Origin of the sequence: Falsiroseomonas tokyonensis (assembly GCF_019024325.1) — a bacterium.
In the GTDB taxonomy this organism is placed as follows: domain Bacteria; phylum Pseudomonadota; class Alphaproteobacteria; order Acetobacterales; family Acetobacteraceae; genus Falsiroseomonas; species Falsiroseomonas tokyonensis.
The window spans coordinates 111,238-164,632 of sequence record NZ_JAFNJS010000006.1; the positions used below are offsets into that span (position 1 = coordinate 111,238).

Genomic DNA, 53,395 nt, shown 5'->3' on the forward strand with positions numbered 1-53,395 from the left:
GGTTGGACCGAAGCTGGGATGGTCGCAGCCCTGTCGCCAGGCAGGACCCCGCCCCGCCTTGCGCTCTTCGACCTGGATGGCACCCTGGCTGATAGCCGCGCCCTGATGTTCGAGGCGCTGGACCAGGCGGCGCGGCATTTTGGCTTTCGCCGGGTGACCGAGACCGAGGCCGAGGCGCTGCGCGACCGCGATGCCCGCGCCGTGCTGCGGGCGCTGGGCGTGCCGCTGTGGAAGCTTCCGCGCATCGCGGCCCATATCAAGGCCCAGGCCAGCCGCGCGCCTGCACCGCCGCTCTTCCCGGGCATCGGCGCCATGCTGGCGCGGCTGGAATCGGCCGGCGTGACCCTGGCGCTCGTCTCCTCCAACTCCGAGGCCAATGCCCGCCGCGCCCTAGGCGCGGAGGCGGACTGCATCCGGCACTGGGCCTGCGATGCCACGCTGTTCGGCAAGGCGTCGCGCTTCCGCCAGGTGCTGCGCCGCACGGGCTGCCTGCCGGGGGAAGCCATCGCCATCGGCGACGAGCTGCGCGACATCGCCGCCGCCCGCAGCGCCGGCCTTACCGCCGGCGCCGTGGCCTGGGGCTATGCGCTGCCCTCTGCCCTGGCCGCGGCCGGGCCGGATATCCTTTTCGCCAGCGTGGCGGATATCCCGGCCTTCTTCGGAGTTTAGCGCTCCCCTGCTACGCCCTACTGCGGCATCCCCTCCGGGATCACCGTCGCGATCAGGGACGAATCCAGCGCCTCATATTCGTGGTAGCCGATGGTGGCGTAGAGCTGGGCGCGGGTCTGCATGCGGTCCAGCATCTTCATCGTGCCGCCGTCGCGGTTGATGGCGGCGTAGAGCTCCTCCATCGCCTTGGCGGCGACGCGCAGATGGCTGACCGGCCAGATCACCATGGCATAGCCGAGGTCCTGGAATTCCTGCGCGGTGAAGAAGGGGGTGCGGCCGAACTCCGTCATATTGGCCAGCAGCTTCACCCCCGGCATGCGGCGGGCGAATTCGGCGAACATCTCGCGGGTGACCAGCGCCTCAGGGAAGATCGCATCCGCCCCGGCTTCCAGATACAGCTTTGCGCGGGCCACCGCGGCATCCATGCCCTCGCTCGCCACCGCATCGGTGCGGGCGATGATGGTCAGGTGGCGGCGCGCCTTGCGGGCGGCGGCGACCTTGGCCGCCATGTCCCGCGCATCGGCCAGCTTCTTATCGTTCAGATGGCCGCATTTCTTGGGCAGCAGCTGGTCTTCCAGATGCACCGCGCCGGCGCCCGCTTCCTCGAAGACGCGGACCATGTGCATGACGTTCAGCGCCTCCCCATACCCCGTGTCGCCATCCACCAGGATGGGCAGGCCGGAGGCGCGGGAGACCTGGCGGATATGGAAGGCGACCTCGTCCACCGTGATCATGCCGAGGTCCGGCAGGCCCATGGTGGCGGACATGGCCGCGCCCGACATGTAGAGCGCCTCGAACCCCGCCTGCTTGGCCAGCAGGGCGGCGATGCCGAGATGCGCGCCCGGCATCTGGAGGATCTGCGGCCGGTCCAGCAGGGCGCGGAAGCGGACGCCCGCGGGGGCGTCGGGCAGGTCGTCGGCGATCACATAGGGCATGGCGGGCTCTCCGTATCAGCGCGCCCGCACGACTATCAGGCGGGCTGCCGGGCGGCTAGCTTTGCCCAGTTGGAGGGGTCTCCGGCACCTCGCCGATATCCTCCGCCCAGACCTCCGGCCTTTCGCGCTGGAAGCGCTGCATCAGCGCGGCGCAGGCAGGGTCGTCCAGCACCGTCACCTTCACCCCCCTCTCCCGCAGGAAGCCCTCGTTCCCCGCAAAGCTGCGGTTCTCGCCGATGACGACGCGAGGGATGCCGAATTGCAGGATGGTGCCGGTGCACATCATGCAGGGGGTGAGCGTGGTGTAGAGCGTGGTGCCGGCGTAGCTGCGCAGGCGGCCGACCCGGCGCAGGCAGTCCATCTCGCCATGCGCGATCGGGTCGTTCTGCTGCACCCGGCGGTTCCGCCCGGCCCCCAGCAGCCGCCCCTCCACACCCACCAGCACCGCGCCCACCGGCACGCCGCCTTCCTCGAACCCCGTCTGCGCCTGGGCGAGGGCCAGGGCCATGAAACCTGCGTCGTCCATCAGGCGCCCCGGAAGAAGATCAGGGTGATCAGCACGAAAAGCGGCACCAGGAAGACCACCGCCCAGCCGCAATAGGCGAAGAAGGACGGCATGCGCACGCCATTCTCCTCGACGATCGCCTTCACCATGAAGTTCGGCGCGTTGCCGATATAGCTGTTCGCCCCCATGAAGACCGCGCCGCAGGAAATCGCCGCCAGGGTCAGCGCCTTCTGCCCCATCAGCGTCAGCGGATCGCCACCGGCGAGCTCGAAGAAGACGATGTAGGTCGGCGCATTGTCGAGGAAGCTGGACAGCACCCCGGTCATCCAGAAATACACCCAGGGGATCGGCGCGCCATCGGGGGTGGAGGTCAGCGCGACCAAGCCCGCCGCCGCGCCTTGGCTGCCGGCCTGCAGGATGGCCAGCACCGGCGCCATGCAGACGAAGATCGCGGCGAACAGCTTGGCCACTTCCAGGATCGCGCCCCAGGCGAAGCCATTCGCTTCCCGCAGCGCCGGGCTGGTGAAGGCGACGGAGATGGCGGTGATGGCCAGGAACAGCAGGATGCCGACCACCCGCTCCACCTCCATCACCTGGCCCAGCACGTTCATGCTGCCCAGCTTCACATAGCCCATGCCGATAACCACCCCGACGATGGCCAGCACCAGCCAGACGTTCAGCCAACCCTCCAGCCCCACCGCCTCCTTGGCGACGACCGGCGGCACCGGCTTCTCCCGGTTCCAGGCGAGCGTATCCAGCACCCAGTAGACCGCCAGCAGGATCACCACGCAGGTGGCGAATTCGGCGAAGAGATGCGTGGTCGGCCAGAAGAAGGACACGCCGCGCAGGAAGCCGAGATACAGCGGCGGGTCGCCCACCGGGGTCAGGCTGCCGCCGATATTGGCCACCAGGAAGATGAAGAAGACGAAGGTATGCGTCTTGCGGGTCCGGAAGGCATTGGCGCGCAGCACCGGGCGGATCAGCAGCATGGCCGCGCCCGTGGTGCCCATCATGCTGGCCAGGATGGTGCCGATGGCCAGCAGCGCGGTGTTCACCGTGGGTGTGCCGACCAGAGACCCCTTCAGCAGCACCCCGCCGCCCGCGGTATAGAGCGCCAGCAGCAGCGCGATGAAGGGCACGTATTCCAGCACCATGACATGCGCGAACTGGTACCAGGCGGCGCCGGCGCCGAAGACGGCCGCGAAGGGCAGCAGGAACAGCGCGGCCCAGAGGGCGGCGATCTTGCCATAGTGGTGGTGCCAGAGATGGCCGGCCAGCAGCGGCATCAGCGCGATGGACAGCAGGATGCCGACGAAGGGGATGCCCCAGGCCAGCGAAAGCTCCGCCCCCGGCACCCCCGCGGCCCAGGCAGGGGCCGGCACCAGTGCGGCCATCGCCAGGCCGGCCGCCATGCGCAGGCCGCGCGCCATCATCACGCTCATCCAAGACCCCCCGTTCCGGCCATCCCGCCCCAAGGCTTAACCGCTCAGCCGCAGCGCGTCACGATCCCGTGGCCCTGCCCCGCCAGGCCGGGAAAAGCGGCCCAGTATCACCTTCCCTCGCCCCTGCCCTTTCCGCGCCGGCCTCCCGCGCCTAACTTCCGCGGCTGCAAAGCGGAGACCTCACGCATGGAAATGTCCGGCGAACGGCGCATCGGCGCACCTCGGGAAAAGGTCTGGGAGGCGCTGAACGACCCCGCCGTCCTGCAGGCGGCGATTCCCGGCTGCGAAAGCGTCGAGCGGATCGGGGACGACCAGTTCCAGGCCAAGGTCTCGATGAAGCTCGGCCCGATGTCCGCCAAGTTCGGCGGCAAGGTGCTGCTGTCCAATATCGTGCCGCCCGAATCCTACACCATCTCCGGCGAGGGCCAGGGCGGCGCCATGGGCTTCGCCAAGGGCGGCGCCGATGTGGCGCTTGAGGAACTCGGCCCGTCCGACACCCTGCTGCGCTACAACGTGAAGGCGCAGGTCGGCGGCAAGATGGCCCAGCTGGGTGCGCGGCTGATCGACAGCACGGCCAAGTCCATGGCCGACCAGTTCTTCGACCGGTTCGCCGCCCAGCTGCAGCCGGCAGCGCCCGAGGCGGTGGCCGTGGCAGGGACGGATACCGAATACCTGGCCGAGCCCGGCGCGCCGGCGCCGATCACCCAGCATGGCGCCGATGGCGTCTCGCCGGGCGGTGCCGTGCATCGGCCAAATCCGGCGCCGGCGCAGATGCCGCTGCCGCTGCGCCTGCTCACCCAGGATTTCATGGGCTTCCCCGCCCAGGTCTGGCTGGGCGGCGCGGCGATGATCGTCGTCCTCGCGCTCATCTTCCTCACGTGATCCCAGCCGACGTCGCTGCCACGCAGCGGATGCTGGCGGGGGGCGGCTATGTCGCCGACCGTCAGCTGGCCACCACCATCCACCTGGCGCTGCGCATGGGCCGGCCGATCTTCCTGGAAGGGGAGCCCGGCACCGGCAAGACCGAAATCGCCAAGGTCCTGGCCGCCCAGCTGCCGCGCCGCCTGGTGCGGCTGCAATGCTATGACGGCATGGACCTCGCCTCCGCCGCCTATGAGTGGAACCACGCCAGGCAGCTGATGGCGATCCGCCTGGCCGAGGCCAGCGGTGCCGCGACGGACCGCGCTTCGCTGGAGGCTGGCATCTACGACCGCCGCTTCCTGCAATCCCGCCCCCTGCTGGATGCGCTGGAGGGCGCGCCGGCCGTCCTGCTGATCGACGAGCTGGACCGCGCCGACGAGCCCTTCGAGGCCTTTCTCCTGGAGATCCTGGCCGATTTCCAGATCAGCATCCCCGAGCTCGGCGTGGTGAAGGCGGCGACCCCGCCGGTGGTGGTCATCACCTCCAACCGGACGCGGGAGGTGCATGACGCGATCCGCCGGCGCTGCCTGTATCACTGGGTGGACTACCCCGACGCCGCCCGCGAGCGCGCCATCCTGAAGATCCGCGCGCCGCAGGTGGGGGATGCGCTCTCTGCCCAGGTGGTCGCCTTCGTCCAGGCCGTCCGCGGCGCCGACACCTTCAAGCCGCCGGGCGTCGCAGAGACCATCGATTGGGCCGCGGCACTCTCCGCGCTGGATGCGCGGGAGCTGGAGCCGGCCCTGGTGGATGAGACGCTGGGCGCCCTGCTGAAGTACCAGGACGACATCGCCCGCATCCGCGGCGCGGAGGCGGCGCGGCTGGTGGCCGAGGCCAAGGGGGCGGCGGCGGCGTGATCCCGCCGAAAAGCGCGCTGCTGCTGCCGCAGGCGGGGCCGGGCGGCGCGCTGGCGGCCAATCTGCTCGCCTTCGGCCGGCTGCTGCGCCGCGCCGGCCTGCCGGTCGGCCCGACCGAGATGCTGGCCGGCGCCGAGGCCCTGACCGCGGTCGAGATCGGCGACCGCGCCCAGCTGCACGCCGCGCTGCGCGCCACCATGGTGCACCGGCACGAGCACTTTTTTCTGTTCGACCAGGCCTTCGGGCTGTTCTGGCGCGATCCGGAAGCAGGCCGGCATGCCGCCGCCATGGCGCTGATGGAGGGCGTCACCGAACCCGCCAAGCCGAAGCCCGCCGATCGCCGCTTGGCGGAAGCCATGCAGGGCGACCGGCCCAAGCCTCCGAAACCGCCGGAGGAACCGCCCGAGGACCGGGTCGACATGACCTTCACGGTCAGCGAGCGCGAGCGCCTGCAGAGCATGGATTTCGAGGCGATGTCCGCCGCCGAACTGGCCGCAGCCAAGCGCGAAATCTCCAAACTCGTCCTGCCGCTCGACGCCCGCCCCACCCGCCGCTTCCGCACCGACACCGGCGGACCGATGGCCGATATGCGCGCTACAACACGGAAAAGTCTGCGCACCGGCGGGGAGATCCTGGACATCGCCCGCCGGCGCCGCGTGGTGCGGCCGCCGCCGCTGGTCGCACTCTGCGACATCTCGGGCTCCATGGCCCGCTACGCGCAGATCCTGATCCATTTCCTGCACGCCATCGCCAATGACCGCGACCGCGTGCACACCTTCCTCTTCGGCACCCGCCTGACCAACGTCACCCGCCAGCTGCGCCACCGTGATGCCGAAGTGGCCTTCGAGGCGGTGGCCAAGGCCGTGCCGGACTGGTCCGGCGGCACCCGCATCGGCGATTCGCTCGACCTGTTCAACCGCCTCTGGTCCCGCCGCGTGCTCGGCCAGGGCGCCGTGGTGCTGCTGATCACCGATGGGCTGGATCGGGAGGGGGCGCGCGGCCTGTCGGAGGCCACCGACCGGCTGCAGAAAAGCTGCCGCCGGCTGATCTGGCTGAACCCGCTGTTGCGTTACGCCGCCTTCCAGCCCAAATCTCAGGGCATCCGGGCGATGCTTCCGCACGTGGATGAGTTCCGCCCGGTCCATAACCTGACGAGCTTGCGCGACCTGGTCTCCGTCCTGTCGGACCCGCGCGCCGGCCGAATGAGGAGCGCGGCATGAGCGCCGATTCCGAAGACATCCTGGCGACGGCCGCCGCCTGGCGCGCGTCGGGCGAGGATGTGGCGATCGCCACCGTGGTGGAGACCTGGGGGTCCTCGCCGCGGCCGGCCGGGTCGCGCCTGGTGGTCACCGCCTCCGGCCGCATGGAGGGCAGCGTCTCGGGCGGCTGCATCGAGGGGGCGGTGGCGGATGCGGCGAAGCAGACCATGCAGACCGGGACGCCGCAGTTGCTGGACTTCGGCATCTCGGACGATCGCGCCTGGGAAGTCGGCCTGGCCTGCGGCGGCAAGCTGAAGGTCTTTGTCGAGAAGGTCGGATGACGCCGGACCTTCTCGCCCGGCTGACCGCGGCGCGCGACGTCAAGCGCCCCGTGGCGCTGCTGACGCGGCTGGATAGCGGCGCGCAGCTGCTCTTCCCCGATGATGCCGTGCCGGAGGCGCTGGCCGCCGAGGCCGAGGCCGCGCTGCGCGCCGACAAGGCCCGCAATGCGGAGCAGGATGGCGCGCCCTGGTTCATCCAGCCGCAGAACCCGCCGCTGCGGCTGATCGTGGTCGGCGCAGTTCATATCGCCCAGGCGCTGGTGCCGATGGCCGCCCGCCTCGGCTATGCCGTCACCGTGGTCGACCCGCGCCGCGCCTTCGCCACGGAGGAACGCCTGGGCGCCGAGGTTGCGATCTCCTCCGACTGGCCGGATGAGGCGATGACGGCGCTGGCCCCCGATACCCGCACCGCCGTGGTCACCCTGACGCACGACCCGAAGCTGGACGACCCGGCGCTGGAAGTCGCGCTGCGCAGCCCGGCCTTCTACATCGGCTGCCTCGGCAGTCGAAGGACGCATGCCAAGCGCCTGGAACGCCTCAAGGAAGCCGGCCTTAGCGAGGCGGAGATGTCGAAAATCCATGCGCCGGTCGGGCTCGATATCGGCGCCGTCACGGCGCCCGAGATCGCGGTCTCCATCCTTGCCCAGATCGTCGCCGCCCGCCGCGGAGCGGCATCTGAAACCGCCCGTGGGCCAAAGTCGGACAAGACATGAACTTCGGCCCCACCCCGCTGGAGGAGGCGCGCGGCGCCATCCTCGCCCATACCGTCCGCCTGACCGGCAGCGGCACGACCAAGGTGCTGAAGAAGGGCATCGTGCTGGACGAGGAGGCGATCGCGGCGCTGCGCGAGGCCGGTCGGCGCGATGTCATCACCGCCCGCCTCGAATCCGGCGACGTGCCGGAGGATGAGGCGGCGGACCGCATCGCCGATGCGCTGATGGCGCCCCTCATCGCCCGGTCCCGCGCCGCCACCGGCCGGGTGAACCTGTTTGCCGAAAGCCCGGGCCTCTTCACCCTCGATGCCGCGCTGATCGAGCGGATCAATGCGGTGGATGAGAGCATCACCATCGCCACCCTGCCAAACCACTCTGTGGTCGATACCAAGGAGATGCTGGCCACCATCAAGATCATCCCCTTCGCCGTGCCCGGAAGGGTGCTGGCGGTGGTGGAGGCGATCGCGCGCGGCCGCAGGCCGGGCCAGGCGCTTACCGTGCAGCCCTTCCAGTCGCTCAGCGTCGGCCTGGTGCTGACGGAGCTGCCGGGCATCAAGGAAAGCGTCATGGAAGGCGCGGTGGAGGCGACCGAGACGCGCATCCGCGCCCTGCTCGGCACGCTGCTGCCGGTGGAACGCGTGCGGCATGAGGAAGGCCCGGTGGCGGAGGCGCTGACCCGCCTGAAGCGCGCCGGCGCCGAGCTGCTGCTGATCGCCGGCGCCTCCGCCGTCGTGGACCGCCGCGATGTCGGCCCCAGCGCCATCATCCGCGCCGGCGGCGTCATCGAGCATTTCGGGATGCCCGTGGACCCCGGCAACCTGATCTGCCTGGGCCGGGTGGGGGACGTTCCGGCGCTCGTGCTGCCCGGCTGCGCCCGCAGCCCGAAGCTGAACGGTTTCGACTGGGTGCTGGCGCGCATCTTCGCCGGCCGCAAGGTCACGGCCAAGGACGTGATGGGCATGGGCGTCGGCGGGCTGCTGAAGGAGATCGAGCAGCGCCCCCTGCCCCGCGCCGAGGCCCCGCGCACCCCGCCGCTGAATTCAACGCCGCGCCGGGCGCGCAGCGTCTGTGCCCTGGTGCTGGCCGCCGGCCGGTCCCGCCGCATGGCGCCGCTGAACAAGCTGCTGGTGCCGGATGCCAAGGGCGTGCCGATGATTCTGCGGGTGGTGGACAATGTCCTCGCCTCCCACGCCGCGCCGGTCATCGTGGTGACAGGGCATGAGCGGGAGCGGATCGAGGAGGCGCTGGCCGGCCGTCCCGTGCTGTTTGCCCATGCGGAGAACTACGCCGACGGCCTCTCGGCCTCGCTGAAGGCCGGGCTGGCCGCGGTGCCGGCGGAGGCGGAGGGCATCATGGTCTGCCTCGGCGACATGCCGCTGGTCACCGCGCCGATGCTGGACCGGCTGCTGACCGCCTTCGACCCGGAGGAAAGCCGCGCCATCGTGCAGCCCACCTTCCGCGGCAAGCAGGGCAACCCGATGCTCTGGTCCCGCGAATTCCTGGGCGAGATGCTGGCCATCACCGGCGACATCGGCGCGCGGCACCTGGCCGCGAAGCATGCCGACCGCATGGTGGCGGTGGAGATGGCCAGCGACGCGGTGCTGCGCGACTTCGACACGACGGAGAGCCTGAAGGGCCTGCCGGAGTTCGCCGGCAAGCGCTAGCCGGTCGCGAATTCCACCAGCGCCGCCGCCAGCCAGTCCGGATCGCTGACGATCAGCCCATGCGGCGCGCCGGGCCGCAGCAGCAGGCGCGCGCCCGGCACCAGCTCGGCCGTCGGGCGGCCGGTCAGCTCGATCGGGCAGGTCGCATCGGCATCGCCCTGGATCACCAGCACCGGCAGGTCCAGCGCGCGCAGCTCCGCCCGGAAATCGGTCTCCGCCAGGCTTTGGTGAAAGCCTAGCAGGAAGGGCAGGCTGGCCTGGCGGGCGAGGCCGCGGATCCAGTCCAGCATGGCCTGGCTTGGCCCCGGCCCGCCGAAGGCGCGGGCGTTGCGGGCCAGCCAGTCGGGAAAGTCCCGGCGCAGCTCCGCCCGCAATGCCACCAGCGCCTCGGCCGGGATGCCCTCCGGATTGTCCGGCCGCTGCAGCAGAAGCGGCGTCGTCGGGCCGATCAGCGCCAGCCGCGCCACGCGGTCCCGCCCATGGCGGGTGAGGAAGCGCACCGCCTCCCCGGCCGCGCCGGACATGGCGACGAGGGTGACCTCCCGCAGGTCGAGCGCGGCCAGCACATCGGCCAGGTCGTTGGCCAGGGTGTCGTAGTCCCAGCCGCGGCCGGGATCCTCCGACCGGCCATGGCCGCGCCGGTCATAGGCCACGGCGCGCAGCCCGGCCGCCGCCACGGCCTGCATCGCCTGGAACCAGCTGTCGCTCGGCAGCGACCAGCTGGCCAGGAAGACCACCGGCGCGCCCCGGCCGATTTCGCGATGGAACAGGGCGACGCCATCCCGCGTGCGGATCATGCCGCCACCGCCGCCCGGCGCAGCGCCAGGATCTGCAGGGCGGTGAAGCCCCCGGCGACCGCGGCCTGAACCAGGATGAAGGCCTGGCCCAGATGGCTCGGTGCCAGGCCGAAGGTGCCCGCCGCCAGAAGCAGGCTGTCCAGCACCCAGAGCGCGTTCAGCACGATGATGGCCAGCACCGCGCCTCGCCGCGGCGCGGCCGACAGGCCGGCCAGCGCCACCAGGCAGGCCCAGGGGATCAGGAAAAGCCCGGCGCCGCGCAGCAGCGCCTCCGGCAGTCCGAGTGGTGCGGCCAGCAGGCCTGCGCCCCCGGCCAGCAGCAGGCCGGAGGCCGCGCAGGCGGCGGCGTCGCCGAGCAGCGCCAGTTTCAGCATCGTCATCGGGTCTCTCCCTTGGATTTCGATGTGCCCACCCAACACCCACCGGCCGCCGCCGCGCGATAACCTCGCAGGTCATGGGAAGCCGACACCAAGCCGGCCTAGGATCGCCGCATGTCCGCGACCCATCCCCCGATCGGCAGCCTGCTGCGCGACTGGCGCCAGCGCCGCCGCCGTAGCCAGCTCGACCTCGCCCTCGATGCCGAGATCTCGACCCGGCATCTCAGCTACGTCGAATCCGGCCGCGCCCGGCCGAGCCGGGAGATGGTGCTGCGCCTGGCCGCGCAGCTCGAGGTGCCGCTGCGCGCCCGCAACACGCTGCTGCTCGCCGCCGGCTATGCCCCCGCCTATCGCGAGGAGGCGGCGCCGGAGGGGGTGCGGGCGGCGGTGCAGCTGATCCTGGACGCCCAGGCGCCCAATCCGGCGCTGGCGGTGGACCGCCACTGGCAGCTGGTGGCGGCGAATGCGTTGGTGCCGCGGCTGCTGGAAGGCCTCGCCGATGCCGCCCTTCTCGCGCCGCCCGTCAACGTGCTGCGCCTCAGCCTGGCGCCCGGCGGCCTGGCACCGCGCATCGCCAATTTCGCGGAGTGGCGCGCCCATGTGCTGGAGCGGCTGCACCGGCAGGTGGAGGCGAGCGGCGATGCCACCCTTGCCGATCTGCTGGCGGAGCTGCGCGCCCTGCCCGCCCCGCCGCAGGCCGCGCCCACCAAGCCGGCTCTGGCCCCCGGCGGGCTGGCCGTGCCGCTGCTGCTGGACAGCCCGGAGGGGCGGCTGGCCCTGCTTTCCACCACTACCGTATTCGGCACGCCGGTGGAGGTGACGCTGTCCGAGCTCGCGATCGAGGCCTTCTACCCGGCGGATGAAGCAACGGCCGAAAGGCTCCGCCGGCTCAGCTGAGGCTCAGCGCGCCAGCACCTGCGCCGCATCGGTGGTCTTGCGCACGGCGGCGGAGACGCTGCCGACGGCCGCCTCCATCTCCGCCACGCTGTCCAGCACGGCGCCGACGGCGGAGGCCGCGCCCTGCGCGCTGCCGGACATGCCCTGGGTGACGCTGGCCTGTTCTTCCACAGCGCCGGCGGCATGGCTCACCTGGTCGCGCACCGTGGTCGCCTGCTCGCGGATGCTGATGACGGCCTGCGCCACGCTGGCGGAGCGGCTTTGCAGGCTGTCGATCTCCTTGGTGATCTGCTCGGTCGCCTGGGCCGCCTGCACCGCCAGGTTCTTCACCTCGGAGGCGACGACGGAAAAGCCCTTGCCGGCCTCCCCGGCGCGCGCGGCCTCAATCGTCGCGTTCAGCGACAGCAGGTTGATCTGGCTGGCGATGCTGCGGATCAGGGCGACGATGCCGCTCATCGCCTGGGTGGCGCTGGCCAGGCCCTCCGTCTCCGACGCCACGCGGGCGGCCTGCTGGAAGACCGCATCGGTCGCGGCCTGGGAGGCGACCATGCTGCCGGAGATCACGCGGATGGACTGGGCCAGCTGCTCGGCGCTTTCGGCGACCGAGGCGACATTGGCGGTCGCGGTGCCCGCCGCCTGCTTGGCCGCCAGCGCCCCGGCATTGGACCGCCCGACCTCCTGGTCCACCTGCTGGATATTCTCCTGCAGCTTGTCCAGCAGCTCGACCTGCCCGGAGATGTCGGTGGCGAATTTCACCACCTTGGTCACCTGGCCATGATGGTCGAGGATCGGGTTGTAGGACGCCTCGATCCACACCGGCCGACCCGACTTGGCGATGCGCTTGTACTGCGCCGCCAGGTGCCGGCCGGATCGCAGCGCGTCCCAGAAGGCCTTGTAGTCGGCGGAGCTGCGATAGGCGGGCTCGACGAAAATGCTGTGGTGCTGGCCTTGGATCTCCTCCAGCCGGTAGCCCATGGTGGCCAGGAAGTTCTCGTTGGCGCCGACGATGGTGCCGTCGATGGTGAATTCGATCACCGCCTGCGCGCGGCCGATCGCGGCGATCTGCGCGGCATAGTCCAGGTTCAGCAGCCTGTGGTGCGCATCCTCCCATTCCACCACGAAGCCGGCGCGGCGGCCGGCCTCGCCGATCGGCGTCACCAGCAGGTCGAAGACGCGCTGGCCGATGCGGATGGTGGCGGCGTGCGGCTTGTCGAGCGCGGCCAGCATGCGGCGCTGGTGGTCCGGCGTCTTGTGGAAGACGTCGATATTGCTGCCCAGCAGGGTCGCCATGCTGAAGCGCGGCAGTTCGCGCCGCAGCTCCTCCTCGGCCTCAGCCATCATCGAGGTGACGGCCGGATTCATGTAGATGATGTTCAGATCAGCATCGGCGATCATGATCTTGGCGCGCAGGCAATCCAGCGCGGCCAGGCGTTCACTGGTGCGGTCGGGGCGGTGGGGTCGAAGGAACACGTCGCGCTCCTGTGGGGGACAGGTGCTGACTTACCTTTTCGATCTTTCCCGCCACTTAATTTTCCGACCTTACAGCTTGGTCATTGTCACCCGTCCAGCGCCGCCTGCAGCCAGCGCGCGGTGGCGATCAGCGCCGGATCCTTCGCGATCCGCCCGACCAGCTGCACCCCCAGCGGCAGGCCGGCCGGGCCCGTGCCCGCCGGGATCGTCACATTCGGCCCGTAGAGCAGGGTCCAGAGCAGGTTGAAGGTGGCCTCCCCCGTATGGCCCAGCCCCTGCGGCGCCTCCCCGGGGGCGGAGGGGGTCAGCACCGCGTCGAAGCCGGCGGTCCAGTCGAGGAAAGCCGCACGGGCGGCCATGGCTGCGCGGCGGGCCTCGCCCAGCTTGGCGGGCGGGAAACCGCCCGCCCAGTCCAGGCGGTCGAGCAACACGGGGGAGATCTGCGCGCGCGCCTCGGCGTATTCCCAGGCCAAGCCCTGGCGGGTTTCCATGTTCATCAGGTAGGGGTGCAGCTCGGCGGCCTCGGCCAACGCGGCCGGAAGCGGCGCCTCCACCACCTCCGCCCCGGCCTTGCGGGCGGCATCCGCGGCGCGGTGCAGCAGCGCCACCGTCTCCGGCGCCGCGGCCTCAGGCGCCTGGCCCAGGCTGAGCAGCAGCCGCGGCGGGCGGTCGCGCTTCGCCTCCGGGTCCGGATAGTCGCGGCCGGTCATCGCACCCATGGCCAGGGCGCAATCGGCCAGGCTGCGGGCCATGAGGCCGATGGTGTCCAGGCTTTCCGAACACACCTTCATGCCGCCGCGGTGGAAGGTGCCGTAGCTGGGCTTGAAGCCGACCACGCCGCAATAGGCCGCCGGGCGGACGATGCTGCCCGCGGTCTGGGTGCCGAAGGCGATCGGCAGCATGAAATCCGCCACCGCCGCAGCGGAGCCGGAGGAGGATCCGCCCGGCGTATGCGCGACATTGTGGGGATTGGCGGTGGCGCCTGGATGGCGGGTGGCGAATTCCGTGGTGACGGTCTTGCCCATCACCACGCCGCCGGCGGCGCGCGCCGCGGCGACGGCCGCCGCATCGCCGCGCGGCCGATGCCCGGCCCAGATGGGCGAGCCATAGGCGGTGGGCATGTCCGCCGTATCCAGCACGTCCTTCACGCCCACGGGGATGCCGGACAGCGGGCCCGGCCGGGCGCGGGCGGCATTGCGCCGCGCCTGGCCGGGGTCGAGGTGGATGAAGGCCCGCACCGCCGGCTCCCGCGCCGCGGCGCGGGCCAGGCAGGCCTCCATCAGTTCGGATGTGGACAGGCGGCCGGCGGCGATGGCGCGGGCGGCCTCGGTGGCGGTCAGGCGGCTGGGATCGGTCATCCCCGCATCACGCCACGCCACGGATGGTTTGCGAAGCGCCCGCGCGATGCCAAATGGAGCCGATGCCTGAAACCGCGATCACCCTGGCCGCCGCCGATGACGGCAGCCTGTCCTATGCCATCCCGATCTCCCCCGAAGCCCTGCCCGCCGTCGCCCCCGCCGCGCTGCTGAATGCCTGGGACGCGGCGCGCGCCCATGCGCAATCCGGCCAATGGGGCCCGGTGCGTCGCCTGCTGTTCCGCGGGCCGCAGGGGGCGGCCATCGTGCTGGCCATCGCCGATCGCGATGCGCGGTCCTGGGCCGAGGCGGTGGACCGCCGCGCCGACCTGGCCACCCTGCCGGGCCTCGCGCTGTGCCTGCGGCTGCTGGCGCTGGTCGAGGTGATGGGTCGCAGCGCCTGGATGGCCGGGCTGTTCAGCGTGACGGCCGAAGGCGTGGAACTGCATCCCGCTTTGGTGCGGGCCGCGGCCGTGATGCCGCTGGATACCGCAGCCAGGTTCGACGCGGATAGGATTCGCGCGCTATTGTCCCGCGCCCTGCCCGCTTCCCGCGCTCCGGCCCCGATGGCCTGACGCGCCGACCGAAAGTCCCGAGATGTCCCCGCTCCGCGCCCTGACGCTGCCCGCCCTCCTGGCCCTGGCTGGCTGCAACCTGCCGCTGCCGCAGCCGATCAGCGCCCCGCCGCCGCCGGCGGCGGGCCAGCGGGACGCCGCCTATGAGGCCTGCCGGGCGGAAGCGACGCGCATCGTGCAGTACCGGGAGCGCGGCCAGCAGATGCGGACGGATGAGACCGAATCGAGCCTCGGCACGCTCTCCGTCACCCCCTTCAGCCGCCTGCAGGCGGATCGCGGCGCGGCGCAGATCGACCGGGACCGGCTGGTCGCCGAATGCCTGCAGCGCAACGCAACGCCCATCGCCACCCCCGCCCCCGCTCCCGCCCCCGCGCCCGGCGCGCCAAGCCGGCGACGCTGACCGGGGGTGGCATCCTCCGGCGCGCTGGCGCGCGCCCTTTCCACCCGTGATTCGCGGCTGTTCTTCAGCGGATCCATGGTCGCCTGGACCGGGCTGTGGATGCAGCGCATCGCCGTCTCCTGGCTCGCCTGGCAGCTGACCGGCAGCGCCTTCTGGGTCGGCATGGTCGCCTTCTGCGACCTGGCGCCGGCGGTCTTCATCAGCCCCATCGCCGGCGCCATCGCGGACCGGGTGGACCGGGTGAAGCTGGCGATGTGGACGCAGCTGGCCATCGCCCTGCAATCGGCGCTGGTCGCCGGCTTCACCTTCAGCGGCCATATGACCATCACCCTGCTGCTGGTGCTGGAGGTGTGTGGCGGCGTCGCCGCCAGCTTCGCCCAGCCGGCGCGGCAGACGCTGATGCCCGGCATCGTCGCCCGTCCCGACCTGCCGGCCGCGGTCGCCGCCAATTCGCTCTGTTTCGCCACTGCCCGCTTCATCGGCCCGGCCATCGCCGGCCCCGTCATCGCCGCCTGGGGCGTGGTGCCGGCCATTGCCGGCAATGCCGTGGGCTATCTTTTCGCCTGCCTGTCCATCTACCTACTGCGCGTCGATCCGAAGGAGCGGCACGGCCACCCGGTCTCGAAAAGCCTGGGGGCGGAGGTGGTGGAGGGGTTGCGCTATGCCTCCCGCCATCCGGGCCTCGGGCCGATCCTGCTCTATGCCGCACTGGGCGCGCTGCTGCTGCGCGGGGTGCAGGAGATCCTGCCCCCCTTCGTGGAGCGGCTGTTCGGCCGCGGCGCGGAAAGCCTGGCCATCCTGACCGCCTGCTTCGGCATCGGCGCGCTGGTCTCCGGCCTTTGGGTCGCCTCCCGCGGGCGGCTGGAGGGGACGACGCGGCTGGCGGTCTTCGCCGCCCTGGCGCAGGCGGTGGCGACGGTGGGCTTCGTCGCCACCAGCTTCTTCCCCTTCGGCATGCTCTGCGCGGCGCTGATCGGGGGCACCGCCTCGATCCACGGGATCAGCGTGCAGACCCTGATCCAGAGCGCGACGGATGCCAGCTATCGCGGCCGCATGCTGAGCCTCTGGGGGCTGATCACCCGCGCCTTCCCGGCGCTGGGGGCGCTCTCGCTCGGTGCGGCCGGGGAGATTTTTGGCCTGCAATGGCCGCCGTTGGTGGCGGTGGCGCTCTTCCTCGGCGTCTTCGCCTGGGGGGTGGCGCGGCTGCGCCGGATGGAACAGGCGCTGGAAGGGGAGCCGGCGACGCCGGAGACCCGTTGAGAGAGGAGTCGAGGATGCTGAAGGCGGCGATCGTGGGCATGGGCCGCTGGGGCCAGGTGCTGGTGAACAGCGTGCAGGGCCAAGGGGCGCCCAAGCAGGGGGCGCCGATCCGCTTCGTGGCCGGCAGCACCCGCAGCCCGGACAAGGCCCGCGCCTGGGCGGCGGAGCAGCAGATCCGCATCCTGCCCGACCTCGACGCCGTGCTGGCGGACCCCGAGGTGCAGGCCGTGGCGCTGGCCACCCCGCATGCCCAGCATGCGGAGCAGGTCGTGGCCGCGGCGCGGGCCGGCAAGCATGTTTTCGTCGAGAAGCCCTTCACCCTGGACCGCGCCAGCGCCGCCGCCGCGGTGGCCGCCTGCTGGGAGGCCGGGGTGGTGATGGCGCTGGGCCACAACCGCCGCTTCCTGCCGGCGGTGGCGCAGATGAAGCAGATGCTGGCGGATGGCAGCCTGGGCACGCTGCTGCATGTGGACGGCCAGTTCAGCGGCCCCGGCGCGCGCGCCTACCAGCCCGGCATGTGGCGGGCGGACCGGGCGGAAAGCCCGCTCGGCGGGATGGGCGGCATGGGCATCCATATGATCGACATGATCATCAACCTGGCCGGCCGCTTCCGGCAGGTGAGCGTGCTGAGCCATGCCCAGGTGAGCCGGACGATCGACGACACCACGGCCATGCTGGGCCTGCTGGAGCGCGGCGCCACGGTGAATTTCGCCACCCTCGCGCTCAGCCCCTCCTTCTGGCGCGTGGCGCTGTACGGCACCGAGGGAATCCTGGTTCTTCAGGGACATGAGAACCTTTCCTTCACCCCGCGCGAAGGCGAGGGCTGGGTGAAAAACTTCCCGAAGACCGACATCGAAGCCGCGGAACTTGCAGCTTTCGCCACCGCGGTTGCCGGCGGCGCGGCCTATCCGCTGCCGGTGGAGGAGGCGATTCATGGCGTGGCGGTCTTCGAGGCGATGATCGGCGCCGCCGCCTCCAGCAGCTGCTACGCCGTGGTGGCCTGACGGCTCGCACCTGCGATAGGCTGCGGCGCATGACGACGCGCCGCCGCCTGCTGACCTGCCTGCCTGCCGGAAGCGCCCTGCTTCCGGCCGCCGCCGGGGCGTTTCGCCCCGAGGCGCCGTCCGCCGCCATCGCCGCCGATTACGCCAGCGGCTGCCCGGCGACACAGGCGCATGACGCCCTGCGGGCGGAGCTGGACCGCCTGCGGGAAGGCCGGCCGCTGCCGCCGGCCCTGGCGCCAGGGCTCGCCCGGCTGGCGCGCTGCCCCTTCTGCGGCTGCGCGGTGGCCAGCGCCGCGGATCATGGCGAGTCGCCCGCGCCCGGACGCTGAGCCGCCCGCCTTGCCGCCCAGCCTGACCCAGCCTAGGAAACGCGCGCCAAAAACCGCTCGAGGAGCAAAGCGCGATGTCCAAGATCACCCGCCAGGGCAGCAACCAGATCCTGTCCTCCTCGGTGGAGTACCACAACTTCGTCTACCTGGCCGGCATGACCGCCGATGACCTGTCGCAGGACATCACCGGCCAGACCCGCCAGGTGCTGGCGAAGATCACCGCGGCGCTGGAAGCCAACAACACGGACCATACCCGCCTTCTGCAGGCGCAGATCTGGCTGAAGGACATCCGCGACCGCGACGCCATGAACAAGGTCTGGATCGAGTGGCTGGGCGATGCCGGCCGCCCGGTGCGCGCCTGCGTCGAGGCGAACATGGCCGATCCGCGCCACCTGGTGGAGATCATGGTCACCGCCTGCCGCTGACGCTATGGCACCCCCGCGCCCAGGCGCGGGGGTTCTGTTGCCAAAACCTTACCTATTCGGCAACGACATGACAGCCATGTGACTCGATACTGGCACCCCTCCATTCCGTGTTTCGGCTGTTGCATTCCTGCCGCAACACTGTGGCTTCGTGTTTCGCCGTGTTTCATTCTAGGAAGACGGTCTTGTCCTGACCGCTCATCCCCAGCAGGCCTCGACGAATTGCCGCGTATTTCGCCGTGTTTCATCACAGCGGCTTGCCCCCTCCCGCCGGCCACAGTTACCGCAGTGCTCAAGCAGGCCATGGGGGCTCTGCCGAAGGCGAAAACAGGGGTCACTCAATGCGGGCAAAAGGCACGCTGGCAGCACTCTGTGTCCTGATGGGCGCCACGGTAATGCATCTGCCGGCGGAAGCCGCGGAACGCGGCACCCGCTCGGCGCAGAAGCAATCCCGCCCCGCCCAGGCCGCCACCACGCCCAGCCCCGCCGCCCTGCGCCAGCAGGCCGCCCAGCGGGCCAGCGCCACCCGCCAGGCCGCCGCCGCGCAGCGCAATGCGCAGCGCGGCCATGCCAACCCAACCCGGCGTGCCGCCAGCCAGTCCCAGGAAGTGCGGCGCCTGTCCCAGCAGGATGCGCCGGCCGCCACCCGCATCGCCTCGCTCGGCGTCATGCGCCCGGCGCTCGCGGCCGGTGTCGGCGCGGGCACGCCGATCCTGCCGGTCTCCGTCACCTCCGGCCTGTCCTGCGTGCCCTTCGCGCGCATGGCGACCGGCATGAACATCAGCGGCGATGCCCGCATGTGGTGGCACAATGCCGCCGGCAGCTATGCCCGCGGCAATGCGCCGGAACGCGGCTCCGTCCTCGCCTTCACCGCCTCCGGCGGCATGTCGCGCGGCCATGTGGCGGTGGTCAGCCGCGTGCTCGGCCCGCGCACCATCCATATCGACCATTCCAACTGGGGCGGCCCCGGCATCCGCCGCGGCAGCGTCATGCGCGGCGTGACCGTCATGGACGTGTCCGACCGCAACGACTGGACCGCGGTGCGCGTCCAGGTCGGGCACGACAACTCCAGCTTCGGCCGGACCTATTCCACCTATGGCTTCATCTATAACCGGCCGGTCGGCACCCGCATGATGACCGCCGAGGCGCCCGGCTACATGGAGGTCGCCCAGGCTTCCCCGCATGCGGCGCAGCACCAGCGCCTGGCCGCGCAGCTCTTCGGCCAGTGAGGCGTCCCCCTCGCAGCTTGCGAGGGTCCGCAGATGCATGAACGCGGCGCCGATGGCGCGGAACGTCTGAGGCTCGGCGACTGCGCCGGCCAGGGCGGCCAGATCCCCAACAATCCGCGCCTGCCGGTGCTGCTGCACCGCGGCGCCACCCCGCCGGGCGATCCGGCGGCCGCCGAGGCGCTGTTTGCCCGGCATGGCTGGCCGCCGGCCTGGCGGAACGGGATCTACGACTTCGACCATTACCACCCGAACGCGCACGAAGCGCTGGCGGTTGCGCGCGGCCATGTGCGGGTGCGGCTGGGGGCCGAGGCGGGGGTGACGCTGGACCTCGCGGCCGGCGATGTGGTGGTGCTGCCCGCCGGCACGGCGCATCGCAACCTCGGCCAGTCCGAGGATCTGCTGGTGGTCGGCGCCTATCCGCCCGGCGACCCGCCCGAGCAGTTCACCACCCGGCCGGGCGAGCGCGAGCGGGCGCTGCATGCCATCCCCGCCACGCCCGACCCGCCATGCGATCCGGTGACGGGCCTCGCCTACCGGTAGCTACCGGTCCGGCTGGAAGACGTGGGCCATGAACCATTGTTCGGGATGGGCGCGCACCACGCCCTCCACCACCCGGTCCAGCGCCGCGATATCCTCCAGCACCGCCGCCCGCCCGCGCCCCTGCGGGCCGATCGGCACGGGGGGCAGGAAGTGCAGCCGGAAGCGGGCTGCCTCGCCCAGCCGCTCGGCATAGGCCGGCACCAGCGCGGCGCCGGTGGAGGAGGCCAGGCGCACGGCGCGCATGATGTTGCCGTCCATCCGCAGCGGGCGGCCGAGCGAGGGGGCATGCACCCGGCCCTCCCAGAATTCGTCCACATAGTACAGCAACGCCGCCTCGCGGCTCTCCAGCACGCGATGCGCCTCGAAGACCGCGCCCAGCGTCGGCGCCACGGCAACGGCGGCCTGCGGCACGCCGGCGCTGCGGCTGCGCCCCCGCGCCCGGTCGGCGATGCGCATGCGAAAGCGGTTGGGCAGGCGCTGGTAGATGGCGTGAAAGGGAATGCCGAGCTGGGCGAGGCCGGCATGCACCACCTCCCAATTGCCGACATGCAGCCCGGCCACGATCAGCGGCTGGCCGCCCCCCCGCGGGCCCAGCACATGCTCGGCGCCCACCACCTCGATGCGGCCCTCGGCGCGGAAGCGGGACAGGGCGGCGAACTCGCCAAAACAGCGGCCGACATGGGACCAGTGGGCGGCGAGCAGCGCCTCCACCTCCGCCGGGCTCGCCTCCGGCCGCAGCTGGCGCAGCAAAGCGCGGACGCGGTCGGAGCCGACCTGCCGCTTGCGCCCGGCCCGCAGCCCCATGCGGGCGCCGAAGGCGGAGGCCGCCTCGGTCGGCAAGGCGCGCATCGCCTGGTGCGGCAGCCAGTCGGCCAGGCCCTGCAGCGGGTCGCGCAGCCAGTAGCGCAGCAGCGCCTGGCGTTCGGACCAGCGCCAGGGGGGGGCGGGGTAGAGGTGGTCAACCAAGCGGCGTGATCCGCATCGGCAGGGTCTCGCCCGGGCGCAGAGTGAGGCGCGCCACCGGCATCACCTGCGTCCCCGGCGCAAGCTCCAGCCGGAAATGGCCGGCCAGCGCGGCGAGGCAGATGGTCGCCTCGGCGAGGCCGAGATGCATGCCCGTGCAGATGCGCGGCCCGGTGCTGAAGGGGATATAGGCATGCCGCGGCGGTTTCGGCGCGCCGGGCAGGAAGCGGTCGGGGATGAAGGCATCCGGCTGGTCCCAGAGGCCGGGCTTGCGGTGCAGCAGCCAGGGGCTGACCAGGATGATGGTGCCGCGGCGCACCGGGCGGTCGCCGATCCGGTCCGGCCCCAGCGCCTCCCGCGACAGCAGCGGCACGGGGGGGTAGAGGCGCAGCGTCTCCTCCACCACGGCGCGGGTGAAGGGCAGGTTCGGCAGGTCGGCGAGGGTCGCCACGCGGTCGCCCAGCGCGCCGCGCACCTCCTCGACCAGCCGCGCGGCATTGGTTGGATCCTGGGACAGGATGAACAGCGCCCAGGCCAGGGTATTGGCCGTGGTCTCGTGGCCCGCCATGAACAGCACGATGGCCTCGTTGCGGAAGGCGCGGCGGTCCATCGGGCGGTCCGTGCCGGGGACTTTCGCTTCCGACATGGCGCGGATCAGCGAGGCCTCGCCGGCATCCTGCCCGTCCAGGATGCCCGCGATCAGCCCATCCACCACATGGTGGATGCGCCGCGCCGCCTGCCTGACGCCGGGGCTGCGGTAGCGCGGGAACCAGTCCGGCAGGCCGAGCAGCGACAGAAGGTCGGTCTGGCCGATCAGCGCCTGGTATTCGGCGAAGGCGGCCACCACTTCGCCTGCCGCATCGCGGCCCAGGGCGCGGCCGAAGATGGTGCGGCAGATGATCTCGGCCGTCAGATGGCCCATCTCGGCCAGCACATCCACGGGGCCAGGCGGCAGGGCGCGCCATTGCGCCTGGCGCTCCGCAGCCGCTTCCGTGATGGCGGGCGCCAGTTCCGCCAGGCGGGAGACATGGGTGACGGGCGCCACCACGCGGCGCCGCTCGCGCCACAGCGGGCCGTCGCTGACAAACAGCCCGTCGCCCAGCAGCGGGATCAGCGCATGGCGGTGCTGCGGGCTCTTGCGCTGGAAATTCTCGTGCCGCTCGACGAAGACGTAGTGGACCGAGTCCGGGCTGTTGCAGACCACCACATCCCGCAACAGCAGCCGGCTGCCATAGACGTCCCGCTCGAAGGAGGATTTCGCCCAGATGGCGAGCCAGTTCTCCCGCGCCACCTGCAGCATCTGGCGCAGCGGCAGTCCCCGGTCCGGCCGTGGCGGATAGGGCGGCACATAGGGCGCCAGGGTGGTTGGCGGGGCAGCCGGTTCGATCAGCATGCCCCGCAGCTTACATGGCCCTGGCGGGCTACGCAGCCTCCGCCGTCAGCACGATGCGGCCGGTCACCTTGCCCTCGCGCAGGCGCTGCAGGGCGCTGTCGGCGTTGCGCAGCGGCTCCCGCGTCACCGGGATGCCGGGAAGGCCGCCGCCCTGGGCGATCTTCACCAGCTCGCGCAGCTCCTTCGGATTGCCGACATAGCTGCCGCGCACGGTCAGCGCGCGCATCGCCATGACCGGCAGCGGCACCGTCAGCTCCCCGCCAAACAGCCCCACCTGGATCAGCGTGCCGCCCTTGGTCAGCGCGTCGAAGCACATGCGTGCGGTCTGGCTGCCATTCACCAGGTCGATGATCGCCTCCACCGGCCCGCCGCAGAGCGCCACCAGCCGCTGCACCGTGTCGTCCCCGCCCGGCTGGAAGGTGTCGGAGGCCCCGGCCTCGCGCGCCGCCTCCAGCTTCTCCGCGCTCAGATCGACCGAGACGATGCGCTTGTGGCCCATGGCCTTCAGCACCGCGATGGCCTGCAGGCCGAGCCCGCCGGCGCCGACCAGCACGATCGGCACCTCGGGCGGCATCGGCATGATCTTGTTGATGGCGGAGAAGACCGTAATGCCGGAACAGGCATAGGTGGCGGCCAGCGCCGGGTCTAGGTCGCCGGGATCGACCAGGTGGCGCGGCTCCGGCACCAGGATGTGCGTGGCGTAGCCACCATTCTGGAAGATGCCGAGCGCCTTGCCCTGGAGGCACATATTGTCCTCCTCCGCCCGGCACTTGGCACAGGTGCCGCAGCCGACCCAGGGGAAGACGATGCGGGTCTGACCCACGGCGAGCCCCTGTCCCTCGGCTTCGGGTCCCCATTTCACCACGCGGCCGACCGTCTCATGCCCCATGGCCAGCGGCAGCTTCACGCCGCGGTCGCTGAGCTTCATCTTGCCGCGGCTGCCGAGGTCCCATTCGCCTTCCCAGACATGGATGTCGGAATGGCAGACGCCGGCATGGGTGACCTCGAGCAGCACCTGCTTGCCGGTCGGCTCCGGCGTCGGCAGCTCGATCTCCTGCAGCGGTTGTCCGGCTGCGACGACGGCCCAGGCTTTCATGCGCGCGTTTCCCCGATTGCGTGCCGGGCATCGCAACAGGGGAAGGCGCTCCGGTCAATCCGGGCGTATGCCATTCTCCCGCACCACCTGCCCCCAGGTGGCGATCTGGCGGGACAGGAAGGGCGCGAAGGCCGCCTCGCCCTGCGGGTCCAGGTCGATGCCGAGGGCCAGCACGCGCTGGCGCAGCTCGGGAATGGCCAGCGCCTCCCGCAGCGCCGCCTCCATCCGCTGCTTGATCGGCGCGGGGATGCCGGCGGGGCCGAGAAAACCCCAGAAGGCGCGGGCATCGATGCCCGGCACGCCGGATTCCGCCAGGGTCGGGATATCCGGCATGGAGGGGGAGCGCGTCGCGCCGGTCTGCGCCAGCGGCACCAGCGCGCCGCTGTCGATATGCGCGCCGATGGCGGGGCGCGTGGCGATGGGCAGGTCGACCTCCCCCGCCACGGCCGCGACGCCCAGCGGGCCGCCGCCGCGATAGGGCACATGCACCAGCTGCAGCCCGGTGGCCTTGCCGACCAGGGCCATGGTCAGATGCGCCAGGGACCCGTTGCCGATGGTGCCGTAGGTGACCGTATCCGGCTTCGCCCTGGCCGCCGCCGCCATCTCGCCGAAGGTCTTGAAGGGCCGCGTGCGGTGCGCGGTCAGCACCATGGGCGCGGTGCCGAAGAGCAGCAGCGGCGTGAGGTCCTTTTCCGTGTCGAAGCCGATATTCGCGATCAGCGCCGGGTTCACCGCATGGGTGTCGAAGACCAGCACCCAGCTGTTCCCATCCGCCGCGCTGCGCGCCACCGCGGCCGTGCCGATGGCGCCCGAGGCGCCGGTGCGATTTTCCACCACCACATTGGTGCCGAGGATGCGGTTCAGATGCGGCTGCAGCAGCCGCGCCAGCGCATCCGTGCTGCCACCCGGTGGAAAGGGCGCCACGATGCGGATCGGGCCGCTGGGCCAGGCGGGCTGCGCGCGCAGCGCCGGCGCGGCCAGCGCGGCGCCGGTCGCAAGCAGCAGGCGGCGCGAGAGCTGGGACATGGTTCGATTCCTCCCTGGTCGTTCTTGCCGCGCATTAGGCCGGAGGGCGGCCACCGCCGCAACGCCGCCCTGCCCCGGGCGTTGAAGGGGCGGACCAGGAAGGAGACTGCGCGATGATCAGGAAGCCCATCGACCTCGCCAAGCCGGCCGCGCCGCAGGAGGGGGGAAGGCTGGCCGGCGAGGATCTGACCGGCCTGGTCGACGGCCTGACCGGCCATCCCAAGGGCCTGGACCTCCGCGAAGCCGAGGAAGGCGCCGCCGCCGCCGACGCCGCCGAGGCCGCGGAAATGACGGAGGAGGAGCGCGAGGCGGCCGAGGAGGCGGAGGCCCGCCCCAACCTCGGCTTCACCCCGCGGCGCTGACGGCGATCTCCGCCGCGCGTCGCGCCATGCCGCCATTGTCATGGCCGACGCCCGGCACCGTCTCCAGCCGCCAGCGGAAGGGCATTTCGAGCCGCCAGGCCTCGGCACGGGCGGTGGCGTAGAAGTTCAGGCCGCGCGCCAGGCGGTGCGGTCCCTGGGCGATGGCGCCGGGCTGGCGCGGCAGGGAGGGATGGCGCGGATCGGCGTCATCGGCCCCGAGCAGCACGGTGACGGGGCGCGCGAAGGCGGCCTGCAGCCGCGCCTCCGGCACGTCGAGCCCGCCAAGTCCGAAGGGGAAGGCCACGTCGCGCACCGGCATGGTGTAGGAGCCGGCATTGGCGGTGATGATCGCCTCCGCCCGGCTGGCCTCGGCCAGCAGCAGGTAGCGATGGACGAATTGCGCGCCGGCGGAATGGCCGAACAGCGTGTAGCCGGCGCGCACGGCGCCGGTGCGCGCGCGCACCGCGTCCCAGATCCGGTCGATCAGCCCGAAGGTCCAGGCCTCCGGCGCGTTCGGACGGAGATCCTCGGAGACCACATTGCCCCAGTTGTAGGAGGCGACGGTGGGGAACAGCGCGCGGGAAAATTCGGGCGCGACCAGCAGCAGGTTGGCGGCCTCCGCCTGCGGCGCCCATTCGGCCAAATAGCGATCGGCGTCGCGCCGCAGGCCGTGCAGGACGATGATGGCGCGGCCATCGGGGCGCCAGTTCGCGGGCCGGTGCAGGAAGACGCGCAGGCCGGCGGGGTCCGGCAGTTCGAAGATGGTCTGGGCCCGTGCCGCGCGCGGCAGCGCCGCCAGCGCACCCAGGGCGATCAGTCCGCGGCGATCCAGCATGATGGTCCTCCCTGCCGGCGCAGCATCCGCGCGCCGGCAGGGCGATTCAAGCGGAAGTCAGACCGGCCGCGGCGCGGGCGGCGGCGGCTTCGCTGCCTTCAGCGCGCGGCGGATGTCGCCCTCCAGCTTTTCCAACTCCTCCGCCGCGCGCAGGCGCTGGCCGCGGGCCTCGTCGGCGATGCGGAGGCTGTCCTCGATGGTGGAGACCAGCGCGGCATTGGCCTTCTGCACGGCGGCGAGGTCGAAGACGCCGCGCTCCAGCTCCGTGCGGGCTTCCAGGTTGCCGCGGCGCAGGGTCTCGGCATTGGCGGTCAGCAGCTGGTTGGTCAGGTCGGTGGCGGCCTTCACCGCCTGGCCAGCCTCCCGCATCCGGTGGATCGCGAGCGCCTGGGCCAGCTGCTGGCGCCAGAGCGGCACCGTGTTCGCCAGCACCGAATGGATCTTGCTGGCCAGCGCCTTGTCGTTTTCCTGGATCAGCCGGATGGATGGCAGCGCCTGCATCGCCACCTGGCGGGTCAGCCGCAGGTCGTGCACGCGGCGGTCCAGCTCGTCCCGCGCGCTGCGCAGGTCCCGCAGCTTCTGCGGCGCCAGGTCGTCGGTGGCGGTGGCGACCGCGGCTTCCATGGCCGGGATCGATTCCGTATCCGTCCGGCGCAGCACTTCCTCGCCCGCCTGCACATGGGTGCCCAGGGCGTGGAACCATTCGAGCGTCGCCTGGTACAGCCGCTCCAGCCGCTCCACGTCCTCCAGCAACCGGGTGCGGTGAGTATCGAGCTTGTCGCCGATGCCCTCGATCTGGCCCTTCACCGTCTCATAGCGGCCGATGATCTCGGTCACCTCGGCGCCCGCCTTGGTGAACATCCGGGCCAGGAAGCCGGGGCGCTCATCCAGCTTGGTGACGTCGAAGCCGCGCAGCGTCTGCAGCAGGGAAGCGAGCGTGCGGCCCGCCTCCCCCGTCTCCTGGTTGCGGGCGCCTTCCAGCATGGCGTCCGCCGCGGCCTGGGCCTGGGTCTGGGTCTGCTGGCCGAATCGCAAGATCGAGCCGGGGTCGGAGAGGTCGATCTGCTGCGCCAGTTCGCTGAGCAACGCCTCCGGCACCGCGGCACGCGCCGGCGCGGCTTCGGACAAGTCGCGCTCCGCCGCGGCCTGCGCGGCGGCCACCGGATTGGCAGCCGGCGCGGCAGGGGGCGCGCCGTAGGGTTTTGGGCTGTTCGGCTTGGTCGTGCTCATGCGTAACCCTCCTGGCGCAGCCTTTCGGCCAGCACCTTCACCTGGATATCCAGCGCGACGCTTTCCTCGGCCCGCAGCTTCGTGCGCAGTTCGTCGGCCGCGGTCTGCATATCGGCCAGCAATTGTGGCAGGCTGGCGGGCGGCTCGGCGCCGGCATGCAGGCGCTGGGCGATTCGTTCCAGGCCATCGAGATGCACGGCCAGGAAGCGGCGGGCCAGCGGCAGGCGGTCCGGGCGGGCATCGAGATCGTCCAGCACCGCATCCATCGCCTGGGCGATGCCGGCCATGCGCGGCTCCGCGCTGATCCGCGCCAGCCGGGCGCGGGCTTCCTCCAGCGGGCCGGGCGGGGGCGGCGGCGCGGCGGGGGCGGGCGGGTCCACCTCGACCTGCGCGCCGTCATACATCAGCCGCGTGCCGAGCCAGGCGCCGGCGGCCAGCAGCAGGGCGATGGGCACGCCGGTATTGGCGCCCATCCCGGCGACGAGACCGGTGGCGACGGCGGTCAGCACCGCGGCTCGGCGCGTATCGCCGCGCCGGCCGCGGCGCAGCGTGCGCACGGCCAGGATCGGCAGCAGGATGCCGAGGCCGGCGGCGACCAGGCCGCGCGTATTCCCGCGCACCACCTCCACCACCACGTCGAACAGCAGCGGCCAGGTGAAGAGCGGCAGCAGCAGTCCGCGCGTGCCGTTCCGGAAATGGCTGAAGGCGCCCTCGGCCCGGGCGCGCGCGCCGCGCCAAGGGTCGTTCTGCCAGAGCCCGCGATCCTCCGCCATCAGCGGAACAGCGCCAGCGCGCTGGCCAGCCAAAGGCTGAGCGTCAGCAGCCAGAAGCCGGCGACGCGCCGCGCGGGCGCCGGCAGGGTGGGCAGCAGGATCTTCGGGGGTCGGGCCATGGCGCCCCATCAGATCGCCGCGCGGTGGCGCCGGATCAAGGGCTGCGGCCCGAGCAGCCCCCGCCGCACGCCAAAAGTTCAGCACGCGTCTCCACCATGCCGGAATGTTGAGACGGCGCAGCGGGTCCGGACGCCGCTTCTGGCGTTGCCTGCACCCCAAGATTTGGAGACGCAGGCCCATGGCGACCTGGACGATCGAGGATCTGGCCAAGGCCATGGGCCGGATCGACTTCACGATGCTCACCACCCGGACCGAGGGCGGCGCCTTGGCCACGCGGCCGATGAGCAACAATGGCGAGGTCGAGTACCGCGGCGATTCCTTCTATTTCAGCTGGGACAGCGCGCGCCTGGTACGTGATATCGAGGCCGATCCCATGGTTGGCCTGTCCTTCCAGGGCCAGAGCATCGCCGGGCTGCTCGGCAAGCCGCCGCTCTTCGTGGCGGTACAGGGCAAGGGCCGCATCATCCGGGACAGGGCCGCGTTCGCCGAACACTGGTCGGAGGACCTGGACCGCTGGTTCCCGCAGGGCATCGAGACGCCAGGGGTCGCCATGATCCATGTCCGCGCCACACGCATCCATTATTGGGACGGCGAGGATCAGGGCGAGATCACGCCCTGATCCGGCGCCTCATTTCCGGTCGGCGCGGGGGTCCAGCGCGTCGCGCAGCCCATCGCCCATCAGGTTGAAGGCGAGCACCACCACGAAGATGGCGGCCCCCGGCGCGATGGCCAGCCAGGGCGCCGTTTCCAGGAAGCGCTGCGCGCTGTTCAGCATGGAGCCCCAGGAGGGCGCCGGCGGCTGCTGGCCGAGGCCGAGGAAGCTCAGCGAGGCCTCGGCGATGATCGCCTCCGCGATCGAGAGCGTGGACTGCACCAGCAGCGGCGGGATGATGTTGGGCAGGACGTGCACGAAGGCGGTGCGCCAGGGCGGGTTGCCGAGGCTGCGCGCCGCCTCCACCCAATCGGTGGATTTCGCATCCAGCGCCATGCCGCGCGACAGCCGCACGAAGATCGGGCTGGCGGTGATGGCGATGGCCAGCATGGCGTTTTCGAGCGCCGGGCCCAGGAAGGCCGCGAGTGCGATGGCCAGGATCAGGAACGGGATCGACAGCATCGCATCCGCGACGCGGGAGATCAGCGCATCCACCCAGCCGCCCGCCAGCCCCGCCAGCAGGCCAAGCGGCACGCCGATCAGCACCGCGCCGACGACGGAGACCACGCCCGCCATCAGCGAGGCGCGCGCGCCCCAGATGACGCGGGACAGCACGTCGCGGCCATTCTCATCCGTGCCGAACCAGTAGAGTTCGGAGGGCGGGCGGCGGATGCGGGACCAGCTGGTCTCGATCGGGTCGTAGGGCGCGATCCAGGGGGCGAGGATCGCCACCAGCACGAAGGTGAGCACCACGAGGAAGCCGGCCAGCGCCAGGCGGTGGCGGAGGAAGCGGCGGATGGCGCGGCGCGTCGGGCTTTCGCCGCGCGCCAGAACCGCGGGGGCTGCCGTCGCGCTCATGCCTGCCTCAGACGCGGGTTGATGGCCATGTACAAAATGTCCGCCAGCAGGCTGAGGGCGACGAAGATCAGCGCGGTGGCCAGCACCACGCCCTGCACCACCGGGTAGTCGCGGTTGAAGACGGCATCCACCACCAGCTTGCCGAAGCCGGGGATGGTGAAGATCTGTTCTGTGAGGACCGCGCCCGCCAGCAGCCGGCCGAATTCGATGGTGCCGAGCGTGACCACGGGGATCAGCGCATTGCGCAGCGCATGCTTCCAGACCACCACCCGCTCCGTCAGCCCCTTGGCGCGGGCGGTGCGGACATAGTCCTGGGACAGCGCCGTCAGCATCGCCGCACGCGTGTGGCGCATGAGCACGGAGGCAACGCCCGTTCCCAGCACGAAGGCCGGCATGATGGTGGTGGCGAGGCTCTGCACCGGATCCTCCCACAGCGGCACGTAGCCCGATGGCGGCAGCCAGCCGAGCTGCACGCTGAAGAACAGGATCATCATGATGCCGAGCCAGAAATTCGGCGTCGAAATGCCGAACAGCGCGATGCCGTTTGCCGCCCAGTCCCAGGCGCTGTCCTTCTTCACCGCGGACAGGATGCCGAGCGGCACGCCGATGGCGATGGCGATCAGGAAGGCCATGCTGGCGAGCTGCGCGGTGACCGGCAGCTTCTCCAGGATCAGGTCGGAGACCGGCATGCGGATGCGCCAGGAAAAACCGAAATCGCCCTGCAGGACATTGCCGATCCAGTAGAGGTATTGCGCCCAGATCGGCTGGTCGAGCCGCAGCTCCGCGCGGATCTGCGCGAGCACCTGCGGGTCGCCGCGTTCCTCACCCGCCAGGATCATCGCCGGATCGCCGGGCATCAGCTGCTGCAACCCGAAGATCAGGAAGGAGAGGATCACCAGCGTCGGCAGCACCTGGCCGAGGCGTTTCAGAAGCCAGTTCCACATCTCAGGTCAGCTCCTGGCGAGACCCCCACCCAACCCTCCCCCGCTACGCAGGGGAGGGCTTAGTCTCCCTCCCCCGCCTGCGGGGGAGGGTCGGGGTGGGGGCCGTCGCACCAGCGCCCCCACCCCTGCCCTTCCTCAGTTCAGCCGCATGCCCTGCAGCCGCACCATCCCATCCGCGATCGGCTGGTAGCCGGTCAGCCGCGCCGAATGGATCATCACGTTCTTCCGGTGCCACAGGTAGATCCGCATGCGGTCGCGGCCCAGCGCCAGTTCCATCACCTGGCGGTACAGATCCTGGCGCTTCGCCACATCCTGTTCCGTCCGCGCCGATTGCAGCAGCGCGTCCACCTCCGGGTTCGCGTAGCGGCCGTCATTCTGGCCGCCAGTGCTGTGCATGAAGGCGTAGATATTGCCGTCCGGATCGGTGCGGCCGGACCAGCCGAGCAGGAAGGTCTCGAATTCGCCGCGCACGGCGCCGGCGAGTGCGGAGGCGAATTCGGAAGCGCGCAGCGTCACCTCGAAGCCGGCCTCGCGCGCCATGGCCTGGATCACCTCGCCGGCCTGGCGCAGGTCCGGGTTGTTCGGCACGGTCAGCTCCACCGGCACCGGGGCGGTGTGGCCGGCTTCGCGCAGCAGGGCGCGGGCACGATCCACATTGCGCGGCTCCGGCTGGAAGCTGCGGACATGGAAACTGCTGGCCGGCGGCACCGGCTGGCGGGTCGGGGTGTACATCCCCTCATAGACCACCTGGTTGATGGCGGCGCGGTCCAGCGAGAGCTCGAAGGCCTGGCGCACGCGGGCGTCGCGCCCCATGGGCGTGTTCGCGCGCGGGCCGTTGCCGATATTGATGGTGATGCCCTGGTAGCCCAGCTCCTCCACCGGCACGCCGCGCAGGTTGCGGTTGCGCTGGATGGAGCGCAGGTCGTCCGGCTCCATCCGCTCGCCGAACTCGACTGCGCCCGATTGCAGGTTCGCCAGCCGCACCGTGTTGTCCGGGATCGGCAGGTAGGTCACGCGGTTGAAGTGAATGTTGGCGGCGTCCCAGTATTCCGGGAAACGCTCCAGCACGATGCGCTCCTGCGCCACGCGCTCCACGAAGCGCATCGGGCCGGCGCAGACGGGGCGGTTGCCGAAATTGCGGCCGGCGGCCTCGGCGGCCTTGGGCGAGACGATCATGCCGGCGCGGTCGGTCAGCGTGGCCAGGAAGGCGGCGTTGGGGGCGCCGAGCTTGATGCGCACGGTCAGCGGATCCACCACCTCGATCGAGGTGACATTGCCCATCTCGGACCGGCGGAAACTGCCCTGCAGGGTCAGGTGGCGGTTCAGCGAATAGCGCACCGCCTCCGCATCCATCATCTCCCCGTCATGGAAGCGCACGCCCTCGCGCAGCTTGATGGTGAGCGTGGTGGGATCGTCCCAGGTGTAGCCGGTGGCCAGCTGCGGGATGGGCTGCAGCTGCGCGTTGATGTCGAAGAGCTTGTCGCAGAAGCCCATATAGACGATGCGGCCGACATAGGTGCGGGACAGGGTGGGGTCGAGGATGTCCGGATCCTCGCGCAGCGCGATGCGCAGATTCTGGGCCTCGGCGGCGGGTGCCGTGCCCAGGGCCGCGAGGGCCACTAGGCCCATGGCGAGGGTTTTGCGGATCATGCCAGTTCTCCCTGTTTTTGTGTCTGGTCGGTGAAATAGGCCTGCAAGCGGCGCAGGCGTTCGCCCCCGGTCTCGGCATCCTGCCCCACCAGCGCGGGCGGCAGGTTTTGCTGGAAGTGGCAGGCGGCGAGGTGGCTGGTGCCTTCCATCGGCGGCACCTGCTCCGCGCAGAGCGGCTGCGCATAGGGGCAGCGGGTGCGGAAACGGCAGCCGGAGGGCGGGTTGATCGGGCTGGGGATATCGCCCTCCAGCAGCGGGGCATGGGCGTGGCCCTGCCCGGGGACGGCGGCCAGCAGCGCGCGGGTATAGGGGTGGCGCGGCGCGCCGAAAACCTGTGCGGTCGGCCCTTCCTCGACGATGCGGCCGAGATACATCACGGCGACGCGGTCCGCGATGTGCCGCACCACGCCGAGGTCGTGGCTGATCAGCACGAAGGTGAGCCCCAGCTCGCGGATCAGGTCCTGCAGCAGGTTCACCACCTGCGCCTGCACCGAGACATCCAGCGCCGAGACCGGCTCGTCCCCAATGATCAGCTTCGGCTCGCTGGCGAGCGCGCGCGCGATCGCGATGCGCTGCCGCTGTCCGCCGGAGAATTCATGCGGCCAGCGCCGCGCGAGCTCCGGCCGCAGGCCGACGCGGGACAGCAGCTCCGCCACCCGCTGCGCCTCCTGCGCCCGCGGCACGATGCCATGCAGGCGCAGCGGTTCCGCCACCGCCTGCTCCACCGTCATGCGCGGGTCGAGGCTGGCAAAGGGGTCCTGGAAGATCAGCTGCATGTCGCGCCGCCGCGCCCGCAGCGCGCGGGCGGAGAGGCCGCGCAGGTCCTCCCCCTCGAACAGAATCTGTCCTTGGTCGGCCTCGATCAGCCGCAGCGCCAGGCGACCGAGGGTCGATTTGCCGCAGCCGCTTTCGCCGACGATGGCCAGAACGCTGCCCTTCGGCACGATCAGCGACACGCCATCCACCGCGCGCACCGCGCCGCGCCGGCGGCCCAGCGCGTCGCGCACCGGAAAGCCCTTCGCCACATCGCGCAGTTCCAGCAGGGGCGCGCTCATGCCGCCTGCTCCAGCAGGGTGTCGAGGGGCGCGCGCCAGCAGGCCGCCTGATGGCCTGGCGTGACCTCCGCCAGCGGCGGCTGTTCCGCGCATTGCGCAATGGCGAAGGGGCAGCGGGGGGCGAAGCGGCAGCCGGGCGGCGGGTTCATCAGATCGGGCACCGTGCCCTCGATGCTGGCGAGCCGCGCGGCGCCGCCTTCCAGCCGCGGCACGGCGCCCAGCAGCCCGATGGTATAGGGATGCTGCGGATTGGCGAAGAGGTCGGCCGCCTTGGCACGTTCCGCGATCCGGCCGGCATACATCACCACCACCTCATCCGCATGGTCGCGCACCACGCCGAGGTCGTGGGTGATCAGCACCACCGCCGTTCCCGTCTCCCGCTTCATCTCGTCGATCAGCGCCAGGATCTGCGCCTGCACGGTCACGTCCAGCGCCGTGGTGGGCTCGTCGGCGATCAGCAGGCGCGGGCGGCAGGCCAGCGCCATGGCGATCATCACCCGCTGGCGCATGCCGCCCGAGAGCTGGTGCGGGTAGCTGCGGGCGCGGCGCTCCGGCTCCGGGATGCGGACGCGGCGGAACATCTCGATGGCTTTGGCAAAGGCCGCGTCGGGGGACAGGCCCTGGTGCAGGCGCAGCGCCTCCGCCACCTGTTCGCCGGCGGTGAAGGCGGGGTTCAGGCTGGTCATGGGTTCCTGGAAGACCATGGCCATCTCGCCGCCACGCCGCGCCCGGCGCTGGTCCGGCGTCAGGGCGAGCAGTTCCTCGCCCGCCAGGCGGATGCCACCGCCGACCTCGCCGCCCTGCGGCAGCAGGCCCATGATGGCGAGCGCAGTCACGGACTTGCCGCAGCCGGACTCGCCGACCACGGCCAGGGTCTTGCCGGCCTCCACGCTGAAGGAGACGCCATCCACCGGCCGCAGCCGCCCGCGGTCGGTGGGGAATTCGACGGTGACGCGGGCGAGCTCCAGGACCGGCGTGCTCATTCGGATTGCGCCTCCAAGATCGCCGCCTGGATCACCGCGCGGTCGAAGACGCCCGGATGGTCCCGGCCCGGCAGGAACCGCCGGAAATGCCGCAGATAGCCGCGCCAGACGCCGTGCAGCCGGCGCAGTTCCGCCAGCGGGTCCGCATGGTCATCCACCCGCAGGTCGAGATCGGGATAGGGATCGGCCGAGGCCACCTGCATGGCCGCCGATTGCCGGCCGCGCTTGTCGCCGCCCGCCGCTTCGCCTGCCTCCATCGCCAGCAGCAGGCGCTCCGCCATCGGCAGGCCGGCGCTGGCCAGGGCGGAGTCGAGCGTCGCCCGCACCACCTGCGGCCCCGCCAGCATATTGCCGGCCACCGAGATGTCCGGCGCCGAAACATGCCCGCACCAATCGACACAACCCTCGCCGGTATGCTGGGCGCTGGTCCCGTCCGCCGCCAGCACATGCGCCTGGCGCATCGCCTGGCCCGGATCGGCCTGCATGAGCTCGGACAGCGCCTGCACCGGCCCCTGCCCCGCGCGCAGCCGCGCCAGCGCATCCGGGGCCACGAAGGGGTTCACCAGGGCCTGGGTGCTGGCGGCGCCGATCCCGCCCTCGACACGCGGGCACAGCGCGCCCGCGGCCAGGAAGCGGCTGGCCACCGCGACACCGAGCTCCCCGGTCGTTGGATCGCGCATTAGGATCGACCACGTCATGCCCTGCTACATGACAGGCTGACCCAATGGCGCAAGCCTGACCTGTGGCCCGATTGTCCAATCCCACGCCGCTGGCTGCCTGCCGCATGACCAGTCTGCCGCCCGGCGCGGCAGCCGGCGGGGCCCGCGCCGCGGATGATTCCCCCGCCCCCTCCGCCGATGATACGCTGCCGCAATCAGCAACCGAGGTCGCCATGCCCAGGCCGATGCAGCTTTCCCTCGCCCCCGAGCAGCTCTGGCAGGCCATCAACCCCTGGAGCTTCTACCAGCAGGGCGCCCAGTTCGGGCTGGTGAACATCCAGCTCGGCCGCACCCCGAACCCGCAGCTGGAGCAGACGATCCTGGAGGAGGTCGGCAGCTATGGCCGCCAGATCGGCCGCCTCGGCGATGCGCTGGAGGTGCTGCTGCGCCATGTGAAGCTGGACGGGCTGACGCAGCAGGAAGCCGATGCCCTGGACATGCTGCGCGGCCAATTGGCCGAGATCCGCCGCATCAAGCAGCGCGGCCCGGCCTGACGGCTGGCTGGCCGGCCGCGACCAGGGAAGCCACCTCGGCCTCCGTCAGCCGCTGCGGCTGGAAGCGCAGGCGCAGCGCGCCCGCCTCCCGTCCCACCACCTCGGCCTGGCGGAGGCCCAGGCCGGGCAGGTCCAGCGCCAGCGCGCCGCCACGCGTCAGGCCGGCGGGCCAGTCCGGGCCGCGCGCCAGCCGGGCGCCACCCATCGAAACATCCTTGACCTGCACCGCCAGCATCGCCTCGCCCAGTCGCAGCGTGGCGGCGAGATGCACGGCATGGCGCGGCGAGCCGCGGCGCTCCAGCTCCGGCGCGGCAGCGCGCATGGTGGCGACCACGGCCTGGCGCAGCCTGGCGAGGCCGGTCGTCACCTCCTCCGCCATGCCGCCCAGCGCCGCAGCGCGGGCGGAGACCTCCTCCCCCGCCTCAGTCACCGCGGCCAGCCTTCCGGTCATCTGCCGCGCCGCATCGGCGGTGCCGAGGACGGTGCGGGCGATGTCGGCCGTCGCCTCGTTCTGCTGCGCCATGGCGGCGGCGATGGTGCCGGAGATGCCGTCCAGCTCCCCGATCGTGCCGAGGGTGGCGCGCACCGCCAGCACGGCGGCCTCCGTCGCCGCGCCGACCTCGCTGATATGGCGGGCGATTTCCTGCGTGCTGCTGGCGGTCTGGCTGGCCAGGGCCTTCACCTCCCCGGCCACCACCGCGAAACCCTTGCCGGCATCGCCGGCGCGCGCCGCCTCGATGGTCGCGTTCAGGGCCAGCAGATTGGTCTGGCCGGCGATATCGCCGATCAGCCGGGCGACGGCGCCGATCCGGCCCACCGCCTCCTGCAGCCCCTCGATGGCGCGGCTGCCGGCCTCGGTCTCGGTCACGGCGCGGCCGGTGGCGGCGGCGGCGGCGGCCACCTGTTCGCTGATGCTGCGGATGCTTGCGGTCAGCTGCTCGGTCGCCGCGGCGCCGGATTCGGCATTCTCCAGCACGCGATGCGCGGCTTCCGCCACCTGCGCCCCGGCGGCGGCGGAGGCGGCGGATTGGTCGCCCATGTCCACCGCTGCCTCCCGAATCCGGCCGAGGCCAGCCGCCATGGCCTGGCTGGCCGCATCGGCCTTCTGTTCCACCGCGGCGGCCATGTCGCGCAGCGCGGCGATGCGGGCCTGCTGGGCGGCGGCGCGGGCGCTTTCCTGGTCGGCGCGCAGGCGCAGCGTCTCCGCACTGCGCTGGCGCAACACTTCCAGCGCCTCTCCCATCGCGCCGAATTCGTCGTGGCGCGGGCCGAGGGCGCGGGGTCCGTCCAGCCTTCCCTCCGCCACATCCGCCATGGATCGCGTCAGGTCGCGCAGCGGGCGGGCGACGCGCTGGCGCACCAGCCAGAGCGCGCCGAGGCCCGCCAGCAGCGCCGTGAGGGCAAGGCCCGCCAGCAGCCGGCCGAGCCAGAAGGCGCTGGCGCCGCTGGCCTGCAGCCGCGCATCGGTGCGGGCCAGGATGCGGTCGGACAGGCCGCCGATCGCTTCGCTCAGCGGGTCGATGTCGCGGTAGAGCGCCGTGCGCACCAGCCCGCTCAGCGCCGCGGAATCCTGCCGGCGCAGCGCCTGGGCGATGGCTTCCACCGTGGTATCGGCGGCCTGCTTGCGGCGCAGCACCTCGGCCCAGGCTTCCGCATCCGGCGGCGCGCGGCCCAGCCGGTCCAGGCTGGCGGCGATGGCGGCCTGGGCAGTGCCGAAGCCTTCCAGGGCCTCGGCCCAGGGAATGTTGCCGTTGCGCACCTTGTGGCTGGCATCGACGATGGCCACCGCATAGGCGTCCGACATGGCCTTCAGCTCGATCAGCGGGGCCACGGCCCGCTGGTTCAGATAGTCCAGATCCTCCTGGTTATTGCGCAGCGCCGACCAGCCGAGCAGGCAGGCCGCGCCCACCAGCAAGGCGAGCGCGAATTGGATGGCGGCAAGCAGATGCCGGATGGCCATGCGGCGAAGGTCCTGGACCGAGGGGCCGAGGAGGCTAGGCCGATGCCGCTTAACCAGCCCTGAAGTGGGGAAAGCGAGCTTTCCCTCACCCCCGCCCCCGCCCCCGCCCGCAGGTGGGGGAGGCCTTTCGTCTGGAGGTTAGAGCTTGACCTTCAGGATATTGCCGATCTCGCCCACCACGCCCCGGCGGAAGGCCAGCACGCAGGCGACGAAGATCACGCCCTGGATCACCGTGACCCAGGCGCCGAATTCGGCCAGGTAGTTCTGCATGGTGACGATCACCGCCGCCCCCACCACCGGGCCAAAAACGGTGCCGAGGCCGCCGACCAGCGTCATCAGCACCACCTCGCCCGACATCGGCCAGTTCACGTCCGTCAGCGTCGCGATGCCGAAGACCAGCGCCTTGGTGCCGCCGGCCACGCCGGCCAGCGCGGCGGACAGCACGAAGGCCATCAGCTTGTAGTCGTCCGTGCGATAACCCAGCGAGGTGGCGCGCGGCTCATTCTCCCGCACCGCCTTCATCACCTGGCCAAAGGGCGAATGCACCACGCGGTGGATCAGCAGGAAGCCCGCCAGGAAAACGAAGGCCACCACCCAGTAGAGGGTGAAGTCCGAATCCAGCGGCACGGCGCCGAACAGCGCGCCGCGCGGCACCTGCTGGATGCCGTCCTCGCCGCCGGTGAAGGGCGCCTGCAGGCAGAAGAAATAGACCATCTGCGCCATGGCCAGGGTGATCATGGCGAAATAGATGCCGGACCGGCGGATCGCCAGCCAGCCGATGCCCAGGCCCAGCACGCTGCCGACCAGCCCGCCCGCCACGATCGCCAGTTCCGGCGTCAGCCCCCAGACCTTGGCGGCATGGGCGGTGACATAGCCGCCCATGCCGAAGAAGGCGGCATGGCCGAAGGACAGCAGCCCGACATAGCCGATCAGCAGGTTGAAGGCGCAGGCGAACAGCGCGAAGCACAGCACCTTCATCAGGAAGACAGGGTACAGGAAGAAGGGGCTGATCAGCACGAAGGCGACCAGCACGCCGAAGGCCATGGCCTGCGCCCGGGTGAAGCCCAGGAAGCCCGCCTCCTCATGCACCGCCTGCGGCGTGCCGAGGGCAATGGTGGTATCGGCCATGTCTCAGCCCCTTCCGAACAGGCCCGCGGGCCGCGTCAGCAGCACGATCGCCATGATGACGAAGACGACGGTGGCAGAGGCCTCGGGGTAGAAGACCCGCGCCAGCCCCTCGATCAGCCCCAGCCCGAAGCCGGTGACGACGGAGCCCATGATGGAACCCATGCCGCCGATGACGACCACGGCGAAGACGGTGATGATGAAGTTGGCGCCCATGGCCGGGTTCACCGAATAGATCGGCGCCGCCAGCACGCCGGCGAAGGCGGCCAGCGCCACGCCTGCCCCGTAGGTCAGCGTCATCATCCGCGGCACGTTCACGCCGAAGGCCTGCACCAGTTCGGGCCGCTCCGTCGCCGCGCGCAGATAGGCGCCGATCTTGGTCTTCTCGATCACCAGCCAGGTGGCCAGGCACACCAGGACGGAAGCGATGACCACCCAGACCCGGTAGCCGGGCAGGAACATGATCGGGATGTCGATGTTCAGCGCATTGAAGGCCGCGGGCGGCGCATAGGGCAGGCCGGAGGAGCCGAAGCCGTTGCGGAAGATGCCCTCGATGATCAGCGCCAGGCCGAAGGTCAGCAGCAGGCCATAGAGGTGATCGAGCTTGTACAATCGCGCGATCATGGTGCGTTCGATCAGCACGCCGAAGGCGCCCACCAGCAGCGGCGCCAGGATCAGCGCGCCCCAATAGGGAATGCCGGCCCAGGCCAGCAGCATCCAGGCGACGAAGGCGCCCATCATGAACTGCGCGCCATGGGCGAAGTTGATGACGTTCAGCATGCCGAAGATGATGGCGAGGCCGAGCGAGAGCAGCGCGTAGAAGGCGCCGTTGACCAGGCCCAGGATCACCTGCGGCGCAGCCATCTCGAGTTCGAAGAGCAGGTTTTCGATCACCGGGCGCGGGCCTTCGTGGTGTTCAGGCGAGATCGGGGGGTGCCCTCTCCCCCAGATGGGGGAGAGGGCCTCGGATCAGCTGCGGACCAGCGTGCAGCTGCCCTCAGACAGCGGGCGGAAGGCCTGGTCGCCGGCGGTGGTGCCCAGCAGCTTGTAGTAGTCCCAGGCGCCGCGGCTTTCGGAGGGCGCCTTCACCTCGAAGAGGTAGCAGGGGTGGATCTTGCGGCCATCGGCGCGGATCGTGCCCTCGCCAAAGGCATCGTCGCTGGTCGGCATCGCCTTCATCCGCGTCACCGCATCGGTGCCGGAGGCCTTGGCCGCCGCCACGCCCATGTCGCCCGCCGCCTTCAGGTAATGCAGCACGGAGGAATAGCAGCCGGCCTGCACCATGGAGGGGCGGATATTGCCCGGCAGGGCACCAAGGCGCTGGGTGAAGGCGCGGGTCTTGTCGTTCAGGTCCCAGTAGAAGGTCTCGGACAGCACCAGGCCCTGCGCCACTTCCAGGCCCAGCGAGTTCACATCCGTGATGAAGACCAGCAGCCCCGCCAGCTTCACGCGGCCGCCGCGGGTGATTCGGAATTCCGCCGCCTGCTTGATGGAGTTGATGGTATCGCCGCCCGCATTGGCCAGGCCGATGACCTGGGCGCGCGACCGCTGCGCCTGCTGCAGGTAGGAGGAGAAGTCGGTGGTGCCCGGGAAGGGCGTGCGGACGGCGCCCAGCACCTCGCCGCCCTGCGCCTTCACGAAATTGCCCGTGTCACGCTCCAGCGCATGGCCGAAGGCATAGTCGGCGGTGATGAAGAACCAGGACTTGCCGCCGGCGCGCACCATGGCGCCGCCGGTGGACTGCGCCAGCATCCAGGTGTCGTAGGTCCAGTGCACCGTGTTCGGCGAGCACTGCGCCCCGGTGAGGTCCGAGGTCGCGGCGCCGGAATTCAGGAAGACCTTGTTCTTCTCCCGCACCAGCGTGTTCACCGCGAGCGCGACGGAGGAGGTGGGAACGTCCACCACCACGTCGATGCCGTCGCGGTCGATCCACTGCCGCACCACGGTGGAGCCGACGTCGGGGCGGTTCTGGTGGTCCGCCTGCACCACCTCCACCGTCACGCCGCGCTGGGTGATGCCGGATTCCTGCACGGCCAGCTGCACCGCCTGGGTGGAGCCGGGGCCCGAGAGGTCGCGATAGGTGCCAGACTGGTCGTTCAGCACGCCGATGCGGATGGTATTGGCGGCCTGGGCGCGGGCGCTGCGGAAGGGCAGCCCGCCGAGGGCCGGAAGCGTGGCGGCGGCGCCCAGCAGGGTGCGGCGATTGAGCGTCATGTCTTGGTTCTCCCCAAAAAGTTCAGACCCGGCCCGGGCTGTCAGACGCCCAGGTATTCGTGCAGCCGGTCGAGGCTGGAGGCGAGGTCCTCATTCGCCACCATGTCCACGATGCGGCCGTGTTCCATCACATAGTGCCGGTCCGCCACGGTCTGGGCGAAGCGGAAATTCTGCTCGACCAGCAGCACGGTGAAGCCGCGCTGCTTGATCGCCCGGATCATGGCGCCGATCTGCTGCACGATGACGGGGGCGAGGCCCTCCGAAGGCTCGTCCAACAGCAGCAATCGCGCGCCGGTGCGCAGGATGCGGGCGATGGCCAGCATCTGCTGCTCGCCGCCCGAGAGTTTTGTCCCGGGGCTGCGGGCGCGTTCCTTCAGGTTCGGGAACAGCGTGTAGATCTCATCGAGCCCGAGGCCGCCCGGCGCGATCACCGGCGGCAGCATCAGATTTTCGGTGACGTCGAGGCTGGCAAAGATGCCGCGCTCCTCGGGGCAATAGGCGATGCCGGTGCGGGCGATGAGGTCGGAGCGCAGGCCGATCGTCTCGCGCCCCTCGAACTTGATGCTGCCCGCGCGGCGGCCGACCAGGCCCATCATGGCACGCAGCGTGGAGGTCTTGCCCGCGCCATTGCGGCCGAGCAGCGTCACCACCTCCCCCTGGCGGATATCGAGCGAGACGCCGTGCAGCACATGGCTTTCGCCGTACCAGGCCTCGAGGTCGCGGATCTCCAGAATCAGGTGCCCCTGCCCCGTCGCCGGGTGCGTCATGGTCGCGGCCTCATGCATGCTGCGTGCTCCCGGCGATGGCGGGGTCGGTGCCGAGATAGGCGGCCTGCACCTCCGGGTTCCGGGAGACGGTGGCATAGTCGCCCTGCGCCAGGACGCGGCCGCGCGTCAGAACCGTGATGGTGTCACAGAGCCCCTCGACCACTTTCAGATTGTGCTCGACCAGCAGCACGGTGCGGCCGGCGGCCACGCGCTTCACCAGGGTGACGATGCGGTCCACATCCTCATGCGTCATGCCGGCCGTGGGCTCGTCCAGCAGCAGCATCACGGGGTCCAGCGCCAGGGTTGTGGCGATCTCCAGCGCGCGCTTGCGGCCATAGGGCAATTGGCCGGCGGTGAGGCGCGCATAGCCGGTGAGGCCCACATCCTCCAGCAGTTCCATCGCCCGCGCGTCGTAGCGCTTCAGCAGGCTTTCGCCGCGCCAGAAGTCGAAGGACCCGCCGCGTTCGCGCTGCAGGGCCAGGCGAACATTCTCCAGCACCGTCAGGTTGGGAAACACCGCGGAGATCTGGAAGGATCGCACCAGGCCCAGCCGCGCGACCTCCGCCGGCTTCATGCCGGTGATGTCACGACCATCGTAGCGGATCGTGCCGCGCGTCGGCGGCAGGAATTTGGTCAGGAGATTGAAGCAGGTCGTCTTGCCGGCGCCATTCGGGCCGATCAGCCCATGGATGCTGCCGCGCGCGACCTGCAGCCGCACATCGCTGACCGCGGCAAAACCGCGAAACTCCTTCGTCAGCCCCTCGGTCTCGAGGATCGTATCGACCACTCGCGGACGCCCCCAATTGTCTTGTTATGGCAAGGCCCCCGCCGGGTCGGTTGGTCCGATCCTGGCGCATGGCCGATGCGCTTGTTCAGCATTCATGCCGGCTGCGCGCGGGCCGCGCAAGTGGCGGAAAGCATTGTCCCGATGACAGATACGGCCTGCCACAGGCATGCCAGTGGAACACCAGTCGAGCCGCCCCGCACGATTTGACAGCCGAGGCGACCGGCCACGAGTATTTGTCCGGACAAGTAACGGAACCCCTGCCGATGACCGCCCATCCGCCGGCCCAGGACTTCATGGCCGAGGGCTTGGCCATGCTGGAACGCGCCGGCGCCGAGGCCGCCGCCGCGGCGGGGCCGGAGGATGCGATGCGCGCCCTGGCGCGCGGCTGCTTCGATCTGCTGGGCGACCGGAGCGCGCATCTGCGGCCTGGCGCGCTGAAGCCCGGGGAGCGCGACTACTACATCGCCGGAAGCTTCTTCCTGACGCCGGACCGGAAGTACCACATGCTGGTCGGCAACATCGGCTTCCCGGCGGAGCAGGAGCGGCTGATGGTGCCGGTGGATGGCGGCCATCCTGGCTGGGTCTTCGCCAACCGCCGGAAGCTTCTGCTGGAGAATACCGATGAGCACGGCAGCTTCCGCCAGTACCTGAAGACCTCGAAGATGGGGTCGAGCATCTTCGCGCCGATCCTGTTCCGCGGCGAATTCCACGGCATGCTGATCATGGCGGCGCAGGCACGCTACGCGCTGCGGCCGGTGGACCTCTCGATCCTGGCCGCCTGCGCGCAAATCGCAGCCGGCGCCTGGATCGCGCAGGGCGGGCCGGACTGGCTCGCCGGCATCTACCCGCCTGCGAACGCCTTCCGGGTGACCCGCGAAGGCGTCAGTTGAACATCAGCGTCAGGCCAGGCACCGCGACGATCAGCGCCAGCACCAGCAGCATCACCACGATGAATGGGATGCAGCCGGCAAAGATCGTCTCCAGCCCGATGCGCCTGTCGTTCAATGTCGCCTTCACCGCGAAGGCGCCGATGCCAAAGGGCGGCGTCAGCAGCCCCACCTCCACGGCGATCACGGTGATGATTCCGAAGTGGATCAGGTCCAGGTTGAAGGCCATGGCGATCGGCGCCGCGATCGGCGTGACGATCAGCAGGATCGAGGAACTGTCGATGATCATGCCGAGCAGCAGCACGAACAGGATATAGACGAAGAGGAAGCCATAGACGCCGAGCCCCAGCGCCTGGATCAGGTCGGCGATGGAGGCCGGGATGCCCGCCATGGTCAGCATGCGCGAATACATGCTGGCGGCGATCAGCAGGAACAGGATGCCGACCGAGACGAACCCCGTCTCCACCAGGATGCGCCAGAATTTCTGCAGGTTCAGCCGGCGCCGGACCAGGGCGATGACGAGCGCGCCGAAGGCGCCGACGGCGCCGGCCTCGGTGGGCGTGAAATAGCCGCTGTAGAGGCCGCCCAGCACCAGCGCGATCAGCGTGGTGATCGGCACGGATTTCATCAGAAGGCTGCGCGCGGTTTCCTCCGGCGGCGGGGCGACGGTGGCGGAGACGGGCTGCACCCAATCGGGCCGGAAGGTCGCCAGCAGCCAGATCATCAGCATGAAGCCCGCCGCCATCACCAGGCCAGGCACGATGCCCGCCAGGAACAGCCGCCCGATCGAGACCTCCGCCAGCACGCCATAGATGATCAGCAGCAGGGAGGGCGGGATCAGCATGCCGAGGATCGAACTGCCCGCGACGCAGCCCACCGCGAAGCGCGGCGTATAGCCGAAGCGCATCATCTGCGGCACCGCCACCTTGGTGAAGACCGCGGCCGAGGCGATGGAGATTCCCGTGACAGCGCCGAAGACCGCGTTCGCCAGCACGGTCGCCATGCCGAGGCCCCCGCGCAGCCTCCGCAGCAGGTGCTGCGCGACCTCGAAGGTGTCCTTGCCCACGTCGCTGACGGACACCAGCAGTCCCATCAAGACGAAAAGCGGAATCGTGGCGAAGAGGTAGTCGGAAATGGCGGCATAGGAAGCGAGCGCCAGCAGCCGGCCGGCGAGGTCCCAATTCTCCCGGATCAGCCCGATGCCGATGAAGGAGAGGAACACCAGGCCGATGCCGATGGGCACGCCGGCCAGCACCAGCCCCGCCATGATGGCGATCAGCGCGAGGCCGATCTCAATCTCGATCATGCCGGCTGTCCCGTGAAGGCGCGCTTCAGGCCCATCGCCACCTGCATCAGGCTGGCCAGCGCCGCGCCCGCGCAGCCCACCAGGATGGCGAGGCGGATCGGCCAGGTCGGCAGCGTCCAGACGCCCTGCACGCCGAAGAACTCAGCCTGCTCCCAGGAATCGAGGAATTGCGGCAGCGTGGCATCGAAGATCACCCAGAAGACGAAGACGCCTATGGCGGCGAAGACCGCTTCCAGCGCCTGCGCCGCACGCGGGCTGCGGGCCGCCAGGCGGTTGAGGAACATGTCCGCCCGCGTCATGCGCTGCCAGTGGATCGCCGCCGGCAGTTGCAGGAAGACGATGGCGACGATGAGCTTGGCGGAGATCTCGGCCACGCCATCCAGCGGCGCGTTGAAGAAGGACCGCCCCACCACGTCACTGACGATCAGCACCATCATCGCCGCGATCATCAGCGTGCCCAGGCTGTTCAGCAGCCAGAGCGTCAGGCCGAAGGCATCCCGCGGCGGCCGAGCCGCTTCCTCCTGCGCCGCATCGCTGATGCTATCCAATTCCGCCATGCGGCAAGTCCCATGAAAAGCCCTCCCCCCTTCTCAGGGGGGGTTGCGGCACCGCTGCAACGCCGAGGGCTGGTTGGGTGGGGGGCGAGCTCAGGCCGTCCAGGCGCGCCCCGGCGTCGCGCCCCCGGCGCGCAGCCCGTCCATGTAGGCGGCCAGCACCTTCTTCGCCGGCTGGCCGCGGCCCTCATTCGTGCGGGCCCAATCGCCGGCGATGTCGGGCAAGCCGTCCACCCAGCGCTGCCGCTCGGCGGCCGGCAGCACGGAAAGCTCCGCGCCCTTCTCGACCATCTCCTTCATATTGGCCTCGCTGGTCTCCAGCACCCGGTTGGTCAGCGCGGCGGTATAGGCCTTGCCGCCGGTGCGGAAGGCGGCCTGCACCACCGGGTCCAGCCGGTTGAAGGTCTGCCGGTTCATGCCGATGCCGCCGACATACATGCAGCCGATGTTCACCTTGGTGATGTACTTCGCCACCTCATGCACCCGCACCGGGAAGATGCCGGAGGGGAAGGACATGGTGCCCTCGGACACGCCGGTCTGGATATCGGTGTAGTAGGTGGTCAGCGCGCCATTCACCGGCACCGCGCCGGTGCCACCGAGCCAGGTGGCGGAGACGCCGGGCGCGCTGATCTTGCGGTTGCGCAGATCGTCCACCGTGCGCACCGGGAAGGTGGTCCAGAGGTCGTAGGTCTCGGTGCCGCAGGTGCCGAGATAGACCATATTGTTGTCGGTCCAGGCCTTCTGCATCTCCGGCATCTCGGCCGTCATCTTCTCCATCACATCGACCTGCAGGCGCAGGTTGTCGGTGGCGAAGGGCGTGAAATACGTCACGTTCTGCAGCGGCATGGCGCTGCCTTCCCACAGCGTGCCGACGAAGCCGACATCGGTGATGCCGTCCTTCACCGCGTTGCGCGTCTCCGTGAAGCGATACAGCGTGCCGCCAAAGGCCTCGCGCCAGCGGATGCGGAATCGCGTGTTCTCCAGCGCCTGGTTGACCGCCGGCATCAGCGCCTGCTGCATCGCCCAGATCCAGGCGATGGTGGTGGGGTGAGAGGCCGCGATGGTGATGTTGATCTGTGTCTGCGCCGCCAGCACGGAGGGCGCGGCAAGCGGGGCGGCGGCGGCGGTGCCGAGCAAGGCACGGCGGGTAATGCTTTGCATGTTCGTTGCTCCCTGTCTCAGATCTTGCCGAGCGCCGTCAGGATGCGCGCGGGTGTGAAAGGTTGGGCGAAGACGCGGGCGCCGAAGGGGCGCAGCGCGTCGTTGATGGCGTTCTGCACGGCAGCGGGCGCGCCGGCGGTGCCCGCCTCCCCCGCGCCCTTGGCGCCGAGGGCGGATTCCTTCGTTGGCGTCTCCACATGCGCCACCTGGATATCCGGCATCTCGCCCGACATGGGCAGCAGGTAGTCGGCCAGGCTGCCGCTCAGCAGCTGCCCCTCCGGCGAATAGACGCAGTGTTCCAGCAGCGCGCCGCCGAGGCCCTGCACCACGCCGCCGCGGATCTGCTCATCCACCAGCATGGGGTTGATGACCGTGCCGCAATCTTCAACGCACCAGTGCTTCAGCAGCGTGACGAAGCCGGTCTCGACATCCACTTCCAGGTAGCTGGCCTGCGCCCCGTTGGTGAAGGCGAAGGGATAGTCCTTCGGCGTGTAGTGCCGCGTCGCCACCAGCTCCCGCGGCAGGTCCTTGGGCAGCGTGTCACCGCGGAAATAGACGATGCGGCCGAGCTCTTCCAAAGGCAGCCGCTCCGCCCCTGTCGCGCGATCCACCACGGCGCCGCCGCGCACATCCAACGCCTCCGGCGCCGCCTGCAGCATGGCGCCGGCAATCACCAGGATCTGCTCGCGCAGCGCATGGCCGGCCTGCAACGCGGCCTCCCCACCGATGCCCGCGCCACGGCTGGCCCAGGTGCCGCCGCCATAGGGCGTGGTCTCCGTATCGCCCGTGGTGACGCGGACGCGCGCAATATCCACGCCAACGGCACCCGCCACGATCTGCGCCAGCATCGCCTCCGTCCCCTGCCCCTGTTCCGTGACGCCGGAAGCGATGGCGACACTGCCATCGGGGTCGAGCCGCACCGTCGCGCCATCCATCGCGGAAATCCGCGCGCCGCCGATGCCGTACATGAAGGGGGATGGGTTGGTCAGCTCGATGAAGCTGGCGATGCCGATGCCGCGATACACACCCTTCGCACGCAACGCATCGCGCTCCGCCTTCAGCGCTTCGTAATCCATCATCGCCAGAAGCTTGGTCAGGCAGGCCTGGTGCGAGAGGCCCTCGAAGGACAGGTTCGCGTGGTTCTTGAAGGGATAGACGTCATCGGCCAGCAGGTTGCGCCGGCGGAGTTCCGCGGGGTCCATGCCGATGGCCTCCGCCGCGAGGTCCACCAGGCCCTCGGTCACCGTCGTCGCGATCGGGTGGCCCACGGCGCGGTACTGGCAGGTCGGCGTCTTGTTCTGGAAGACCACCGTGGTGCGCGCCTTGTAGCCGCGCAGCGCATAGGGCCCGCCACAGAGGTTCACCACCTGGTTGCCCTCCACGGCGGAGGTGCGGGGATAGACGGAATAGGGGCCGATGCCGGTGAGGTCATCGATCTCCATGGCGGTGATCACGCCGTCCTTCGTCACCGCGGCGCGTGCCGCGATGCGATGGTCCCGCGCATGGATGTCGGAGACCATGCCCTCCATCCGATCGGCACTGAACTTCACCGGCCGTCCCAGAATTTTGGACAGGGCCGCGGTCGCCATCTCGTCGGGATAAACATGCACCTTGATGCCGTAGCTGCCACCGACGTCGCGGCAGATCACGCGCACATCCCCCTCGCGCAGGCCCAGGTGTTTCGCGAACACCGTCTGCATCATGTGCGGCGCCTGGTTGGAGTGGTAGGCGGTGAGCCGCCCCTCCGCCGGGTTGTAGTCCGCCAGGATGGCGCGGCCTTCGAGACACACGCCGGTATGTCGCCCGGTGTGGAAGGTAGCCTGCACCACCACGCTCTCCGCATCGGCGAAACAGGCGTCGGGCTCGCCGCCGACATGCTCGCGCATGAACGCAAGATTGTCGCCGAGCGCCGGATGGATGACCGGCGTCCCCTCGGCCAGCGCCGCTTCCATATCGACGGTCGCTGGCAGTTCCCCCCAGGCCACCTCGACCAGCCCGACCGCATCCTCCGCCTCCGCGCGCGTCCGCGCGACCACGGCGACGACGGGTTCGCCCTGCCAGCAGGCGCGATCCACGGCCAGCGCGTGCTGCGGCGCGGATTTCAAGCCCTTCAGGTGGTGCAGCACACCGACCCAGGGCGTGCACACCTCGGCCATCTCCGCCCCCGTCACCACGCGCACCACGCCGGGTGCCGCGCGCGCGGCGGCGCTGTCGATGGACAGGATGCGCGCATGGGCGTGCGGGCTGCGCAGGAAGGCGACATGCACCATGCGCGGCAGGCGCAAATCGTCCACATACTGCCCGCGCCCGGCCACCAGCCGCTTCGCATTGGGCCGCGGGACGCTGCGGCCGATATAGGAATTGGGCCGATCGACGGAGGAAAGCTCGTTCATGCGCGCGAAACCTCCTCGATGGCGTCAACAATGGCGTGGTAGCCGGTGCAGCGGCAGTAGTTGCCGCTGATCCCCTCGCGGATCTCCTCCCGCGTCGGGCTCGGATTCGCCTTCAGCAGAGTCGCGGCGGCCACCAGCATCCCGGGCGTACAATAGCCGCATTGCAGGGCGTTGCGGGCCACGAAGGCCTCCTGCAGCGCGGCGATGGCGCCGCTTTCCGTCAGCCCCTCCACCGTCCAGACCTCGGCACCCTCCGCCTGCACCGCCAGCATCAGGCAGCCACGCACCATCTCGCCATTCACCAGGATGGAACACGCGCCGCAGACGCCGTGCTCGCAGCCGGCATGGCTGCCGGTCAGGTCCAGCACCTCGCGCAGGAAATCCACCAGATGCATGCGCGGCTCGACGCGGGCGGAGATGGCCTCCCCGTTCACCGTCAGGGACAGGTCCAGCTTCATCTCAATGCCCCTTCAGCGCAGCGGCGGCGCGGCCGAGCAGCACGCGGGCCAGGTGCAGGCGCAGCGCCGGCGGGCCGTGCAGATCCTCGGGCGGGTCCAGCTCCCCGGCCAGTGCCGCCTGCGCGCCCGCAACATCGCCGGCGGCCAGCGCGGCCTCCGCGCGCGGCGTGCGCAGCGGCGTGGCGCCGACGCCGAACCAGGCGAGGCGCAGCGCCCCGCGCGCGGACTGCGCGGCCAGCCCCACAATGGCGTAGTCGCCATGCCGGCGCGCCAACTCCTGCAGCGTGCAGGGCACATCGGCCTGGCTGGCGATCTCGACCGCCGCCAGCACCTCATCCCCGCGCAGCGCGGTCTGGTACAGGCCCTGGAAGAAGTCGCGCGCCGCCACGCGCCGCTCCCCTTCCCGGCTCGCCAGCACCAGTACCGCCTCCAGCGCCAGGATGCAGGCCGGCAGTTCCGCTGCCGGATCGGCCAGCGCCAGCGAGCCGCCGATGGTGCCGCGGTTGCGGATGGCGGCATGCGCGATATGCGGCACGGCCTGCGCCAGCAGCGGCGCGTGCTGGGCCACCAGCGGATCGGCGCCCAGCTCGGCATGCCGTGTCAGCGCGCCGATGCGCAGCCGGCCATCCGCGAAGCTGATGCCGCGCAGCGCCGCGACACCGTTGATATCCAGCAGCACGGACGGGCTGGCGAGGCGCAGGTTCAGCGCGGCGACCAGGCTCTGCCCGCCGGCCAGCAGCCGCGCCGAATCGCCATGGGTCTCCAGCAGGTCGAAGACTTCGGCCAGCGTGGTGGCGCGCGCATAGGCGAAGGGGGCTGGTTTCACCGCTCCGATACTCTCCCTGGACGTCCGCCGCGGTCCGGGCCACGGCTTTGTTATCCGCCAGAGTTGTCGCGCCCGAGGCGTTTGTCCAGCGCCCGCCTCAGCTCTCGAAGATCGCCACCGCCCGGCACCAGCCGCCGGAGGCGCGGGTGATCTTCACCGGCAGGCAGCTGACGGTGAACCCGGTGGGCGGCAGCTTGTCGAGGTTGGTCAGCTTCTCGATCTGGCAGTAGCCGGCCTCCCGCCCCGCCTTGTGGCCTTCCCAGATCAGGCTGGCATCGCCGGTGGCCGCCACCCTGGCCTTGGTGTGGACGAAGGGCGCGTCCCAGGACCAGCCATCGGTGCCCACCATGCGCACGCCGCGCGCCGTCAGCCACAGCGTCGCCTCCCGCCCAAAGCCGCAGCCGCGGGCGACATAGTCCGGCCGGCCATAGGCGGCGCCCGCCGAGGTATGCGCCAGCACGATATCGCCCGGGCTGAGGGTATGGCCGATGGCGTCCAGCGCCGCCCGGACCTCCGCCGCCGTCACCACATGGCCGTCGGGGAATTCGGAGAAATCCAGCCGCACGCCGGGGCCGATGCACCAGTCGAGCGGCACCTCGTCGATGGTCAGCGCCGGCGCGCCGCCATCCATGGTGCTGGCATAATGCCAGGGCGCGTCCAGATGCGTGCCGTTATGGGTGGAGAGCTTCACCCATTCCATCGCCCAGCCCTCCCCATCCGGCAGCTGGTCCGGTGTGATGCCGGGGAAGAAGGCCACCAGCTCCCCGGCCGAGTCCTTGTGGGTGCGGTATTCGATGGCGGGACCGTAGCCAGGCGGGTCCTGCACCACGTCATTGTCGAGCGAGATCGACAGGTCGATGATCCGGCGTGGCATCTTGATCCCCCCATTTCGCGGGTGGCGAGCCTAGCGCGGGATCTCGCGGCGGAGGAAACCCCCCAAACCTCTTCCCTGGGCGAATGGCCGGGTCCGGCAATCGGCGTTGGCGCCCGGCGGCCGGCTCCGGCATGGTCCGCCCCCAGGCGCGGCGGCGCCCGTCCTCCTCCCCAGGATCGTCATGCCCACTTGGCTTCCCCTGCTGCTCGGCTTCCTCACCGCCGTCGGGCCGCTTTCCACCGACATGTACCTGCCCGCCTTCCCGGCGATCGAGGCCGAGCTCGGCCGCGGCTGGGGCGGGGTGGAGGTGACGCTGTCCGCCTGGTTCCTGGGCCTGGCGGTCGGCCAGCTGGTGCAGGGCACGCTGGCGGACCGGCTGGGCCGGCGGCGGCCGCTGATCGTCGGCACGGCCATCTACACCCTGGCCTCGGTCGGCTGCGCCCTGGCCAGCGACATGGCCATGCTCTCCATCTTCCGCTGCATCGCGGCCTTCGGTGGGGCGGCCAGCGCGGTGATCCCGCGCGCCATGGTGCGGGACCTGGCGACCGGGCTGGATGCCGCGCGGCTGATGTCCAAGCTGATGCTGGTGATGGGCGCGGCGCCGATCCTGGCGCCGACGCTGGGCGGGCTGCTGCTGGAATCGGGCGGCTGGCGGTCGATCTTCTGGGTCTCGGCCTGCTACGGCTTCGCCTCCTGCCTGCTGGCCGCGCTGCTGCTGCCGGAGACGCTGCCGCCGGACCGCCGGCAGCGCCAGTCGCCGATGAAGCTGCTGGGCGATTTCGGTCGCATCGCGCGGGAACGCGGCTTCCTGACCCATGCGGTGATGGGGGGTGCGGCCATGTTCATGGTCTTCGCCTTCATCGGCGGCGCGCCGGAGGTCTATATCGCGCAATACGGCATCGCGCCGGCGCGCTTCGGCCTGCTGTTCGCGGTCAGCGCCATCGGTTTCATCGGGCTGACCCAGTTCAACCCCTGGCTGCTCGGCCGCTTCGGCGCCCTGGTGCCGCGGGTGGCGCTGCGGGTCAGCTTCGGCGCCGTGCTGCTGATGGCGCTGGCCGCCTTCACCGGCTGGGGCGGCTTCCTGGGCCTGTACCTGCCGGCCTGCCTGGCCCTGGCCTGCACCGGGCTGGTGATGCCGAATGCCGCGGTGGGCGCGCTGGCGCGGCATGGCATGCGCGCGGGCAGCGCCTCCGCCCTGCTGGGCACGCTGCAATTCGGCCTGGCGGCGCTGGGCGCGGGGCTGGTGGGCGCGCTGACGGTGGATACGGCGCAGCCCATGGTGCTGCTGATGCTGGCCGGCGTTTCCGTGGCGCTGCTGGCGGAAGCGCTGCGCCAGCGGGGCTGAGGCCTACCCGGCCTCGGCCAGGGCAAGCGCCGCCACCGCGCGGGCGATGGCCTCGGCGCGGGGCAGGTCCACGCTGTGCGGCCAGCGATCCTCCGGGGCGTGGAACCAGGGGTTGCTGCCGATCAGGGACAGGTAGCGGCCGCCGCGCTGCTCGATCTCATGCGCCTCCCCATTCGCCTTGCCGCCGGTCTCGGCGGCGATGGCCTCCGCCGGATAGCCTTCCGCCGCCAGACGCGCCGCCATGGCCGGGGCCAGGCCCGCGACATTGCTGCGCACGGTCAGCCGCGCATCCTCCGCCGCGCCGAGATTGGCGCCCAGATGGATCACCAGCCGCGACTCCCGCGCCAGTTCCGGTTCCTGGTCGAAGGCGGCGCGGGCGCCGAAATGGCCGAGCTCATGGCCGCAGCTGGCCAGCGCCACCACCCCGCGCGACCGTGGCGCCCCGGCCAGCGCGCGCAGTGCCGCGAGCCAGGCCAGGATGCCCCCCGCCCGCTCCGCCGTGCTGGTCCACCAGGAGGTGCGCGGCGTCAGCAGCACAAGATTCGGCCCCGCGCCCGGCAGTTCCGCCCGCACGGAGTCCGAGACATCCGGCGCGCGCGTCCCCTGCACCACCAGCCGCGCCGATGCCCCGGCCTCCGCCAGCGCCATCAGCCGCGCCGCGTCATGCCCGGCCAGTTGCAGCACCGGCGGGCCGAAGGGGTGGTCCTGGTCATGCGCATTCAGCGGCGCCAGCCCGTCCGACCGCGTGCGCAGCGCGATCACCAGCCCCTGGTGGCGGCTTTCCGCCCGGGCGCGCGCGAAGGCATTGCCCGGCAGGCTGGCCGCGCCGGGATGCATTTCCGCCACGCCAATCTCGGCCGCGGAACCGATCGGGCCCAGCCGGCCGGCGATCCCCTCCGCCCCGGTCAGCCCGCCATCGAACAGCGGCAGCCCCTCCAGAATCCCCGCCGCCGTCTCCAGCCGCGCCGGGCCGGGGGTCAGCCGCGCAAAAGGGGTGGGCAGCAGCCGGGCGCTGGCGCCGGCCTGTTCCGCCAGGTCGCGCAGCCAGCTTGCGGAGGCGCGGTCGCCCGGGCTGCCGGCGCGGCGCTCGCCGAAGGCGTCGTAGGCGGCGAAGAAACCCGGCGCCGAGTGAAGCTGGCCGCTCATTCCACCGTCACGCCGGACAGCTGCACCAGGCGCAGCAGCCGCTGGTGCTCCTCCGGCCATTTCTCGGCATAGGCGGCGGGGCTGGGCGAGAGGATGATCTCCCCGCCGTCGCGCACCAGCGATTCGCGCAGCGGCGCATCGCCCTGCACCGCCTGCCGCACCGCGGCATGGATGCGCGCCACCACCGCCGGCGGCAGGTTCGCCGGCCCGACGAGGGAGGCGATGCTGGTCACCACCGGCCCGCCTTGCACCACCTCCGCCAGCGTCGGCACGTCGGGCATCACCGGCATGCGCCGCGCGCCGCCGGTGACCAGGATGCGGATCAGCCCGTCCTGCGCGCGGGGCACGGCGATGTTGCTGATGGCGAAGGACCAGTCGACCTCGCCCTGTTCCACCGCCAGCGCCGCCTGGTTGGCGCCGCGATAGGGCACATGCACGCCCTGCGCGCCGATCAGCTTCAGCATGGCGGCCGCGGCCATATGCGCCGGCGTGCCGACGCCGCCCGAGCCATAGCGCAGCCCGTCCCTGCTTTCGCGGCAGG

At 70.9% G+C, this 53,395-nt stretch carries 56 protein-coding genes (1 of these 56 cut by a window edge); 21 read left to right on the forward strand and 35 right to left on the reverse strand.

What is annotated here, in order from left to right; genetic code table 11:
• The first annotated feature begins 18 nt into the window (after nt 1–18).
• Complete coding sequence (locus J3S20_RS19905; protein WP_216838263.1) at nt 19–669, forward strand: HAD hydrolase-like protein; 651 nt, start codon at nt 19–21, stop codon at nt 667–669.
• Between the two features lie 17 nt (nt 670–686).
• Here J3S20_RS19905 and prpB read toward each other — a convergent pair whose 3' ends face one another.
• The 3 genes from prpB to J3S20_RS19920 are packed head-to-tail and all read right to left on the reverse strand — an operon-like array spanning nt 687 to nt 3,551.
• Nucleotides 687–1,604 (reverse strand): methylisocitrate lyase, encoded by a 918-nt coding sequence (gene prpB, locus J3S20_RS19910; protein ID WP_216838264.1) that lies wholly within the window; start codon nt 1,602–1,604, stop codon nt 687–689.
• Nucleotides 1,605–1,659: 55 nt separating this feature from the next.
• The gene (locus tag J3S20_RS19915; protein ID WP_216838265.1) at nt 1,660–2,130 is read right to left on the reverse strand and encodes a nucleoside deaminase; all 471 of its coding nucleotides are present in this window, start codon (nt 2,128–2,130) and stop codon (nt 1,660–1,662) included.
• A complete protein-coding gene (locus tag J3S20_RS19920; protein WP_216838266.1) occupies nt 2,130–3,551 on the reverse strand; it encodes a sodium:proton antiporter in 1,422 nt (473 codons plus the stop codon). Before J3S20_RS19920 ends, J3S20_RS19915 begins: the two co-directional genes overlap by 1 nt.
• Before the next feature lie 186 nt (nt 3,552–3,737).
• On the opposite strand from J3S20_RS19920, the gene J3S20_RS19925 reads away from it, so the two are divergent.
• The 6 genes from J3S20_RS19925 to J3S20_RS19950 are packed head-to-tail and all read left to right on the forward strand — an operon-like array spanning nt 3,738 to nt 9,243.
• Nucleotides 3,738–4,433, forward strand: a complete 696-nt coding sequence (locus tag J3S20_RS19925) for a CoxG family protein (protein WP_216838267.1) — start codon at nt 3,738–3,740, stop codon at nt 4,431–4,433.
• 29 nt (nt 4,434–4,462) lie between these two features.
• A complete protein-coding gene (locus tag J3S20_RS19930) occupies nt 4,463–5,326 on the forward strand; it encodes an AAA family ATPase (protein WP_216838561.1) in 864 nt (287 codons plus the stop codon).
• Nucleotides 5,323–6,546: a vWA domain-containing protein gene (locus tag J3S20_RS19935; protein WP_343215261.1), complete on the forward strand. Its 1,224-nt coding sequence runs from the start codon at nt 5,323–5,325 to the stop codon at nt 6,544–6,546. The genes J3S20_RS19930 and J3S20_RS19935 overlap by 4 nt, the downstream gene beginning before the upstream one ends.
• Complete coding sequence (locus J3S20_RS19940) at nt 6,543–6,866, forward strand: XdhC family protein (RefSeq protein ID WP_216838268.1); 324 nt, start codon at nt 6,543–6,545, stop codon at nt 6,864–6,866. The genes J3S20_RS19935 and J3S20_RS19940 overlap by 4 nt, the downstream gene beginning before the upstream one ends.
• Nucleotides 6,863–7,579, forward strand: coding sequence for an XdhC family protein (locus tag J3S20_RS19945; RefSeq protein WP_216838269.1), 717 nt, complete (start codon nt 6,863–6,865; stop codon nt 7,577–7,579). The genes J3S20_RS19940 and J3S20_RS19945 overlap by 4 nt, the downstream gene beginning before the upstream one ends.
• Entirely contained in the window at nt 7,576–9,243 is a 1,668-nt protein-coding gene (locus J3S20_RS19950) for an NTP transferase domain-containing protein (RefSeq protein WP_216838270.1), read from the forward strand. Before J3S20_RS19945 ends, J3S20_RS19950 begins: the two co-directional genes overlap by 4 nt.
• Here the strand turns inward: J3S20_RS19950 and J3S20_RS19955 are convergent.
• Both J3S20_RS19955 and J3S20_RS19960 read right to left on the reverse strand, forming a co-directional pair.
• Nucleotides 9,240–10,040 carry an alpha/beta fold hydrolase gene (locus J3S20_RS19955; RefSeq protein ID WP_216838271.1) on the reverse strand — a complete coding sequence of 267 codons (801 nt, stop codon included), beginning with the start codon at nt 10,038–10,040 and terminating at the stop codon, nt 9,240–9,242. The genes J3S20_RS19950 and J3S20_RS19955 overlap by 4 nt on opposite strands.
• Complete coding sequence (locus tag J3S20_RS19960) at nt 10,037–10,420, reverse strand: hypothetical protein (protein WP_216838272.1); 384 nt, start codon at nt 10,418–10,420, stop codon at nt 10,037–10,039. Before J3S20_RS19960 ends, J3S20_RS19955 begins: the two co-directional genes overlap by 4 nt.
• 111 nt (nt 10,421–10,531) lie before the next feature.
• On the opposite strand from J3S20_RS19960, the gene J3S20_RS19965 reads away from it, so the two are divergent.
• A complete protein-coding gene (locus J3S20_RS19965; RefSeq protein WP_216838273.1) occupies nt 10,532–11,314 on the forward strand; it encodes a helix-turn-helix domain-containing protein in 783 nt (260 codons plus the stop codon).
• A gap of 3 nt (nt 11,315–11,317) precedes the next feature.
• Here J3S20_RS19965 and J3S20_RS19970 read toward each other — a convergent pair whose 3' ends face one another.
• Together J3S20_RS19970 and J3S20_RS19975 are read right to left on the reverse strand one after the other, a co-directional pair.
• The gene (locus tag J3S20_RS19970) at nt 11,318–12,784 is read right to left on the reverse strand and encodes a methyl-accepting chemotaxis protein (protein WP_343215262.1); all 1,467 of its coding nucleotides are present in this window, start codon (nt 12,782–12,784) and stop codon (nt 11,318–11,320) included.
• 86 nt (nt 12,785–12,870) lie between these two features.
• Nucleotides 12,871–14,142, reverse strand: coding sequence for an amidase (locus tag J3S20_RS19975; RefSeq protein WP_216838274.1), 1,272 nt, complete (start codon nt 14,140–14,142; stop codon nt 12,871–12,873).
• A 62-nt stretch (nt 14,143–14,204) separates the two neighbouring features.
• On the opposite strand from J3S20_RS19975, the gene J3S20_RS19980 reads away from it, so the two are divergent.
• From J3S20_RS19980 to J3S20_RS20015, 8 genes are all read left to right on the forward strand, one after another.
• Nucleotides 14,205–14,714, forward strand: a complete 510-nt coding sequence (locus tag J3S20_RS19980) for a hypothetical protein (protein WP_246603050.1) — start codon at nt 14,205–14,207, stop codon at nt 14,712–14,714.
• Nucleotides 14,715–14,736: 22 nt separating this feature from the next.
• Entirely contained in the window at nt 14,737–15,114 is a 378-nt protein-coding gene (locus J3S20_RS19985) for a hypothetical protein (protein ID WP_216838275.1), read from the forward strand.
• A 6-nt stretch (nt 15,115–15,120) separates the two neighbouring features.
• A complete protein-coding gene (locus J3S20_RS19990) occupies nt 15,121–16,374 on the forward strand; it encodes an MFS transporter (RefSeq protein WP_343215263.1) in 1,254 nt (417 codons plus the stop codon).
• A gap of 14 nt (nt 16,375–16,388) precedes the next feature.
• Nucleotides 16,389–17,378: a Gfo/Idh/MocA family protein gene (locus J3S20_RS19995; RefSeq protein ID WP_216838277.1), complete on the forward strand. Its 990-nt coding sequence runs from the start codon at nt 16,389–16,391 to the stop codon at nt 17,376–17,378.
• 29 nt (nt 17,379–17,407) lie between these two features.
• A complete protein-coding gene (locus J3S20_RS20000) occupies nt 17,408–17,707 on the forward strand; it encodes a hypothetical protein (protein WP_216838278.1) in 300 nt (99 codons plus the stop codon).
• Nucleotides 17,708–17,781: 74 nt separating this feature from the next.
• A complete protein-coding gene (locus J3S20_RS20005) occupies nt 17,782–18,132 on the forward strand; it encodes a RidA family protein (RefSeq protein WP_216838279.1) in 351 nt (116 codons plus the stop codon).
• A gap of 377 nt (nt 18,133–18,509) precedes the next feature.
• Nucleotides 18,510–19,358: a CHAP domain-containing protein gene (locus J3S20_RS20010; protein WP_246603051.1), complete on the forward strand. Its 849-nt coding sequence runs from the start codon at nt 18,510–18,512 to the stop codon at nt 19,356–19,358.
• A 33-nt stretch (nt 19,359–19,391) separates the two neighbouring features.
• The gene (locus tag J3S20_RS20015) at nt 19,392–19,898 is read left to right on the forward strand and encodes a cupin domain-containing protein (protein ID WP_216838280.1); all 507 of its coding nucleotides are present in this window, start codon (nt 19,392–19,394) and stop codon (nt 19,896–19,898) included.
• Here the strand turns inward: J3S20_RS20015 and J3S20_RS20020 are convergent, their stop codons facing one another.
• From J3S20_RS20020 to J3S20_RS20035, 4 genes are read right to left on the reverse strand one after another with little or no spacing between them, the layout of a single operon-like run.
• Nucleotides 19,899–20,864, reverse strand: a complete 966-nt coding sequence (locus J3S20_RS20020) for a lysophospholipid acyltransferase family protein (RefSeq protein WP_216838281.1) — start codon at nt 20,862–20,864, stop codon at nt 19,899–19,901.
• Complete coding sequence (locus tag J3S20_RS20025; RefSeq protein ID WP_246603052.1) at nt 20,857–22,254, reverse strand: cytochrome P450; 1,398 nt, start codon at nt 22,252–22,254, stop codon at nt 20,857–20,859. The genes J3S20_RS20020 and J3S20_RS20025 overlap by 8 nt, the downstream gene beginning before the upstream one ends.
• A gap of 28 nt (nt 22,255–22,282) precedes the next feature.
• The gene (locus J3S20_RS20030) at nt 22,283–23,350 is read right to left on the reverse strand and encodes an alcohol dehydrogenase (RefSeq protein ID WP_216838282.1); all 1,068 of its coding nucleotides are present in this window, start codon (nt 23,348–23,350) and stop codon (nt 22,283–22,285) included.
• A gap of 54 nt (nt 23,351–23,404) precedes the next feature.
• Nucleotides 23,405–24,376, reverse strand: a complete 972-nt coding sequence (locus J3S20_RS20035) for a tripartite tricarboxylate transporter substrate binding protein (RefSeq protein WP_216838283.1) — start codon at nt 24,374–24,376, stop codon at nt 23,405–23,407.
• Between the two features lie 113 nt (nt 24,377–24,489).
• Between J3S20_RS20035 and J3S20_RS20040 the strand changes: the two genes are divergently transcribed.
• Nucleotides 24,490–24,738 carry a hypothetical protein gene (locus J3S20_RS20040; protein ID WP_216838284.1) on the forward strand — a complete coding sequence of 83 codons (249 nt, stop codon included), beginning with the start codon at nt 24,490–24,492 and terminating at the stop codon, nt 24,736–24,738.
• Here the strand turns inward: J3S20_RS20040 and J3S20_RS20045 are convergent.
• Genes J3S20_RS20045 through J3S20_RS20055 form a run of 3 tightly spaced genes read right to left on the reverse strand, consistent with a single transcriptional unit; the run spans nt 24,722 to nt 27,576 of the window.
• Nucleotides 24,722–25,573 carry an alpha/beta hydrolase gene (locus J3S20_RS20045; RefSeq protein WP_216838285.1) on the reverse strand — a complete coding sequence of 284 codons (852 nt, stop codon included), beginning with the start codon at nt 25,571–25,573 and terminating at the stop codon, nt 24,722–24,724. The two genes, J3S20_RS20040 and J3S20_RS20045, sit on opposite strands and share 17 nt — an antisense overlap.
• 57 nt (nt 25,574–25,630) lie before the next feature.
• A complete protein-coding gene (locus J3S20_RS20050) occupies nt 25,631–26,803 on the reverse strand; it encodes a toxic anion resistance protein (protein WP_216838286.1) in 1,173 nt (390 codons plus the stop codon).
• Nucleotides 26,800–27,576, reverse strand: coding sequence for a 5-bromo-4-chloroindolyl phosphate hydrolysis family protein (locus J3S20_RS20055; protein WP_216838287.1), 777 nt, complete (start codon nt 27,574–27,576; stop codon nt 26,800–26,802). The genes J3S20_RS20050 and J3S20_RS20055 overlap by 4 nt, the downstream gene beginning before the upstream one ends.
• 298 nt (nt 27,577–27,874) lie before the next feature.
• Here J3S20_RS20055 and J3S20_RS20060 point away from each other — a divergent pair, with 298 nt between their 5' ends.
• The gene (locus tag J3S20_RS20060) at nt 27,875–28,315 is read left to right on the forward strand and encodes a pyridoxamine 5'-phosphate oxidase family protein (protein WP_216838288.1); all 441 of its coding nucleotides are present in this window, start codon (nt 27,875–27,877) and stop codon (nt 28,313–28,315) included.
• 9 nt (nt 28,316–28,324) lie between these two features.
• Here the strand turns inward: J3S20_RS20060 and J3S20_RS20065 are convergent, their stop codons facing one another.
• The 6 genes from J3S20_RS20065 to J3S20_RS20090 all read right to left on the reverse strand — a co-directional run bounded on the left by J3S20_RS20065 (nt 28,325) and on the right by J3S20_RS20090 (nt 34,536).
• Nucleotides 28,325–29,206, reverse strand: a complete 882-nt coding sequence (locus J3S20_RS20065; RefSeq protein WP_216838289.1) for an ABC transporter permease — start codon at nt 29,204–29,206, stop codon at nt 28,325–28,327.
• Nucleotides 29,203–30,150, reverse strand: coding sequence for an ABC transporter permease (locus tag J3S20_RS20070; RefSeq protein WP_216838290.1), 948 nt, complete (start codon nt 30,148–30,150; stop codon nt 29,203–29,205). Before J3S20_RS20070 ends, J3S20_RS20065 begins: the two co-directional genes overlap by 4 nt.
• A 135-nt stretch (nt 30,151–30,285) precedes the next feature.
• Nucleotides 30,286–31,800 carry an ABC transporter substrate-binding protein gene (locus J3S20_RS20075; RefSeq protein WP_216838291.1) on the reverse strand — a complete coding sequence of 505 codons (1,515 nt, stop codon included), beginning with the start codon at nt 31,798–31,800 and terminating at the stop codon, nt 30,286–30,288.
• Nucleotides 31,797–32,855: an ABC transporter ATP-binding protein gene (locus J3S20_RS20080; RefSeq protein WP_216838292.1), complete on the reverse strand. Its 1,059-nt coding sequence runs from the start codon at nt 32,853–32,855 to the stop codon at nt 31,797–31,799. Before J3S20_RS20080 ends, J3S20_RS20075 begins: the two co-directional genes overlap by 4 nt.
• A complete protein-coding gene (locus J3S20_RS20085; protein WP_216838293.1) occupies nt 32,852–33,838 on the reverse strand; it encodes an ABC transporter ATP-binding protein in 987 nt (328 codons plus the stop codon). Before J3S20_RS20085 ends, J3S20_RS20080 begins: the two co-directional genes overlap by 4 nt.
• Nucleotides 33,835–34,536 carry a DUF1028 domain-containing protein gene (locus tag J3S20_RS20090; RefSeq protein WP_216838295.1) on the reverse strand — a complete coding sequence of 234 codons (702 nt, stop codon included), beginning with the start codon at nt 34,534–34,536 and terminating at the stop codon, nt 33,835–33,837. Before J3S20_RS20090 ends, J3S20_RS20085 begins: the two co-directional genes overlap by 4 nt.
• An 86-nt stretch (nt 34,537–34,622) precedes the next feature.
• Between J3S20_RS20090 and J3S20_RS20095 the strand changes: the two genes are divergently transcribed.
• The gene (locus tag J3S20_RS20095; protein ID WP_216838296.1) at nt 34,623–35,051 is read left to right on the forward strand and encodes a hypothetical protein; all 429 of its coding nucleotides are present in this window, start codon (nt 34,623–34,625) and stop codon (nt 35,049–35,051) included.
• Here the strand turns inward: J3S20_RS20095 and J3S20_RS20100 are convergent.
• From J3S20_RS20100 to J3S20_RS20125, 6 genes are all read right to left on the reverse strand, one after another.
• On the reverse strand, nt 35,029–37,011 hold the full coding sequence (locus J3S20_RS20100) for a methyl-accepting chemotaxis protein (protein ID WP_216838298.1): 1,983 nt from the start codon (nt 37,009–37,011) through the stop codon (nt 35,029–35,031). The genes J3S20_RS20095 and J3S20_RS20100 overlap by 23 nt on opposite strands.
• Nucleotides 37,012–37,149: 138 nt before the next feature.
• On the reverse strand, nt 37,150–38,139 hold the full coding sequence (locus tag J3S20_RS20105; RefSeq protein WP_216838299.1) for a branched-chain amino acid ABC transporter permease: 990 nt from the start codon (nt 38,137–38,139) through the stop codon (nt 37,150–37,152).
• A 3-nt stretch (nt 38,140–38,142) separates the two neighbouring features.
• Entirely contained in the window at nt 38,143–39,030 is an 888-nt protein-coding gene (locus J3S20_RS20110; RefSeq protein WP_456305701.1) for a branched-chain amino acid ABC transporter permease, read from the reverse strand.
• 75 nt (nt 39,031–39,105) lie between these two features.
• Nucleotides 39,106–40,350, reverse strand: coding sequence for an ABC transporter substrate-binding protein (locus J3S20_RS20115; protein WP_216838301.1), 1,245 nt, complete (start codon nt 40,348–40,350; stop codon nt 39,106–39,108).
• 41 nt (nt 40,351–40,391) lie between these two features.
• Complete coding sequence (locus J3S20_RS20120) at nt 40,392–41,135, reverse strand: ABC transporter ATP-binding protein (RefSeq protein WP_246603053.1); 744 nt, start codon at nt 41,133–41,135, stop codon at nt 40,392–40,394.
• A complete protein-coding gene (locus tag J3S20_RS20125) occupies nt 41,128–41,904 on the reverse strand; it encodes an ABC transporter ATP-binding protein (protein WP_216838302.1) in 777 nt (258 codons plus the stop codon). Before J3S20_RS20125 ends, J3S20_RS20120 begins: the two co-directional genes overlap by 8 nt.
• A gap of 263 nt (nt 41,905–42,167) precedes the next feature.
• Here J3S20_RS20125 and J3S20_RS20130 point away from each other — a divergent pair, with 263 nt between their 5' ends.
• A complete protein-coding gene (locus tag J3S20_RS20130; RefSeq protein ID WP_216838304.1) occupies nt 42,168–42,794 on the forward strand; it encodes a GAF domain-containing protein in 627 nt (208 codons plus the stop codon).
• Here J3S20_RS20130 and J3S20_RS20135 read toward each other — a convergent pair.
• The 7 genes from J3S20_RS20135 to J3S20_RS20165 form a co-directional block, all read right to left on the reverse strand.
• The gene (locus J3S20_RS20135; protein ID WP_216838306.1) at nt 42,787–44,097 is read right to left on the reverse strand and encodes a TRAP transporter large permease; all 1,311 of its coding nucleotides are present in this window, start codon (nt 44,095–44,097) and stop codon (nt 42,787–42,789) included. The two genes, J3S20_RS20130 and J3S20_RS20135, sit on opposite strands and share 8 nt — an antisense overlap.
• Nucleotides 44,094–44,654: a TRAP transporter small permease subunit gene (locus J3S20_RS20140; protein ID WP_216838308.1), complete on the reverse strand. Its 561-nt coding sequence runs from the start codon at nt 44,652–44,654 to the stop codon at nt 44,094–44,096. Before J3S20_RS20140 ends, J3S20_RS20135 begins: the two co-directional genes overlap by 4 nt.
• A gap of 90 nt (nt 44,655–44,744) precedes the next feature.
• Complete coding sequence (locus J3S20_RS20145; protein WP_216838310.1) at nt 44,745–45,812, reverse strand: C4-dicarboxylate TRAP transporter substrate-binding protein; 1,068 nt, start codon at nt 45,810–45,812, stop codon at nt 44,745–44,747.
• 17 nt (nt 45,813–45,829) lie between these two features.
• Nucleotides 45,830–48,205, reverse strand: a complete 2,376-nt coding sequence (locus J3S20_RS20150) for a xanthine dehydrogenase family protein molybdopterin-binding subunit (RefSeq protein ID WP_216838312.1) — start codon at nt 48,203–48,205, stop codon at nt 45,830–45,832.
• Complete coding sequence (locus J3S20_RS20155) at nt 48,202–48,663, reverse strand: (2Fe-2S)-binding protein (RefSeq protein ID WP_216838313.1); 462 nt, start codon at nt 48,661–48,663, stop codon at nt 48,202–48,204. The genes J3S20_RS20150 and J3S20_RS20155 overlap by 4 nt, the downstream gene beginning before the upstream one ends.
• A gap of 1 nt (nt 48,664) precedes the next feature.
• The gene (locus tag J3S20_RS31145) at nt 48,665–49,489 is read right to left on the reverse strand and encodes an FAD binding domain-containing protein (protein ID WP_216838314.1); all 825 of its coding nucleotides are present in this window, start codon (nt 49,487–49,489) and stop codon (nt 48,665–48,667) included.
• A gap of 97 nt (nt 49,490–49,586) precedes the next feature.
• Nucleotides 49,587–50,363 (reverse strand): cyclase family protein, encoded by a 777-nt coding sequence (locus J3S20_RS20165; RefSeq protein WP_216838315.1) that lies wholly within the window; start codon nt 50,361–50,363, stop codon nt 49,587–49,589.
• A 181-nt stretch (nt 50,364–50,544) separates the two neighbouring features.
• On the opposite strand from J3S20_RS20165, the gene J3S20_RS20170 reads away from it, so the two are divergent.
• Entirely contained in the window at nt 50,545–51,708 is a 1,164-nt protein-coding gene (locus tag J3S20_RS20170) for a multidrug effflux MFS transporter (RefSeq protein ID WP_216838316.1), read from the forward strand.
• Between the two features lie 3 nt (nt 51,709–51,711).
• Here J3S20_RS20170 and J3S20_RS20175 read toward each other — a convergent pair whose 3' ends face one another.
• On the reverse strand, nt 51,712–52,854 hold the full coding sequence (locus tag J3S20_RS20175; protein WP_216838317.1) for a hypothetical protein: 1,143 nt from the start codon (nt 52,852–52,854) through the stop codon (nt 51,712–51,714).
• Nucleotides 52,851–53,395: the 3' portion of a Bug family tripartite tricarboxylate transporter substrate binding protein gene (locus tag J3S20_RS20180; RefSeq protein WP_216838318.1), read on the reverse strand. It continues 430 nt past the right edge of the window; 545 of the gene's 975 nt are visible here — the last part of the coding sequence; the start codon falls outside the window, past its right edge; it ends in the stop codon at nt 52,851–52,853. Before J3S20_RS20180 ends, J3S20_RS20175 begins: the two co-directional genes overlap by 4 nt.

Excerpts from the sequence above, each read along its gene's own strand:
- J3S20_RS20005 (WP_216838279.1), top strand. The coding sequence starts at position 17,782 with ATGTCCAAGATCACCCGCCAGGGCAGCAACCAGATCCTGTCCTCCTCG.
- J3S20_RS20085 (WP_216838293.1), bottom strand. The coding sequence starts at position 33,838 with ATGAGCACGCCGGTCCTGGAGCTCGCCCGCGTCACCGTCGAATTCCCC.
- J3S20_RS19905 (WP_216838263.1), top strand. The coding sequence starts at position 19 with ATGGTCGCAGCCCTGTCGCCAGGCAGGACCCCGCCCCGCCTTGCGCTC.
- J3S20_RS19965 (WP_216838273.1), top strand. The coding sequence starts at position 10,532 with ATGTCCGCGACCCATCCCCCGATCGGCAGCCTGCTGCGCGACTGGCGC.
- J3S20_RS20140 (WP_216838308.1), bottom strand. The coding sequence starts at position 44,654 with ATGGCGGAATTGGATAGCATCAGCGATGCGGCGCAGGAGGAAGCGGCT.
- J3S20_RS19980 (WP_246603050.1), top strand. The coding sequence starts at position 14,205 with ATGCCTGAAACCGCGATCACCCTGGCCGCCGCCGATGACGGCAGCCTG.
- prpB (WP_216838264.1), bottom strand. The coding sequence starts at position 1,604 with ATGCCCTATGTGATCGCCGACGACCTGCCCGACGCCCCCGCGGGCGTC.
- J3S20_RS19960 (WP_216838272.1), bottom strand. The coding sequence starts at position 10,420 with ATGACGATGCTGAAACTGGCGCTGCTCGGCGACGCCGCCGCCTGCGCG.
- J3S20_RS19955 (WP_216838271.1), bottom strand. The coding sequence starts at position 10,040 with ATGATCCGCACGCGGGATGGCGTCGCCCTGTTCCATCGCGAAATCGGC.
- J3S20_RS19925 (WP_216838267.1), top strand. The coding sequence starts at position 3,738 with ATGGAAATGTCCGGCGAACGGCGCATCGGCGCACCTCGGGAAAAGGTC.
- J3S20_RS20035 (WP_216838283.1), bottom strand. The coding sequence starts at position 24,376 with ATGTCCCAGCTCTCGCGCCGCCTGCTGCTTGCGACCGGCGCCGCGCTG.
- J3S20_RS20050 (WP_216838286.1), bottom strand. The coding sequence starts at position 26,803 with ATGAGCACGACCAAGCCGAACAGCCCAAAACCCTACGGCGCGCCCCCT.
- J3S20_RS19920 (WP_216838266.1), bottom strand. The coding sequence starts at position 3,551 with ATGAGCGTGATGATGGCGCGCGGCCTGCGCATGGCGGCCGGCCTGGCG.
- J3S20_RS19975 (WP_216838274.1), bottom strand. The coding sequence starts at position 14,142 with ATGACCGATCCCAGCCGCCTGACCGCCACCGAGGCCGCCCGCGCCATC.
- J3S20_RS20070 (WP_216838290.1), bottom strand. The coding sequence starts at position 30,150 with ATGTGGAACTGGCTTCTGAAACGCCTCGGCCAGGTGCTGCCGACGCTG.
- J3S20_RS20105 (WP_216838299.1), bottom strand. The coding sequence starts at position 38,139 with ATGGCCGATACCACCATTGCCCTCGGCACGCCGCAGGCGGTGCATGAG.
- J3S20_RS20100 (WP_216838298.1), bottom strand. The coding sequence starts at position 37,011 with ATGGCCATCCGGCATCTGCTTGCCGCCATCCAATTCGCGCTCGCCTTG.
- J3S20_RS20055 (WP_216838287.1), bottom strand. The coding sequence starts at position 27,576 with ATGGCGGAGGATCGCGGGCTCTGGCAGAACGACCCTTGGCGCGGCGCG.
- J3S20_RS20155 (WP_216838313.1), bottom strand. The coding sequence starts at position 48,663 with ATGAAGCTGGACCTGTCCCTGACGGTGAACGGGGAGGCCATCTCCGCC.
- J3S20_RS20030 (WP_216838282.1), bottom strand. The coding sequence starts at position 23,350 with ATGAAAGCCTGGGCCGTCGTCGCAGCCGGACAACCGCTGCAGGAGATC.
- J3S20_RS20000 (WP_216838278.1), top strand. The coding sequence starts at position 17,408 with ATGACGACGCGCCGCCGCCTGCTGACCTGCCTGCCTGCCGGAAGCGCC.
- J3S20_RS20170 (WP_216838316.1), top strand. The coding sequence starts at position 50,545 with ATGCCCACTTGGCTTCCCCTGCTGCTCGGCTTCCTCACCGCCGTCGGG.
- J3S20_RS20025 (WP_246603052.1), bottom strand. The coding sequence starts at position 22,254 with ATGCTGATCGAACCGGCTGCCCCGCCAACCACCCTGGCGCCCTATGTG.
- J3S20_RS20080 (WP_216838292.1), bottom strand. The coding sequence starts at position 32,855 with ATGAGCGCGCCCCTGCTGGAACTGCGCGATGTGGCGAAGGGCTTTCCG.
- J3S20_RS20145 (WP_216838310.1), bottom strand. The coding sequence starts at position 45,812 with ATGCAAAGCATTACCCGCCGTGCCTTGCTCGGCACCGCCGCCGCCGCC.
- J3S20_RS19915 (WP_216838265.1), bottom strand. The coding sequence starts at position 2,130 with ATGGACGACGCAGGTTTCATGGCCCTGGCCCTCGCCCAGGCGCAGACG.
- J3S20_RS20175 (WP_216838317.1), bottom strand. The coding sequence starts at position 52,854 with ATGAGCGGCCAGCTTCACTCGGCGCCGGGTTTCTTCGCCGCCTACGAC.
- J3S20_RS19930 (WP_216838561.1), top strand. The coding sequence starts at position 4,463 with ATGCTGGCGGGGGGCGGCTATGTCGCCGACCGTCAGCTGGCCACCACC.
- J3S20_RS20075 (WP_216838291.1), bottom strand. The coding sequence starts at position 31,800 with ATGATCCGCAAAACCCTCGCCATGGGCCTAGTGGCCCTCGCGGCCCTG.
- J3S20_RS19945 (WP_216838269.1), top strand. The coding sequence starts at position 6,863 with ATGACGCCGGACCTTCTCGCCCGGCTGACCGCGGCGCGCGACGTCAAG.
- J3S20_RS20165 (WP_216838315.1), bottom strand. The coding sequence starts at position 50,363 with ATGCCACGCCGGATCATCGACCTGTCGATCTCGCTCGACAATGACGTG.
- J3S20_RS20045 (WP_216838285.1), bottom strand. The coding sequence starts at position 25,573 with ATGCTGGATCGCCGCGGACTGATCGCCCTGGGTGCGCTGGCGGCGCTG.
- J3S20_RS19985 (WP_216838275.1), top strand. The coding sequence starts at position 14,737 with ATGTCCCCGCTCCGCGCCCTGACGCTGCCCGCCCTCCTGGCCCTGGCT.
- J3S20_RS19950 (WP_216838270.1), top strand. The coding sequence starts at position 7,576 with ATGAACTTCGGCCCCACCCCGCTGGAGGAGGCGCGCGGCGCCATCCTC.
- J3S20_RS20135 (WP_216838306.1), bottom strand. The coding sequence starts at position 44,097 with ATGATCGAGATTGAGATCGGCCTCGCGCTGATCGCCATCATGGCGGGG.
- J3S20_RS20130 (WP_216838304.1), top strand. The coding sequence starts at position 42,168 with ATGACCGCCCATCCGCCGGCCCAGGACTTCATGGCCGAGGGCTTGGCC.
- J3S20_RS19995 (WP_216838277.1), top strand. The coding sequence starts at position 16,389 with ATGCTGAAGGCGGCGATCGTGGGCATGGGCCGCTGGGGCCAGGTGCTG.
- J3S20_RS20120 (WP_246603053.1), bottom strand. The coding sequence starts at position 41,135 with ATGCATGAGGCCGCGACCATGACGCACCCGGCGACGGGGCAGGGGCAC.
- J3S20_RS20040 (WP_216838284.1), top strand. The coding sequence starts at position 24,490 with ATGATCAGGAAGCCCATCGACCTCGCCAAGCCGGCCGCGCCGCAGGAG.
- J3S20_RS20150 (WP_216838312.1), bottom strand. The coding sequence starts at position 48,205 with ATGAACGAGCTTTCCTCCGTCGATCGGCCCAATTCCTATATCGGCCGC.
- J3S20_RS20115 (WP_216838301.1), bottom strand. The coding sequence starts at position 40,350 with ATGACGCTCAATCGCCGCACCCTGCTGGGCGCCGCCGCCACGCTTCCG.
- J3S20_RS20015 (WP_216838280.1), top strand. The coding sequence starts at position 19,392 with ATGCATGAACGCGGCGCCGATGGCGCGGAACGTCTGAGGCTCGGCGAC.
- J3S20_RS20090 (WP_216838295.1), bottom strand. The coding sequence starts at position 34,536 with ATGACGTGGTCGATCCTAATGCGCGATCCAACGACCGGGGAGCTCGGT.
- J3S20_RS20010 (WP_246603051.1), top strand. The coding sequence starts at position 18,510 with ATGGGCGCCACGGTAATGCATCTGCCGGCGGAAGCCGCGGAACGCGGC.
- J3S20_RS20065 (WP_216838289.1), bottom strand. The coding sequence starts at position 29,206 with ATGAGCGCGACGGCAGCCCCCGCGGTTCTGGCGCGCGGCGAAAGCCCG.
- J3S20_RS20095 (WP_216838296.1), top strand. The coding sequence starts at position 34,623 with ATGACCAGTCTGCCGCCCGGCGCGGCAGCCGGCGGGGCCCGCGCCGCG.
- J3S20_RS19940 (WP_216838268.1), top strand. The coding sequence starts at position 6,543 with ATGAGCGCCGATTCCGAAGACATCCTGGCGACGGCCGCCGCCTGGCGC.
- J3S20_RS20060 (WP_216838288.1), top strand. The coding sequence starts at position 27,875 with ATGGCGACCTGGACGATCGAGGATCTGGCCAAGGCCATGGGCCGGATC.